Genomic DNA, 52493 nt, shown 5'->3' with positions numbered 1-52493 from the left:
ACTCAGCGGAGTGTCACGCAGGTCCTGATACCGATGTGTCACGCAGGTCCCGAGACCGGACAGCTCTGGCGTTTTGAGCGGCTTATAGTTATCGATATGAACTTAAAGATCCTGACGTCGCTGTGCGCCCGCCTGTACGGTCGCGGCGCCGCCGCGAACCGCGCCCGCCGCGCCGTGGAAGCTGTCACCACACCGGACGCGCAGGCGTGAAGACGATCCAGGCCTATCGGTTCGCCCTCGACCTGACCCCGGCGCAGGAGCGTGACGTGCTCGCCCACGCCGGGGCGGCTCGGGTCGCGCACAACTGGGCATTGGCGCGGGTGAAGGCTGTCATGAACCAGCGGGCGGCTGAGCGCACCTACGGCGTGCCGGATGATCAGCTCACCGAGCCGGTGTCGTGGTCGCTGCCCGCGCTGCGTAGAGCGTGGAACGCCGCCAAGCAGGACGCCGCGCCGTGGTGGCGGGATTGCTCGAAGGAGGCGTTCAACACCGGCCTCGACGCGCTGGCCCGCGCGCTGAAAAACTGGTCTGACTCCCGCTGCGACCAGCGCGCCGGTCGGCCGGTCGGATTCCCGCGGTTCAAGTCCCGTCGCCGCAGCGCGCCATCGGTGCGGTTCACCACTGGCGCGATCCGCGTCGAGCCCGACCGTAAGCACGTGGTGCTGCCCCGTCTGGGCCGGTTGAAGCTGCACGAGTGCGCCCGGAAACTCGCCCGGCGCATCGACAACGGCACTGCCCGGATCACGTCCGCGACCGTTCGCCGCGACAGCGGCCGGTGGCACGTCGCATTCTGCGTCGAGGTCGAACGCGCCAATCAAGGCCCCGTCCGACCTGGCGGCGTGGTCGGTGTCGATGTCGGCATCAAGCACCTGGCGGTGCTGTCCACCGGCGAGCTGGTGGACAACCCACGCCACCTCAACCGCGCGCAAGCCCAGCTGCGCGCTCTGGGCCGGGCGCTGTCGCGCAAGACCGGCCCGGACCGACGTATCGGCCGCCGCCCGTCGAATCGGTGGCAGCGCACCTCCGCGCGGCTCGGCCGGGCTCACGCCCGGGTGGCAAACCTGCGCCGCGACGGCCTTCACAAACTCACCACCCGACTGACCCGCGAGTACGGCACGGTCGTGGTGGAAGACCTCCACGTCGCTGGCATGTTGCGTAACCGGCGGCTGGCGAGGCACATCGCCGACGCCGGCTTTGCCGAGTTCCGCCGGCAGTTGACCTACAAAACCGAATGGAACGGCGGTCGGCTCATTGTGGCTGACCGCTGGCATCCGTCCTCGAAGACCTGCTCGGGTTGCGGTGCGGTGAAAACCAAGCTCGCCCTGTCCGAGCGCACCTACACCTGCCAGGCGTGTGGACTGATCTTGGATCGAGATCACAACGCTGCGCTCAACCTGGCCGCCCTGGCGGCTGAGTACGACACCGCCGGGAGTGGACCGGTGGCCGGACGTGGAGCCAACCGTAAGACCCCGTTCGCGGGGCCGGTGGCCGTGAAGCGTCAACCCGGCACGGCGACCGCCGGTCAGACCGGGACCGTCCCACCGCAAGGCGGGACTACCAACCACGTGCTCGCTAGAGCGCACTGAAAGGTAACGGGAGTTTCATTCCCTCGTGGCTGGCGACGAAGCCCAGGTCGCGGTAGAAGCGGTGGGCGTCGGCGCGGGTCTTGTCGGTGGTGAGCTGGACCAGGGCGCAGCCCCGCTGCCGGGCCTGGTCCACGGCCCACTCCATCATCCGCCGGCCCAGCCCCCGCCCGCGCAGGTCGGAGCGGACCCGTACCGACTCGATCAGGGAGCGCTCGGCGCCGTGCCGGCCCAGCCCCGGGATGTACGTGATCTGCATGCAGCCGACCAGCTCGCCCGCCTCGTCGGCGACGATCAGGTGGTTGCGCGGGTCCGCGGTGATGTCGGCGAAGGCCCGCTCGTACGCCTCGTCGACCTCGGTGAAGTCCCGCGCCTTGCCGAGCACGTCGTCGGCGAGCAGGGCGATGACGGCGGGCAGGTCCGCCCGGACCGCCTCCCGGAAGATCACATCGGTCATGGCCGCAGCCTGCCACAGCGACACTCGACGATGTGCGGGCGTGGGTTGCCCGGAGCGGGCAGCATGGTGCGGCATGGAGCCCCTGCTGCAGCCCTTCCGGTGGATCTACCGGGGGCTGGTCTGGTTCGCGAACTCGCCGCGCACGCTGATCATCTCGTACCTGCTCATGATCGTGGTGGCCGGCGTCATCTACGCCCAGGTGGAGAACGCCAGCGCCGCCGACGCGGTCTGGTGGGCCGTCGTCACCGCCTCCACCGTCGGGTACGGCGACATCTCGCCGACCACCTGGGCGGGACGTTTCCTCGCCGCCCTGCTCATCTCGACGATGGTGCTGCTGGTCATCCCGCTGATCACCGCGCACTTCGCCAGCCGGCTCATCGTCGACGACGACGCCTTCGAGCACGACGAGCAGGAGGAGCTGAAGCACGACGTCCGCCGGATGCGGGCGCTGTTGGAGGAGTTGGCCACGCGGTACGGCATCGACCTGCCCGAGCCGGAGCGGCGTCAGCCGCTCAACGCGCCGGACAGCGGAGTCCCTCTCTGGGAACGGTCAAAGAGATCAGGTAAGCGTCCACCGCGTTCGTGACGCAGGTCGTCTGCGGGTAGGCGGTGTGCCCCTCGCCCTCCCAGGTCAGCACCCGCCCCACGCCCAGCATCGAGGCCAGCCGCGGCGTCTGCTCGTACGGGGTGGCCGGGTCGCCGGTGGTGCCGACCACCAGGATCGGCGGCGCGCCGACGGCCTTGCCGGTCGGGTACGGATCCCGCTGCCCCGGCCACTGGGCGCAGCCCAGCATCCCGACCGCCAGGGCCGGCCCGAACAGCGGGTACTTCTGCCGCCACTGCGACTGCAACTGCCGGATCTGCGCCAGGCTCGGCTTCTCCGTCTCGTCCGCACAGTTGATGGTCAGGTTGGCGTCGAAGAGGTTCGAGTAGTGCCCGTCCTCCTCGCGGCCGGCGTACTGGTCGGCGAGCCGGAAGACGTCGGCCGGGTCGCCGCCCTCCAGCTTGTCGATCGCCCGGCCCAGCTCCTCCCAGCCCGACTCGGTGTAGAGCGAGGAGATGACCGCGTAGAAGACCCAGCCCGAGGTGGCCTCGCGACCGCCGGCGCCGCGCACCGGCGAGGCCTTCGCCTTGTCGATCGCGGCGGTCACCGCCGCCCGGGCGTCCGGCGCGATCGGGCAGCGGCCGGCGTTGGCCGCGCACCAGCGGGTGAAGTTGCCGAACGCCCGCTCGAACCCCTTGGCCTGGCTCTCCGAGCCGGCCACCAGCTTCTGCTGCGGGTCGACGGCGCCGTCGAGCACCAGCGCGCGCACCCGCTGCGGGTAGAGCTGGGCGTACGTGGCGCCGAGCAGGGTGCCGTACGAGTAGCCCAGGTAGGTCAGCTTCTCGTCGCCGACCGCCGCGCGTACCGCGTCCATGTCCCGGGCGGCCTGCTCGGTGCCGTAGAGCGGCAACTGGTCGCCGTACTTGTCGCCGCAGCCGGTGCCGATCTTCCGGTTCAGCGCGACGTAGTCGTCGAACAGCTCCTGGCTGGCCGGGTCCGGGTCGAAGCCGAAGCTGGTGTCCAGGTCGGCGTCGGAGATGCATTTGACCGGGCTGGACCGGGCCACCCCGCGCGGGTCGAACCCGACGATGTCGAACCGGTCGGTGATCGAGGCGGGCAGCCCGCCGAACGCCTGCCCGAAGGAGAGGTAGACGGCGGTGTCCACGCCGGACCCACCCGGACCGCCCGGGTTGATCACGAGGGAACCGATCCGGTTCCGCTGCTTCGACGAGCGGGCCCGCAACAGCGAGATCTCGAAGGTCTCGCCGCCGCCCGGGCCGGCGGTCGCGCCGCCGCCGGTGCCCCAGTTGCGCGGTACGGCGATCTTCGCGCACTCGTACCGCATCCCCGGCGCGCCGCGCCCCACCAGGTCCTCCGCGACGTCCGGACAGTCCCGCCAGGTCGGGGTGGTGCCCGGCGCCGCGGCCCCGCCCTGCGTCTCGGTGCGCGGCGCGAGGGCCGGCAGCGTGCACCCGGCGGCGAGCAGCGCTGCCGCGGCGAGCCCGGCGACGGTGAGCCGGACCCGGCGGACGAGGTGGGGAGTGCGGATCACCAGCGAGCCTCCATGATCGTGTCGACGGCCAGGCTACGCGGGGCCGGCGGCGGTCGGCTCCACGGTGGCCGTCGGGTCGCCGCGCAGGACCTGGTCCACGTCGAAGCGGACCGGCCGGTCGAGCTGGTCGTAGCGGCAGGACCGGGGATCGCGGTCGGGTCGCCAGCGGACGAACCGGGCGGTGTGCCGGAACCGCTCGCCCTCCATCGCGTCGTAGCCCACCTCGACCACCAGCTCGGGGCGCAGCGGCTCCCATTCGAGGTTCTTGGTGCCGGTCCAGCGGCTCACCCCGCCCGGAATTCGCTGGCCACGCTCGTGGTCGCCGTGCACCCACGGGTGCTCGTCGCCGATGTCCCGGTAGGGGGCCAACTCCTCCAGCAGCTCCGCGCGCCGAGCCATCGTGAACGAGGCGCTCACCCCGACGTGGTGCAGCACCCCGGCGTCGTCGTAGAGGCCGAGCAGGAGCGAGCCGACCACCGGGCCGGACTTGTGCCAGCGGAAGCCGGCCACCACCACGTCGGCCGTCCGGGCGTGCTTCACCTTGAACATCGACCGCTTGCCCGGCTCGTACGGCAGCTCGGCCGGCTTGACGATCAACCCGTCCAGCCCGGCGCCCTCGAACACGTCGAACCAGCGGCGGGCCGTTTCCGGGTCGGTGGTCACCTGGGTGACGTGCACCGGCGGGCGGACGCCGGCCAGCGCCTGCTCCAGCCGGGCCCGGCGGCGCGGGTACGGCTCGTCGAGCAGCAGCTCGTCGCCGAGGGCGAGCAGGTCGAAGGCGACGAAGTCGGCCGGGGTCGTCTCGGCCAGCAGCTTCACCCGGGAGGCGGCCGGGTGGATGCGCTGGGCGAGCAGCTCGAAGTCGAGCCGGGGCTGGCCGCCCGGGCCGTCCCGCCGGATCACGATCAGCTCGCCGTCGACGGCGCACCGCTCGGGCAGCTGCCGGCGGGCCTGCTCGACCACCTCGGGGAAGTATCGCGTCATCATCTTGCCGCCCCGGCTGGCCAGCTCGACCTCGTCGCCGTCGCGGAACACGATGCACCGGAAACCGTCCCACTTCGGCTCGTACGTCAGGCCGGGGTCGGTGGGCAGTTTCGCCACGCTCTTGGCCAGCATCGGCTCCACTGGGGGATTGATCGGCAGGTCCACGGCGACCAGTCAATCAGACGGTGCCGACAGTCGTGAGGCAGATCACCGGCGGTGCCGGTGCGGCGTGTCCGGAGTCCGGCCCGTCCGTCCCTCCCGTACGAATCACGTTTGCGCAGCTCAGAGCTACCGTCGCCGGGTGGAGTGGGTGTGCTGCTGCTGCGGGCGGTGGCGGGTCAGCGTGGAGCTGATCCGGGGCCGGCAGCGCTATCGGCTGGTCCGCCGCTACCCGGCCGAGTTCGGCGGCGGCAAGGACGTCCTCGGCGAGGTCGGTACCGTGACCGAGCTGGAGGAACTGCTGCGCCGGCGTACCCCGCTCGACCTGGCCGACCTCCGCGAAGCCGCCTGACCCCGTCCAGGGTCTCGGTCAGCGGCGGCAGGAGCGGATCGTTGTAGCGCTGCGCCTCCGCGACGTAGGCGGCGCGCTGCACGGTGAGGATCTCCCCGGCATCCGCGACCCCGGCCCGTCCCACGACCACCCCGCTCACCACCCCACCCCACCACACCACCACCCGGCCCCGCCCGTCCCCACCCGTCCCGTCCCCCGACCCATCGATCATGAAGTTGTTGTCGGCGGCCGTGGCGGGTCGGGACAACAACTTCATGATCGACGCGAGGGGTGAGGGAGCGCCTGGGGCCGACGGGAGGCGGGGGATGCGGCCTAGGGTGGGTGGGTGGCCGAGCTGACGTATCAGGAGGTCGGGGCGACCCGGGGCGGGCGGCTGCCGGCCGGCTGGCACCACGTGCGCCACCGGTACCGGCTGCCCGAGGGGTGCTACGCCGTCGCCGCCGAGGCGGTGCTGACCTGGCGGCTGCACCGCACGGCCGGCTTCCGGATGCGCACCGACGCGCCGCGCGCCACCCGAGGCGTCCGGGTCACCACGGGCCTGGGGGTGGGGCCGCTGCGAATCTGGGGCCCGTGCGAGGTGGTCTGGATCTCCGACGACGAGCGCAGCGCCGGCTTCGGCTACGGCACCCTGCCCGGGCACCCGGCACGCGGCGAGGAGGCCTTCCTGGTCAGCCGCGACGACGCCGGCGCGGTCTGGTTCGAGGTGACCGCGTTCAGCCGGCCGGACCGCTGGTTCATGCGCGCCGCCGGGCCTGCCGGCCGCGTCGTCCAGCACGGGTACGCGCACTGGCTCGCCCACACCCTGCGCCGCCTCTGCGCCCGGCGCTGACGCCGGCCGTCAGGGCGCTCAGCCGTGGCGCCGGAGACGGCCCGGAAGGGATCAGAAGCGGGCGAAGGAGCGGATCGGCGCGCGCGGCCCGAACTTCGGCGCCTGGATCCCGGCGGCCTCCAGCAGCCCGCAGACCCGCCCCCGGTGCCCCCGGAACGGCTCCAGCAGGGCCAGCATCCGGGCGTCGTCGCCGCGCGCCTCACCGGCCAGCGCCCAGGCGACCGTGTTCGGCACGTGGTAGTCGCCGACGCTGACCGCGTCCGGGTCGCCGTACGCGATCCGGACCACCTCGGCGGCGGTCCACGGGCCGATGCCCGCGATCGCGGTCAGCCGCCGGGTCGCCTCGGTGCTGTCCGCGCAGCGTTCCAGCCGGTCGGCGACGGCGGCGGCCCGGCGCAGCGTGTCGGCCCGGCGCTGTTCCACCCCGAACGGGTGGAAGACCCAGTACGGCGCGGCGGCCACCACCTCCGGCCCGGGCGGCAGCAGCAGCGGCTGCATCGGCCCCGGCGCCGGCTCGCCGAAGTGCCGGACGGTCGCCGCGTACGCCCGGTACGCCTCCTTGCCGGTCACCTTCTGCTCGAAGATCGCCCGCAGCAGCCGGGGAAAGACCTGGCCGGTGGCGGGCATCCGCCGCCCCCGATGCTGGGCGGCCAGCCGGGCCACCAGCGGGTGCGCGGCGGCCAGTTCGGCGAACCCGGTGAGGTCGTCGCGCAGCCCGGCGACCGCGTCGGCGCGCTCGACCACCCAGTCCGCCCCGGGGCCGTACCCCTCGGCCAGCAGCTCCCCGCCGCCGGAGCGCAGCGCGAGGGTGGCCGGCCCGGCCGGGGTGCGGGTGGCGTACCAGAAGGTGCCGGCGGCGATCCGCGCGCACGGGTCGTATGGGCTGAAGGTGAGCGACCGGACGGAGGCGGCCAGCCCGTAGTCGGCGGGCGGGCGCAGCGCCCGGCGCGCGGCGGGCTCGGTCCAGGTCACCCGGACACTCTGCCACGTGCCGCCCCGGTGACGGACGACACCGCCGACGCCCTGCACGTCGGCGGTGTCTCCGTCCCGGATCGGACCGGCCGCGAAGGGCCGTGGGGTGCGGGTTGGGGGACCCCCGGTGGCGCGTCTGCTGGCGTGGGCGCACCACCGGCCCTCGTCCGTCCGGGGTTCCGTGGGGGAGGGGTCCGGCGAAACGGCGCGTGGCGCCGGCCCCGGCGGACCGGCGCCACGACCTCCGGACGCGCGACGCTGCCGGTGCGCCGGCGTCGGAGTACCTGTGACGATGGCCGGCCGCGCCCTCCCCGGCTGCGACCGGCCACCGTGTCTCCAGTGGCGGCGGGAGATCAGTACGAGTAGCCGGAGCCGCCCGCGTCCGCGCCGCCCGAGTCGCCGGCCGCCGGCGGTGCGACCGCCTTCGGGGTGCCGGTCGGCAGGCAGGTCAGGTTCTTCTTGCCGTTCGGGTCCACCACGAACCAGGTGCCGCCGACGCCCTGGCCCTTCCACTGACCCGGCTTCTTGTCACCGATGTAGCGGTAGACCGGCCAGCCCCCGATGGTGATCTGCCGGGTGCCGTCCTGGCGGGTGACGGTGCCGACCTTGTCGTCGGAGACGCCCTCCAGCTGCGGGTTGCCGTCGGTCAGCGCGGGCGGCCACACCTGGGCGCACTTGTCCACGCAGTTCGACGACGGCGGATCGTCGGAGTCCTTGTCGAAGCGGTAGAGGATCCAGCCGTCCTGGTCGGTGACCACGTTGCCCATCCGGGCGACCTTCTTGCCGACCAGCTCGTCGGTCAGGCGCACGTCGGCGGGGGGCGGCGCCTGCTCGGCGGCGGGCGCTTCGGCGGAGGCGGAGGCCTCCGGTTCGACCGCCGCGGTGGGCTCGGCCGCAGCGACGGCGACCGGCTCGGCAGCGCTGGAGTTCGCCCCGTCGTAACCCGCGGGAGCGCAGGCCGTAAGTGCGACCATCGCGCTCGCGACGATGACGGTTCGCTTCATCTGTGCCACGTGCCCTCCTCATTCTTGGCAGTTCACCGAGTAGTACGGAGGGCCCGCTGTCAAGGTTGAACGATTGACAGTGGGCAATTTCACTTGGACCCGTTGAACCGTTCCGGGTCCGCGTACGTGTGCAGGCACGCCGGCGTCGACCCGGCGAAGCCGAAACGGCGCCGGCCCACGCGGGCCGGCGCCGATCGGGAGTTCGCCGGTCAGGGGACGACGGTCACCAGCGGGCTGGCCACCCCGTTCGCGTCGACCGACTGCACCTGCACCTTGGCGATGTCGGTGGTCGGCGCCGAGGTGGACGCCTCCAGTTGGAGGTCCTGCGGGTTGAGGTTGGTGCCGTAGCCGCCGCCCGGCACCGACCAGGTGGAGACCACCTCGGTGGTGGCGTTCTTGCGGACCACCACCAGCCGGCAGGTGCGCGGACCGGGCAGCCGGGTCAGGTTGAACCCGATCCAGGTGCCGAACTCCTTGCGGGCCAGCCACATGGTGGCCTTCACCCCGGTGCTGGGGTCGGTGGCGTCGTGCTGCTCGCCCTCGATCTCGTTGCCGCCGACGGCCGGCCCGGAGCGGGTCGGCTGCGGGCTCGCCGGCCCGTCCACCGTCGCGGTCACCGTCGGCTCGGCGACCACCTGGTCGCCACCGCGGTTGCCGTCGAGGACGGCCACCCCCAGGCCGCTCAGCGCACCGACCGCCACCACCGCGGCGGCGGTGGCGAAGACCCGCCGGAACTGGGCGCGACGCCGGTGGGTGCGGACCGCGACGAGGGTACGGTCCAGCAGGGCCGGGTCGGTGGCGGTGTGCTCCATCGCCATCATCGTCTCGCCGTCGATGTCGGAGAGCAGCCCCACCACCGGGACCATCGTCTCCAGCTCCGCGGCGCAGGCCCAGCACGTGGCGAGGTGCTCCTCGAACCGTTCGGTGTCCTGCTCGTCCAGCACGCCGAGCGCGTACGCGGCAACGTCCATGTGGTCTGCCCGGCTCATTCCGTCACCCCCCTCTCCTGCAGAGCCGTGCGCAGCGCGCGCAGCGCGTAGTAGACCCGCGACTTGGCGGTGCCGAGCGGAAGGCCCAGCTCCTCGGCCGCCTCCGGCACCGTGCGGCCCCGGAAGTACGTGGCCACCAGGATCTCCCGGTGCGACTGGCTCAGCGTACGCAGCGCGTCCGCCACGGTCATCGTGCGCAGCACCCGGTCGGTGCTGTCCGCCTCGGCGAACGCGGTCAGGTCCCGGTCGTACGTCTCCGCCGGTCGGGCCTGCTCACTGCGGTGCTCGTCGATGGCGATCCTCCGGGCCACGGTCACCAGCCAGGGCCGTAGCGACCCCTGGCCCTGCACGCCGAGGCGGTGCGCGTTGCGCCAGGCCCGCAGCAGGGTCTCCTGCACGATGTCCTCGGCGCGCTGCCGGTCACCGCCGGTCAGCCGCATCACGAACATCAGCAGCGGCCCGGCGTGCTCGGCGTAGAGCAGCCGGACGAGCTGGTCGGAATGACTGGCCTCAGGAGACGCCGCCTGGTGGCGTCCGGGCGCCGGTCGCGGCGTCACCGGGCCATTCTGGCGATCGGCGGGGCCCGCGTCGACCCCCCGGCCCGACCTCGAGGCACGGGACTGGGGCTGAGCCCGGGCGAACATCCACCCTGGCCTGGCCATCTCGCCGTGCAAGCCGGCCGCGACCGCGTGCATGCAGACCTCCTGGCGCCCATCGACATCAGCCGGCCCACGGGGAGGGCCGCCCCGTGATACGTGCGGGTCGGCCCAGCGGATCAACGACGTACCGAAAAAATTCCCGGCGGTGGCGGGGTGGAGTCGGTCGCGTCGGCGTCGCGCACCACCGGGGCGCCCCCGGCGAACCGGTCGAGTTCCGCGCCGGCCACCACCCGCCCGGGGAACCAGTCCCCGGCGGCGCGCCGGGTCAGCTCCGGCACCGGCGGCTCGATCCGGCCCGCGACCAGCACCAGGTTGCCGTAGCGGCGCCCGCGCAGCACCGCCGCGTCGCCGACCAGGCAGGCCCGGGGCAGCACCGTGCGGACCGTGGCCACCTGGGCCCGGGCGTGCCGCAGCGGCGGACCGTCGGCGAGATTGGCCAGGTACCAGCCGGCCGGGGCCAGCACCCGGGCCACCTCGGCGGCGTACTCGACCGAGGTGAGGTGCGCCGGGGTACGCGCGCCGGCGAAGACGTCGGCGACCACCACGTCGTACGCGGCGTCCCGGGTGGACCCGAGGGTCGCGCGGGCGTCGGCGACGCGCACCTTCAGCCGGGGGTCGGCGGGCCAGGGCAGCGCCCGCCGCACCACCTCGACGAGCGCGCCGTCCACCTCGGACACCCGCTGGGTGGAGCCGGGGCGGGTGGCCTGCAGGTAGCGGGGCAGGGTCAGCGCGCCGCCGCCCAGGTGCAGCACCCGCAGCGGCGCGCCGGCCGGGGCGAGCAGGTCGAGCGCCGCGCCGATCCGGCGGACGTACTCGAACTCCAGGTGGGTCGGGTCGGCCAGGTCCACGTGCGACTGCGGGGCGCCGTCGAGCAGCAGGGTCCACGAGCGGGGCCGGTCCGGGTCCGGCACGAGCTCGGCCTCGCCGGTGTCGACCGGCGCGACGACCCGGTCGTCGCCACGGCGGCGACCCATCAGCGGCCCGCCGCGCCGGCCCGGGTGGCCATGGTCAGCGCCCGGTGCAGCAGCCGGGCGTCCCCGAGCAGCCCGCGCAGCCGCCGCTCCAGCCCGGCGATCGGCACCAGGTTCTGCGGGGCGCGCGGGTCCTTGTACGGCGAGGAGGCGAACCGGGGCAGCGTCACCAGCGAGAGGTCGGCCAGCGCGATCGCCTCCTCCGGTGGCAGCTCCGCCGAGCACTCCATCCGCACGATGCCGGCCCAGGGCGCGCCGAGCGCCACCGGCAGCCGCAGGTACCAGGACCAGCCGCCCCAGGCGGTGCCGAGGCGGAACACCGGGGACCGCTCACCCGGCGCGAGCCCGGTGACCACCGCGGTGAGCCGGGCGTCGAGGTACTGGCTGTGCTGCGTCTTGATGTAGCCCAGGGTGCGCGGCAGCTGCCGCCGGCTGCGCAGCGGCCCGTCCACCACCAGCAGGTCGCCGTCCACCCGCGCGGCGTCGGAGACCGCCACCTCCAGCGCGGTCAGTGGCGCCTGCACCGCCGCGGGCAGCTTGCTCAGCTCGCCCGTGCCGCCCACCCGGTGCACCGGGTAGCGGACCCGCCCGCAGACCACCTCCTGCGCCGACGGGCTGGCGGTGAACAGCCCCCGCCCGACCTGCGCGCCGGCCAGCTCCGCCGCGCCCCGCTCCAGGTCGCAGCGGACCACGCCGGCCGCGTACGAGGCGGCGATGCCGGGGAACGAGGCGCCGTCGTCCTCGGCCGTCCAGACGCTGGCGTCGATCCGGCGTACCCCGTCGACGAGCAGCACCACGTCCGGCGCCCGCAGGCCCGGACGGGGGCCGATGGCCCGCCAGTCCACGGCCGGCAGCTCGACGTCCGCCTCGACCTGGGCGCTGCTCGGCGCCGCCGGCCCACCCACCGAGGCCTCGAAGGAGGCCCCGTACGACGGGTCCCAGGCGTCGACGAAGAGCCGCGGCCCGGTCACGCTCACAGGCCGGTCCGTTCGACGCGGGCCGTGCGGGCGTCCTTGCGGACCTCGTAGCGCACCGGGATCCGCTCGGCCAGCGCCGGCACGTGGGTGACCACGCCGACCATCCGGTCGCCCCGGGCGGCCAGGCTCTCCAGGGTGGCGGCCACCGTGTCCAGGGTCGCCGCGTCGAGGGTGCCGAAGCCCTCGTCCAGCACGATCGACTCCAGGCTGGCCGCGGTGGTGGACATCCCGGCGAGCTGCTCGGACAGCGCCAGCGCCAGCGCCAGCGACGCCTGGAACGTCTCCCCGCCGGAGAGCGTGCGCACGCCCCGGCGCAGCCCCGCGTCGTGGTGGTCGACCACGGCGAACTCGCCCTTGTCGTGGACCAGGTCGTACTGGCCGTTGGAGAGGTCGCGCAGGATCCGGGAGGCGCCGTCGACCAGCAGGTCGAGCGCCTCGGCGAGCAGCCACCGCTCGAAGTTGTTGGCCCGCAGGTGACCGGCGAGCGCCCGCGCGACGCGGGCCTGCCGCTCGTGCTCGTCCCGCTGCCGGCGCAGTTCACCGGCCTGCTCGCGGCGTTCCTCGATCCGCCGCCGGTCCGCCTCGGCCCGCTCGGCGGCGACCGCGACCGCGTGGACCGGGTCGTCGGCGGGCGGCAGCCCGGCCGCCGCCAGCAGACCGGAGATCCGTTCCTCCACGGCCTCGGCGGCCGCCTGCGCCCCGGTCACCGCCTCGGCCAGCCCGACCCGTTCCGCCCGCCGCCGCCGCGCCTGCCCGGCCGCCCAGTCGACCAGGGTGGCCCAGGCGACGGCGACGTCGTCCCGGTCGGTGGCCGGCGGCCCGAAGCGGGCCAGCCCGTCCCGGGCGGCGTCGAAGCCACGCCAGGTGGCGCGCAGCCGCTCCTGCGCCGCGTCCAGCGCGCCACGGGCCCGCCGGGCGGCGTCCCGGCCGGCGCGGACCGCCCCCGCCGCCTCCTCGAGGGCCCGGCGCAGCCGAGCGTGCTCGTCCAGCGCCGCGCGCAGCGCCGTCGGCGTCGCCGCGCCGGCGAGCTGGGCGTCCAGCTCGGACAGCCGGGCCGCGAGCTGGTCGTGTCGGGCGCGGGCGTGCACCAGCACCCGCTCCAGGTCGCGGGCCGCCGCGTCGCGCTCCTGCACCAGCGCCTGGGCCGCCTTGCTGGCCGCCCGCGCCGCCTTGCCGGCGGCGGTGGCCGCGGCCACCGCCGAGCCGGCCGGCACCGCCGGCACCCGGGCCACGGTCTGCTCGCACACCGGGCAGGTGCCGCCGTCGGCCAGGTGCGCCCGTAGGGCGACCGCCTGGTCGGTCGCCTTGGCCTCCTCGTGGGCGCGGAACGCCGCCTCCAGCTCGGCCTCGGCCCGGGCCGACGCGTCCCGCGCCGCCGTCAGGGCCGCCACCGCCGCGTCGTGCTCCCGCTGCGCCTCGGCGACCGCCCCGCGGACCGTCTCGGCCTCGCCGGTCAGCCGCTCCCGATCGGTGTACGCCCGCAGCAGCAGCCGCAGCGTGCTCTCGTCGCCGGCCCCGGCCAGCTCGCCGCGCAGCTTCTCCTCGCGCTCCTCGGCCAGCGTCACCGCGGCCGCCGCCTCGTCGGCCGCCGCCCGGGCGGTGGTCACGGCCCGGGCCACCTCGGCCACCCCGTCCGGTGCCCGCACCCCGGTCAGCCCGGCCAGATCCGCGTCGAGGTCGGCCAGCGCCGCCGTCGCCGCCCGGGCCGCCGCCCGCGCGCTCTCCCGCTCGGGTACGGCCGACCCGACCGCCCGGGACAGCTCACGCATCCGGTCGACCTGGGCGGTCGCGGCGGCCAGCGCCGCGTCGTCGACGTCGGTCAGCCCGGCGAGCACCTTGTCCACCGCGGCCAGGCCCGCCTCGGCCTGGCCGGCCCGTTCGGTGGCGCGCTTCTGCACCTCCTCGTAGACGCCGAGGCCGAGCAGGTTGACCAGGATCTGCTGCCGGGTGGCCGGCTTGGCGTGCAGGAAGTCGGCGAACTGCCCCTGCGGCAGCAGCACGCAGGAGGTGAACTGCTCGTACGGCAGGCCAACCGCCTCCAGCACCGCCTGCTCCATCTCGGCCGGCGTCCCGGCGACCACCTCGCCCAGGTCCTCCGGGCTCAGCCCGGTGTCGAGCTTGGTGACGTCGAAGCCGGCCGGCATGAGCTGCAACCCGGCGTTGGCCGTCTTGACGTTGCCCCGGCCGTCGCGGCGGACCACCCGGGTGGCCACGTAGCGGGAACCGGCGGACTCGAAGACCAGCCGGACCCGCGCCTCGGTGGCCGACGGGGCGAGCGCGTTCGCCAGGCCCCGCGTGCCGCCCCAGCGGGGCACCGTGCCGTAGAGGGCGAAGCAGATCGCGTCGAGCACCGTCGACTTGCCCGAGCCGGTCGGGCCGACCAGGGCGAAGAAGTCGGCGTCGGTGAAGTCGACCGTGGTCTCGTCCCGGAAGACGGTGAAGCCCGCCATGTCCAGCCGCATCGGACGCATCAGCGCTCGACCTCCTCGAAGAGCTCGTCGAAGAGCTCCCGCACGCCGTCGTCGTCGTGGCCCCGGCTGTCCAGGTAGTCGGCGAACAGCTCCCGGGGGGAGCGGCCGGCCCGCTGGGCGACCCGGGTGCCGCTGCCCGGGGCCGGGACCAGCTCCGGGTCGATCCGGATCTCCAGCGCCCGGGGGAGCAGCTCCTGCACCTCCTCGCGCAGGCCGGCCCGCGGGTGCTCGCGGACGAACACCCGCAGCCAGCCCTCGGGCGGGGTCAGTTCGGCCAGTTGGGCGAGGGTGCCCCGCACCGTGCGCAGCGGCACCGCCGCCGGCACCGGCACCTCGCGGACCTGCGCGGCGGTCTGCGCGGTGACCTCCACCAGCGTCACCGAGGGCACGTTCTCCTGCTCGCCGAAGTCGACCGCCAGCGGGCTGCCGCTGTAGCGGACCGGGCAGGGCCCGATCACCCGCTGCGAGCGGTGCAGGTGGCCCAGCGCCACGTAGTGGGCGTTGCCCGGGAAGACCGTCGCCGGGACGGCGTAGCCGAGCACGGTGTGCGCGTCCCGCTCGCCGCCGCCGGTGGTCGCGCCGACCACGGTGACGTGGGCGGTGACCAGGTGCACCCGGTCGGACTCGGTGAACCCCTCGGTGAGCCGGGCGAGGACCCGGCCCAGGTGGTCGGCGTACGTCTGGGTGGCCTCGGCGGCGGTCAACTCGTACATCTCCACCGCGCGCACGGCGTACCGCTGGGAGAGGAACGGCAGCGCGGCGAGCTGCCAGCGCTCGCCGTCGCGGGTGGTGCCCTCGATGACGTGCTCGGCCGGGTTCTCCCGGACGCCGCCGCGCAGCGTGATGCCGGCCGCCTCGGCCCACGGGCGCAGCGCGTCCAGGGCCTGGCCGTTGTCGTGGTTGCCGCCGATCGCCACCACGTCGGCGCCGGTGCGGCGCAGCGCGGTCAGCGCCCGGGTGACCAGCCGGGTCGCCTCCGGGCTCGGGGCGGCGGTGTCGTAGAGGTCACCGGCGACGATCACCAGGTCGGGGCGCTCGTCGCGGGCGATCTCGATGACCCCGGCCAGCACCTGCTTGTGCTCGTCGGCGCGGGACTGCCCCTTGAGCACCTTGCCGACGTGCCAGTCGGAGGTGTGCAGGATCTTCATGGGTGCGCGCTCCCTAGAACGGGATGTCGTCGTCGCCGGCGCCCGAGCCGACCACCGCGAACGGGTCGGCCGACTGGGTGATCGAGCGCAGCGTCTGCGAGGGCGGCCGGCCCGCCTCGGAGACCCGGGTCGCCCAGGCCGGGAAGGGGAACTCCAGGCAGAGCGGGACCGGGATGTCGGGCTGGTTGACGAACATGGTGCCCGGCTTCGCCAGCAGCGCCCGCTGGCGCTGGGCCGGCGGGAGGAAGCCGTACTCGGGGCGGGACGCCTCGGCCGGGTCGAGCCGGCCGACCACCCGGATCGCCGAGTTGGTGACGATCCGCCGCTCCACCTCGCTCGCCGTCTGCTGCGCGCCGATCAGGATCACCCCGAGGGAGCGGCCCCGCTCGGCGATGTCGAGCAGCACCTCCTTGATCGGGGAGGAGCCCTCGCGCGGGGCGTACTTGTTGAGCTCGTCGAGGACGACGAAGAGCAGCGGCTTGGCGGTGCCGGACTTCTCCTTGCGCTCGAACTCGCTCTTGAGCGTCACGCCGACCACGAAGCGCTGCGCGCGGTCCGGCAGGTTGTGCAGGTCGACCACGGTGACCTGGGCGCTCTCGGCGGTGTTGATGCTGTGCGGGCGGCGGGTGGCCAGGTCGCCGCGGATCAGCCGGCCCAGGTCCTTCTTGCTGCCGATCAGCCGGCGGGCGAAGGCGTTGACCGTGCCGAGGCCGACCGCGCTGCCCGCCCAGTCACTGCGGGTCTCGTCGTCGTTGAGCTGCTCGACGATGTGGTCGACCAGGTCGGCGTACGAGCCCAGCCGGACCCCGTCGACGCTCACCCCGCCGTCCGCGGGCTGGGCGTAGCGGGCCAGGTGGGCGGCGACCGAGTGGACCACCATCGTGTACTGCTGGCGCTCGTCGTCGGCGTCGGCGAAGACGTACGGCAGGAGCCGGTCGGCGCAGAACTCGCTCAGCGTCCAGTAGAAGCTGTCCACGCCGGTGAGCCGGCTGCTCACGTCCGGGGTGCCGGCGGAGTCGCCGACCCGGGGCGGGGCGTAGACCCGCACGTCGGGGAAGGCGCCGGCGTCCAGCCCGAGCTTCGCGTACGCGGCCCGGGTCGGGTCGTCGAGCCGGGCGTTGGGGTGGTCGAGGAAGAGCAGGTCCTCGCCCTTGACGTTGAAGATCAGCGCCTTGGCGTTGACCGCGTCGCCGCCGAGCACCCCGGAGCGGAAGACCGAGTAGAGCAGGAAGGTGGCGAAGCTGGTCTTCGTGGCCACGCCGGAGATGCCGGAGATGGAGACGTGCGCGCCCCGGCTGCCGTCGAGGAAGTCGGCGTTGAGGTAGACCGGGACGCCGTCACGGCCCATGCCCATCGGGATGCGCCGCTCCATCCGGTCGAAGTGCAGCGCCCGCGCCCGGGCGTCGCCCTCGGCCCGGTAGACCGCCGCGCCCGGCGCGGGCGGCACGTAGAACTCCGGGTCGACCCGGGTCGTGGTGATCTCGGCGGCCTCCTGCACCTGGGCGGGGAGGGTGCCGTCGGCGATGGCGAAGACGTCCGAGTCGAACTGGGCGCCCTCGTGCCGGGCGCGGACCTGGGTGACCACCCCGGCGATGGTGACCGGCTCCCGGTCGGGCAGCTCGCGCCGGGTGACGACCACGTCGTCGAGCTGGAGGTAGCTGTCGGGGGAGACGGCGGTCCAGAACTGCAGCGGGGTGGCGTCGGCGGTGCCGAGCACCCGGCCGACCGGCTGGCCCGGGCCGTCGAGCAGGTCGTCGGTCATCGGGGGACTCCGGTCAGCTGCTCGTCTGGGTCAGGGCGCACGCCCTGCATCCTGCCCGAGGAGTACGACACGGTGCCACGCGACGCGGCGGACGCCACGCGCCGTCGTCGCGGCCCGTCGCGCTGCGGGACGGCGCGACCACGGTGCGTCCCGCTCGTCCGCGCGATTCCGCCACCGAGGGGCGGGATCCGCGAGAGCATCGGGGGGCCGCGAGAGCGAGGGATGCCGTGGGGACGACACGAGGCCGACTGGTCGGGCTGCTCGGCCTCGCCGCGCTGCCTCCGCTGCTGGAGGAGGCGCTGCTGGTCGGCGTCGGCCTGCACGCCGCCCGGGGCCTGGCCCCGCAGGCCACCGCCGTCTGGCCGTACGACTCGTACCACGACCTGCGCTGGCTGCTGGTCTACCACAACTCGTGGGAGATGTTCCTGCTCGGCCTGCTGCTGCTGACCGTGCTCCGGGGCGTGCTCTCCGCCGGGCTGACCGCGCTGGCCTGGCCCGTCGGGCTGCCGCGGCCCTCCTGGGGCTGGCTGGTCCGGCGCAACCTGGAGGTCGCGGCGCTCGCCGCGGCGGTCATCTCGCCGTGGGCCGCGCTCTCCGTCGCCTTCTCGGCGGTGGCGCTGTCGTGGTACCTGTTCGCCTCGCTCGGCCCGATGCTGGCGCTCGCGCCCTTCCTGCTCCGGGCCGGGGTGGTGAGCCGGTGGTGGAAGGGGCTGCCGACGATCGAGCTGTTCGGCTGGGCGTCGCTGAACTTCGTGGTGCTGACCCTGGCCGGCGCGGTGATCTCCAGTACCCCCGGGTGGTGGACGGTGCTGGTGGCCGGTCTGGCCGGCGTGGCGAACGGGCTGCTCTGGCAGCGCACCGTGGCCGCCGCGACGGCGCCGGTCCGGCGCTGGGCGCGGGTGCCGGTCGGCCCGATCGCGATCGCGCTCGCCCTGGCCGGCGCCATCTGGGCCCAGGCGTTCATCGGTTTCGCGGCCGGTGGCGGGCAGGGGCAGTGGCGGCCACCGGTGCTCAGCGAGCGGTTGCCCGACCGGGTGCCGCACGCGGTGATCGTCCTGGGCGGGCACAACTCGAGCTGGGACGGGACTCCTGCCGCCGACCCGCGGGTCGAGCGCTTCTCCTACCGTGGCCTGGACGCGCAGGGTCGGCCCCTGCCGTACCCGCCCGAGGCGACCCACCGGTCACTGGACTCCAGCAGCGCCCTGCTCGCCGATCAGGTCGAGTCGGTGCACCGGCGCACCGGACGCCCGGTGGCCCTGGTGGGGCAGAGCGAGGGTTCCATGGTGGCCCGCACCTACCTGGAGCGGCTGCCCCGCGGCCCGGTGACCACGGTGGTGATGTTCAGTCCGCTGGTGCAGGCCGGCCGGACCTACTACCCACCGCCCGGACACGCCGGGTGGGGAGTGGCGGCCGGTTGGGAGCTGCGCGTCATGTTCTGGCTGGCGAACCTGCCCCTGGCGGTGAAGGACCACCCCGACAGTTCGTTCGTGCGGTCGGTGTTGAGCAACGCGCCGTTCTACCGCAACCGCACCCTCTGCCCGGTACCCGGCGTCCGGATGATCGCCTTCCTGCCGACGATCAGCGCCGCGGAGGCGCCGCCCGGGGAGTACAGCCGCGTCCCGGTCTACCAGCAGCCCGCGCTGCACGGCGGCCTGGTGGGCGAGCGGGCGGTGGAGGACCGGGTGGTCGCCTTCCTGGCGGGCGAGCCGGTGGAGATGCCCCGGCGGGAGTACGGCCTGCTGCAACGGCTGGGCGCCGCCTGGCAGGCCCCGCCGCTGGCCCTCATGGTCAATCCGATCTGGTCGGCGACCAGGGAGGGGGATCCGGCGATGACGGGCCGGGTCTGCGAGGCCCGCTGAGCCCACCCGTGACCCGGCCCGTGCGACGGTGTCGCAGCAGCAGTCGCAGGACCGCGGCGTCGAGCCCCACCACCAGCAGCGCGGGGACCGGCGCGTACGGGAACAGCAGCAGGTCGACGACGGCGCTCAGGGTGGCGCAGCCGAGGGCGACCAATGTCGTGCCCCGGCGTCCGGTGGCCGCCGCCAGGCCCGCGAGCGTGACCGCCGCGCCGATCGCGACGTGCAGCCAGGCCCAGCCGGTGATGTCGACGAGGTACATGCCCCGGCCGGTCGACACGACGAACGGGTCGACGCTCGTGGTGGCCCACGCGGACAGCAGGTCCACCAGGCCGCTGGTGGTCAGCAGGGCGCCGGCCAGCAGCGGTGGGCCGGGTCGCTGCGCCCCGGTGGCGTCGACCGGCGGAGGAAGCCCCATCTGCCCAGGTTAGGGCCTGCACGTGCGGCGCGGACCGGAGTCGACGACGCCGCGGGCGACGGGCGGAACCTGAAAAGTTCCGGAAAAAACCTCGGCCGGAAGTCGTGACAGAGAAGGGCCGCCTGGGTCCAGAATAGCCACAGCATTCATCGAGGATCTTCCGTTCTTCGATGGCTGTCGCCATGGCCGTACCCTGCGGTCTTCCATGGCCGGCCCGGGTCGACCCCCGCCCGGGTCCCGTCAGCCGGACCCCCTCCGGCTGTCCCTGTGGAGGCAGAACGTATGCGTCGAACCACCCTGCTGAGCGGCCTGGCCACGGCCGCTCTCCTGGCCACCGCCGCCACGGTGCCGACCGCCGCCGCGGCGGCGCCCGGCGTCTCCGGTGACCCGTTCACCCGGGCGGTCGCCCAGCTCAAGGCGCACTCGGGCGCCGGGCTCGCGGCGGACGGCCAGAGCTTCACCCTGCGTCAGGTCGCCACCGACGCCGACGGCACCGAACACGTCCGGCTCAACCGCTACTCCGACGGCCTGCCGGTGCTCGGCGGTGACGTCGTGGTGCACCTCGGCAAGGGCAACGCCTGGCGGGGCGCCAGCCAGAGCCTGACCGCCGCCCCGCGGCGCGCCCCGAGGGCGAAGCTGAGCAGGGCCGCCGCCGGCCGGGTCGCGCTCGCCGCGTCCACCGCCACCGGTCGCACCGTCTCCGGCGCCCAGCTGGTGCACGACGCCGACCAGGCCGGCACCGCGCTGGCGTACGAGGTGGTGGTCGGCGGCACCTACGCCGACAGCACCCCGAGCGAGCTGCACGTGCTGGTCGACGCCACCACCGGCGCGGTCCGCGACTCGTGGGAGGGCGTGCAGCGCGACGGCACCGGCAACACCTTCCACTCCGGCTCGGTGACCGTGGGCAGCACGGCCGCCGGCGGCACGTGGCAGCTCGCCGACGCCACCCGCGGCAACCACCGCACCTACGACCTCAACGGGGGCACCAGCGGCACCGGCACCCTGGTCACCAACGCCGGCAACGTCTTCGGCGACGGCACCCTGGCCAACCGGCAGACGGCCGCCGCCGACGCGGCGTACGGCGCGCAGAAGACCTGGGACTACTACAAGAGCACCCACGGCCGCAGCGGCATCCGCAACGACGGGGTCGGCGCGTACAGCCGGGTGCACTACAGCAGCAACTACGCCAACGCCTTCTGGAGCGACTCCTGCTTCTGCATGACGTACGGCGACGGCGGCTCCGGCTGGTACCCGCTGACCTCGCTGGACGTGGCCGGGCACGAGATGACCCACGGCATCACCAGCAACACGGCCGGCCTGCGCTACAGCGGCGAGTCCGGCGGTCTGAACGAGGCCACCAGCGACATCTTCGGCACCCTGGTGGAGTTCTACGCCGCGAACAGCAGCGACCCGGGTGACTACCTGATCGGTGAGAAGCTGCGCAGCAGCGGCGTCCCGCTGCGCTACATGGACAAGCCCTCCAAGGACGGCTCGTCCGCCGACTGCTGGTCCAGCGGCGTCGGCCGGCTGGACGTGCACCACTCCTCCGGCGTGGCGAACCACTTCTTCTACCTGCTCGCGGTCGGCAGCGGCTCCTCGTCGTACGGCACCAGCCCGACCTGCAACGGCAGCACCGTGGCCGGCATCGGCAACGCCAAGGCCGGCGCCATCTGGTACCGCGCGCTGACCACCTACATGACCTCGCGGACCAACTACGCCGGGGCGCGCACCGCCACCCTGTCGGCCGCCCGGGACCTGTACGGCGCGGGCAGCGTCGAGTACAACACGGTCGCCGCCGCCTGGTCGGCCGTGAGCGTCAACTGACCGGCTGAGCCTCCGGCGGGCGGATTCCTCTGCCACCCGCCGGGGAGCACGGCTCGTGCCACGGGCGCGGGTACGCCGACGGCGTGCCCGCGCCCGTCGTCGTGGCCGGGGCGGACTGCCCGCGTACCCCGTCGGTGGCGGCCGGGGGACGGCCCGGCGCGGCCGGGGCACGCGCGGTGGCCGGCGGACCCGGCGGCCCCGGCGGACAGCTAGGCGGGCGGGGCGGCTCCGGCGGGCGGCGGCCCGGCGGCGTCCCGGGCGTGGCGCAGCATCAGCACGCCGTCGTCGGCGGCGAGCACGTGCCGCAGCGGCAGCTCCCGGGGCGCGCCCGGATCGCCGGCGGTGATCCGGCCGGGGCCCGCCCCGGCGAGCAGCGGGGCGACGGTCAGGCAGAGCTCGTCGACCAGGTCGGCGGCGGTGAGCGCGCCGAACAGGTGCGGGCCGCCCTCGCAGAGCACCTGCTCCAGCCCCCGCCGCCGCAGCTCGGCCAGGCCGGCGGCGAGGTCCACCCGCTCGTCGCTGTAGCGGACCAGCTCGGCGACGTCGGTCAGCCCCGGGGGCGGCTCGGCGTCGGCGTGGGTCAGCACGACGGGCCGCACCGGCGCGTCGGCGAACGCGGCCTGCGCCGGGTCGAGGTCCAGCGACCCGGAGACGACCACCAGGGTGGGGTACTCGGGCAGCCCCCGCTCGCGCCGCCAGGCCCGGCGCGGCTCGCTGAGCCGCACCGCGCGGTAGCCCTCGTGCCGCAGCGTGCCGGCGGCCACCAGCAGCCCGTCGCAGAGCATCCGGAGCAGCCCGAAGACCCGCTTGTCCGGCCCGCCGGAGAGCCCGGCGGAGTAGCCGTCCAGGGTGACCGCGCCGTCGAGGCTGGCCACGAAGTTGACCCGCAGGTGCGGGCGGTCGGCGCGACCGTAGAGGGCGGTCAGCTCGGCGTCGTCCAGGGGCGGGGTGGCCGGCGTCGGCCAGATCCGGCGGATCGGGCTTCCGACGGTCATTCGCCGGCCGGACCGGTGACCGGAGGGATGGGTCCGGGGGTACGGTGCTGGCAGTCGCACCACTTCCGGCCGGGACAGTCGTCGTGCCGCCGCTCCCGGCAGGCTCGGCAGATCATGCCGGCAGCCTATGCGGTGGGAGGAGGGGGCAGCATGCCACGTCAGATCTTCCAGCTGAAGATGTCCCTCGCCGGGGTCCGGCCGCCGGTCTGGCGGCGGGTGCTGGTGCCCGGCGGCTACACCCTCGACCGGCTGCACCGGGTGGTGCAGCACGCCATGGGGTGGCGCGACTGCCACCTGCACTCGTTCGAGATCGACGGGCTGCAGTACGGCGCGCCGGACCCGGACGGCGAGCTGTCGCTCCGCGACGAGCTGGAGGTCCGGCTCGACGCGGTCCTCGGCAAGGGCAGCAGGTTCCGCTACACGTACGACTTCGGCGACTGGTGGGAGCACGACCTGGTGGTGGAGGACGCCTTCACCGCCGACCCGGAGGTGCGGTACCCGTCCTGCCTGGACGGCGAGCGCGCCTGCCCGCCGGAGGACGTCGGTGGACCGTCCGGCTACCTGCTCCTGCTCGCCGCGCTCGCCGACCCGCGGCACCGGGAGCACGCGGCAATGCGGGAGTGGGTGGGCGACGGCTTCGATCCCGCCCGGTTCGACCCGGGGCGGGCCAGCACGCTGCTGCGTCACCTCTGCTGATCCCCTCCCTCCGCTGAGGACCGGTCGAGGGCATCGGCCGTAACGATCTGGGAACGCTCCCATCGGTCTATTGACACCCCTGACACCTCCCGGCAATCTCATGGGAGCGTTCCCAGGGCGTGGCGCGGATCACCTGGCACACCGCCCGGGCCCACCCGGTCCGCCGGGCGGCGGGAGCGCGCAGATCACCCCCCACCACACCCAAACCCAGCCTCACCACTGAAAGAGGGGTCAGGATGAGCGTCACCACGCGGCGTACCCGCCTCGCGGCCGCCGCCCTGGCCGCGGTCACCGCACTCGGCGGTCTCGCGGCCTGCGGCAAGGACGACGACGACGCCACGGCGTCCGGCGGGAAGCCCGCCAAGCTGGTCGTGGACACCTTCGGCGAATTCGGCTACGACGAGATCGTCAAGCAGTACGAGAAGGACACCGGCATCAAGGTCGAGCTGCGCAAGACCGCGCAGCTCAACGAGTACCGGCCGAAGATCGTCCGGGCGCTGGCCACCGGCAAGGGCGCGGCCGACGTGGTCGCCCTGGAGGAGGGCATCCTCAACGAGTTCAAGGCGAACCCGGCGAACTGGGCCGACCTCGGCAAGCTGGTCGCCAAGGACCACAGCAGCGAGTACCTGCCCTGGAAGTGGGAGCTGGGCAAGGCGCCGGACGGCCGGCTGATCGGCCTGCCCACCGACGTCGGCAGCCTCGCCGTCTGCTACCGGCGCGACCTCTTCCAGGCCGCCAAGCTCCCCGTCGAGCGCGACCAGGTCGCGGCCCTCTGGCCGGACTGGAACGCCTTCATCGAGACCGGCAAGAAGTACCGGGCGGCCAGCGGCAAGGGCATGCTCGACTCGGTGACCACCGCCTCCAGCGCGGTGATGTTCCAGCAGGGCGGCGACCTGTTCTACGACAAGGACGACAACGTCGTCGCCGACAGCAGCGCCTCGGTGAAGAGCGCCTGGGACACCGCGATCGCGATGGCCGACGCCAACATCACCGCCGAGACGGCCACCTGGTCGCCGGAGTGGTCGGCCGGCTTCAAGCAGGGCACCTTCGCCGCGACCTTCTGCCCGTCCTGGATGCTCGGCATCGTGCAGGAGAACTCCGGCCCGGAGAACAAGGGCAAGTGGGACGTGGCGCCGGTCCCCGGCGGCGCGGGCAACTGGGGCGGCTCCTGGCTCGCCGTGCCGACCCAGAGCAAGTACCCCAAGGAGGCGGCGAAGCTCGCCGAGTACCTGACCAACGCGCAGAGCCAGGTGGCGGCCTTCAAGGCCAAGGGCCCGCTGCCGACCAACCTGGAGGCGCTGAAGAACCCGGAGTTCCTCGCCTACACCAACGAGTACTTCAACAACGCCCCGACCGGCAAGATCTTCGGTGACAGCGTCTCCAAGATCCAGCCGCTGCACCTCGGTCCGAAGCACCAGGCGGTGAAGGAGAACGCCTTCGAGCCGGCGCTGCGGTCCTACGAGAGCGGGCAGTCGACCAGGGACAAGGCCTGGGAGCAGTACGTCAAGGACGCCAAGACCCAGGGCGCCTTCTGAGCACTGACCCACCACGGCGGGTGGCGTCCGGGTCTCCCGGGCGCCACCGGCCGCGTCCCGTTGCACGTACCGCCCGCCTCACCGGCCCCGCCGGCGCCGGGAAAGGATCCCGCATGAGCCTGTCGGCCACGACCGCGCCGCCGTCACCCACGGCGTCACCGCCCCCACCCGCCCGGCGCCGCAGCCGGACGCTGTCGCTCAACCGCCTCGACCTCAAGCTCTCCCCGTACCTCTACATCGCCCCGTTCTTCGTGATCTTCGGCATCTTCGGGTTCTACCCGATGCTGCGTACCGCCTGGATGTCGCTGCACAACTGGAACCTGATCGGCGAGCACAGCTTCATCGGCGTGGACAACTACACCCGGCTGTTCACCGACGGGTACTTCTGGAACGCCACGGTCAACACCTTCGGCATCTTCCTGCTCTCGACGATCCCGCAGCTGCTGCTCGCGCTCTTTTTGGCGACCCTGCTCAACCGCGCCTTCCTGCGCGCCCGGACGTTCTTCCGGATGGCCATCTTCATGCCGAACGTGGTGTCGGTCGCCGCCGTGGCGATCGTCTTCGGCATGCTCTTCCAGCGCGACTTCGGCCTGATCAACTGGGTGCTCGGCCTGGTCGGGATCGACGCGGTGGACTGGGACGCGCAGCGGTGGAGCTCCTGGACCGCCATCGCCTCCATGGTCAACTGGCGGTGGACCGGCTACAACACGCTCATCCTGCTGGCCGGCATGCAGGCCATCCCCAAGGACCTCTACGAGGCGGCGGCCATCGACGGCGCCAACCAGTGGAAGCAGTTCTGGCGGATCACCCTGCCGATGCTCACGCCGACCTTCGTCTTCGTGGTCACCCTCTCCACCATCGGCGGGCTCCAGCTCTTCACCGAGCCGCTCGTCTTCGCCAACGGCAACATCATCGGCGGCGACCAGCGCGAGTTCCAGACCCTGGCCATGTACATGTACGAACTGGGTATCGAGAACCTGAACACCGCCGGGTACGGCGCCGCCGTGGCCTGGGCGATGTTCGTCATGATCGCCCTGGTCTCGCTGGTCAACTTCCTGCTCGTCCGCCGCACGGTCAAGTGAGGAGCGACCGAGTGAACTCCGCGTCCCAGCGCCTCTGGCGCACCAGCCCGCTGATGTACGTCGCCCTCGTGCTGGCGGTGCTCTTCTCGATCTACCCCTTCTACTACATGGTCGTCATCGCCACCCGCAGCCTGGACTCGATCAACGACGTGCCGCCGCCGGTCACCCCGGGCGGCTCGTTCGGCGACAACTTCGGCCGGGTGCTCGACAACGACGCGGCGAACTTCCTCACCGGCCTGCTCAACTCGGTGATCGTGGCCGGGGTGGTGACCGTCTCGGTGGTGATCACCGGGTCGCTGGCCGGCTTCGCCTTCGCCAAGCTGCGCTTCCGGGGCCGCAACGCCCTGCTGCTGTCGATCATCGTGACCATGATGATCCCGACCCAGCTGGGCCTCATCCCGCTCTGGGGCATGATCCAGGACCTCGGCTGGTACGACACCCTCTACGCGGTGACCGTGCCCTTCCTGGCCAGCGCCTTCGGCGTGTTCATGATGCGGCAGTACGCCACCCAGGCCATCTCCGACGAGCTGATCGAGGCCGGCCGGGTCGACGGGGCCAGCACCTTCCGGATCTACTGGAACATCGTGCTGCCCGCGCTGCGCCCGGCCGCGGCCGTGCTCGGCCTGCTCACCTTCATGGAGACCTGGAACTCCTACCTGTGGCCGTACGCCGTGCTCACCCCGGAGAATCCGACCCTGCAGGTGTCCCTGGCGTTCCTCTCGTACGCCTACTACACCGACTACTCGCAGGTGTTCGCCGCGACCGCCATCGGTACCGTGCCGTTGGTGCTCGTGTTCGCCCTGTTCGGCCGCCAGATCATTGGCGGGATCATGGAAGGTGCCGTCAAGTCGTGAGCAACCCAGACCACCCGCCCGCAGTCGGCGTACTCGACCAGGGGCCGGAACTGATCTTCCCGCCCGGCTTCCTGTGGGGCGCGGCGACCGCCGCGTACCAGATCGAGGGGGCGGCCACCGAGGGTGGCCGGACCCCGTCGATCTGGGACACGTTCAGCCACACCGAGGGGCGGGTGGTCGCCGGGCACACCGGTGACGTGGCCTGCGACCACTACCACCGGATGCCGTCGGACGTCCGGCTGATGGCCGAGCTGGGCCTGAAGTCGTACCGGTTCTCGGTGTCCTGGCCGCGGGTGCAGCCGGGCGGCTCGGGCCCGGCCAACGCCGAGGGCCTGGACTTCTACCGGCGACTCGTCGACGAGCTGCTGGGGCACGGCATCGAGCCCTGGCTGACCCTCTACCACTGGGACCTGCCCCAGCCGCTGGAGGACGCCGGCGGCTGGCCGGCCCGGGACACCGCCGGCCGGTTCGCCGACTACGCCGAACTCGTCGCGGACGCCCTCGGCGACCGGGTGACGTACTGGACGACGCTGAACGAGCCCTGGTGCTCGGCGTTCCTCGGCTACGGCTCGGGCGTGCACGCGCCCGGCCGCTCCGACGGGGCGGACGCCGTCCGCGCCGGGCACCACCTGATGCTCGGCCACGGGCTGGCGGTGCAGGCGCTGCGGGCATCCCGGCCGCAGGCCCAGCTCGGCATCACCGTCAACCTCTACCCGGTCACCCCGGCCAGCGACGCGCCCGCCGACGTCGACGCGGCCCGGCGGATCGACGCGCTGGCCAACCGGTTCTTCCTCGACCCCGTGCTGCGCGGGTCGTACCCGACCGACCTCACCGCCGACCTGCGCGAAGTGACCGACTTCGGGCACGTACGCGACGGCGACCTGGCGGTCATCTCCACCCCGCTGGACCTGGTCGGCGTCAACTACTACAGCCGGCACGTGGTCGCCGCCCCGGTCGAGGGGGCCGAGCCGGAGCCGTACTGGCGGGCGCCGTCGTGCTGGCCGGGCAGCGAGGACGTCCGGTTCGTCACCCGGGGCGTGCCGGTCACCGACATGAACTGGGAGATCGACGCCCCCGGCCTGACCGAGACGCTGCGCCGGGTCCACGAGGAGTACACCGACCTGCCGCTCTACGTCACCGAGAACGGCTCCGCCTTCGTCGACGCGGTCATCGACGGGCAGGTCGACGACGTCGACCGGCTGGCGTACTTCGACGCCCACCTGCGGGCGGCGCACGAGGCGATCAACGCCGGGGTGCCCCTGCACGGGTACTTCGCCTGGTCGCTGATGGATAATTTCGAATGGGCCTGGGGCTACACCAAGCGGTTCGGGATGGTCTGGATCGACTACGACAGCCAGGCCCGTATCCCCAAGTCCAGCGCCAGGTGGTACGCCGAGGTGATCCGACGTAACGGTCTGGCCGCACAATAGGCGAAGGCCAGCCAGTTCTCCGGGCGGCTCCGCGCCCACCCGCTCCCCACGGGTGGCGCGGATCCGCCCGACGTCGGAGGAGCACACGATGACAACGCAGCGCACCCGGTCGCTCGGGCGCCCGACCCTCGACGCGGTCGCCGCCCGCGCGGGCGTCGGGCGCGGCACGGTCTCCCGGGTCGTCAACGGCTCGCCGCAGGTCAGCCCGGAGGCTCGGGCCGCCGTCCAGCAGGCCATCGCGGAGCTGGGGTACGTGCCGAACCGGGCCGCCCGGGCGCTGGTCACCCAGCGGACCGACTCGGTGGCCCTGGTGGTCTCCGAGTCCGGCGACCGGGTCTTCACCGAGCCGTTCTTCGCCGGCATCGTCCGAGGCGTCAGCTCCGGGCTGCTGGAGACGCCGCTGCAGCTCTGGCTGGCCATGGTGCAGTCCCCGATCGAGCGGGAACGGGTCGAGCACCACCTGACCAACCAGCACGTGGACGGGGTGCTGCTGCTGTCGCTGCACGACTCCGACCCGCTGCCCACGCTGCTTGAGGAGCGCGACCTGCCGACCGTGCTCGGCGGCCGGCCCGCGCGGATGCTCCAGCCCGGGGCGCGACCGTCCTGGTTCGTCGACGTGGACAACGTCGGCGGCGCCCGGCATGCGGTGGAGCACCTGGCCCAGCGGGGCCGGCGCCGGATCGCCACCATCGCCGGCCCGCAGGACATGGGCGCCGGCCTGGCCCGCCTCGCCGGCTACCGGGACGCCGTCCGGGCCGCCGGGGCCGAGGTCGACCCCCGCATGATCGCGTACGGGGACTTCAGCGAGGGCAGCGGCGCCGCCTCGATGCGCCGGCTGCTGGAGGTCTGCCCCGACCTGGACGCGGTCTTCGTCGCCTCCGACCTGATGGCGTTCGGCGCGCTGCGTACCCTGCGCGAGGCGGGGCGTCGGGTGCCCGAGGACGTCGCCGTCATCGGTTTCGACGACGCCCCGATCGCCCGGCAGGCCGACCCGCCGCTGACCACCGTCTTCCAGCCGGTCGAGGAGATGGGTCGCCAGATGGCGCGGCTGCTGGTGGCCCGCATCCGCGGCGACGAGATCCCCGCCCCCCACATCCTCCTCGACACCCAACTCATCCACCGCGCCTCCGCCTGACCCCCCAGCGCGCGGCGCTTCCCACCACCGGGCGCCGCGCCGTCACCCGCGCCGCCCCCCCCTAAATGCGCGCACTTTCGGAGAAAGCGTGGCTATTCGCGGCCGAATAGCCACGCTTTCTCTGAAAGTGCAGGCGTGGGGCGTGGGGCGCGGGGCGCGGGGCGTCGGGCGTGGGCCGTCGGGCGACGGCGACGGGCGTGGGGTGTGGGGCGTAAGCCGTCGGGCGTGGGGGGTAAGCCGTCCGGCGTCGGCCTGGGGCGTGGGGCGTCGGGCGTGGGGCGTAGGTGACGTGTGGGGTGGGGCGTGCGGGGGCGGGTGGCCGAGCGTGCGCGTGGTGCGGGCTGCCCCGTGGGCCTCGTCGGGGTGGTCGCGCAGGCGGAGCTGGCGGGCCGGGCTCGGCTCCAGCGGCTCGGCGGGGGCGGGCGGGGGATCCGCCGTCGTCACCGCTCCCGGGCTGCGCGCAGGCCGTGCTCGACCAGCGGGGCCACCATGTCGCCGATCCGGTCGAAGCCGGGGCCGAGCGTCTGCCCGAGGGTGTGCCGGTAGTGGATGCCCTCGCAGATCACCGCGAGCTTGAAGCAGCCGAGCGCGACGTGCCAGTGCAGCGGCCCGACGTCCACGTCGCTGCGGCCGGCGTACCGCGCGATCAGCTCGGCGCCGGTGGGGAAGCCGGCGCGCGGGCCGAGGCCGTCGGCGACCGGGTTGCCGGCGGCGAGGTCGCTGTCGCCGAGCACGTCCCAGTAGGTCAGCAGCAGGCCGAGGTCGGCCAGCGGGTCGCCGAGGGTGGCCATCTCCCAGTCGAGCACGGCGCGCACCGACACCGGGTCGACGGTGGCGAGGAGGTTGTCCAGCCGGTAGTCGCCGTGCACGATCCGCCCGGCGTTGGCGCCCTCCGGAACGGTGCCGCCGAGCAGGTCGCGCAGCTCATCGATGCCGGGCAGCGGACGGCTGCGGGACCGGTCGAGCTGGCCGGCCCAGCGACGTACCTGCCGGCCGAGGTAGCCCTCGGGGCGGCCGAAGTCGGCGAGCCCGACCGTGGCGGGGTCGACGGTGTGCAGGGCGGCGAGGGTGTCCATCATCGCCAGGGCCAGGTCGCGCCGCTGCTCGGGGGAGAGCGGGTCGGTCTGGGCGCGGCTGCGGAACACCTCGCCGCGGACCCGCTCCATCAGGTAGAACGGCGCGCCGATCACGTCGGTGTCGGCGCAGTGCAGCAGTGCCGCCGGGACCGGCACGTCGGTGGGCGCGAGGGCGGAGATCACCCGGAACTCGCGGGCCATGTCGTGCGCGGTGGCCAGCACGTGCCCCAGCGGGGGGCGGCGCAGCACCAGCTCCTGCTCGCCGGCGCGCAGCAGGTAGGTCAGGTTCGACTTGCCCCCGGCGATCAGGGTGGCCGACAGCGGCCTGTCGGCCAGCTCGGGCCGGTGGGTGGCCAGGTAGCCGGCGAGCCGGTCGAGGTCCAGCCCCCGGGGGGACCCGTCCCGCCCGGCGGCGGTGGGCACGGTGTCGGGGGCGGCCGGAGAACTTCCCGGCCGGAGCGCGTCGACGGCCGGATCGGTCATCCGAATAGTTGATGGCAGCTCAGCTTTCTTGTCAAGCCGGGGATTTGCCCCCGGGACATGCCGCTGCAACAGGGGCGAAATGGTCACCCGGCAGGCTGGTGCCCAGCCTGCCGGCCGCCACGGTCGGCCCGCCCAGCGGAGGGACAGACATGTTGCTGAGAGTTCGGGTGACCCTGCCGGACCGTCCCGGCACGCTCGGCCAGGTGGCCCGGACGCTCGGCGTCTCCGGCGCCGACATCGTCCAGGTGGTCGTCCTGGAACGGCTCGGCGGGCGGGCGGTGGACGACTTCACCGTGGTCTGGCCGGGCGCCGCCCGGGTGGAGCGGTTGCTGGCGGGTCTGGCCGCCATCCCCGGGGTACGGGTGGACGGCGTCTGGCGGGCGATCGGCGCGCCGACCACCACCGGCCAGGACGCCGAACTGCTGGCCCAGGTCGCCGCGAACCCCGCCGACGGGGTGGCCACCCTGGTCGACGCGGTACCCGGGCTGCTCGCCGCCGACTGGGCGGTGGCCGCGGTCGTCCCGATGGACTGGGCCTCGCGGACGGGCGGAGGGACGGCGACGGTGGGCCACGCGAGCTGGCGGGCGCCCCAGCCGCCGCCGCTGCCGGAGGTGACCCCGCTGCGGGCGCGGGAACTGACCGGCGCCGACGGCAGCCACTACGCGATCGCGCCGTTCGGCCGCAACGGCCTGGTGCTGGTGGTCGCGCGCGAGCACACCGAGCCGCTCACCGCGGCCGCCTTCCACTCCACCGAGGTGGACCGGCTGGCCCAGCTGGTCCGGGCCGGCGCGGTGATCCTCGGCGACCGGCTCGACCTGGTCGGGGCGCCCTCGGTGACCAGCGTCACCTGAGCACGCGCAACGGTTCCCGGGGTGTCACCGCCGGGCAACGGCGTGGCAACAGCCACCCGGCAGTGTCGTAGGTGGGGAAGGGAGCAGACATGGCGCTGTGGCGGATTCGAGCCACCGTGGACGACCGGCCGGGCTACCTGTCGGTGCTCACGGCGAGTCTCGCATTGCGGGGGGTCAACATCCTCACCGTGCAGGTGCACACCACCGAGGCCGGGGCGGTCGACGATTTCCTCGTCGACGCGCCGGACGCGGTGGGGGAGGCGGAGCTGGTGGCCGCCGTGGAACGGGGTCGGGGACGGGACTGCTGGGTGGCGCGCAGCGAGGCGCGTGGCCTGGTGGACCAGCCGACCCGGGTGCTCGGGCTGGCCACCCGGCTGGTCCGGGACCCGGACGCGACCGGGGAGATGCTGCGCGCCCTGCTCGGCGCGGACGAGGTGACCTGGCGACCGGCGCCGGCCGTCCCGCACGGCGGGGTCGGCGCGGCGAGCATGCTGGTGGCCGACCCGGGCGGCGGGTCGTACGAGCTGCGCCGGCGGGCGCCCAGCTTCACCCCGGCGGAGTACGCCCGGGCGCAGGCGCTGGTCGAGCTGGCGGCCACCGCGGCCCGCCGGGAGGCCGACCGGGTGACCCTGGTGCTGCCCGACGGCGGGGAGCTGGTGGTTCGCCCGGCCACCGTCGACGACCTGGCCGGCGTGGTGGACCTGCACCAGGCGTGCTCGGCGCGCAGCCGCCAGCGCCGCTATCTCGGCGGGGGTGCGTTGCCGTCGCCGAGCCGGATGCGCCGGCTGCTGGAGCCGAGGCGGGGGACCACGCTGGTGGCGACGACCGGCTCCGGTGCGGGGGAGTCCGTGGTGGCGATGGCCAACCTGCTCGGTGAGGGCGACGAGGCCGAGGTGGCCCTGCTGGTGCGCGACGACTGGCAGCACCGTGGGCTCGGGTCGGCGCTGCTGCGCCGGCTGCTCGGGCAGGCCGGCCGGTCCGGGTACGCGGCCGTGGTGCTGCACGTCCAGGCGGAGAACACCCCGATGCTGCGCACCGTGCGGCGGCTCGGGCGGCCCACGCCGATTGAGCGGGACGGTGCGCTGCTCACCCTGACGGTGCCGCTGGCCGCCCGCCCCGAGGGGCCGGCGCGGCGTGCCCTGCCCCGGCAGGCGGACGCGACCACCCGGCGAGACCGGGCGGGCTGAGACCACGGTCGTGGCTGCGCCGGCCCGGGTACCAGCACCGGCGGCGGCGCGCGACGACCCGCACCGGTGCCGGGTGGCGTACCAACGTCGCCCGGCGCCACCGGGCCGACCTCCGGTGCGGAGGACGGTGAATCGGCAGGGCCCCCGGTGCGGGGGCCCTGCCCATGTCCGGCGCTCGGCGGCGGCCCCGCCACGGCGACCTCGCCATGGCGACTCCAGGATTGCCGTCACGGCGAGCGGCGAGGCCGCGGAGCAACCCGCCACGGCGGGCCGCACAGGAAGGCCGTCGCGGCGAGCCGCAGCGGAACGCCGTCCGGGTCAGCCGAAGAAGAACCCGGCCCGGCGGTGACCGGAGACGCAGAACCGGTTCCCCTCGGTGTCGGCGAGCACGACGTAGGGCAGTTGGCCCGGTTCCGGCTCGGCCGGGTAGTGCCGCCAGTCGACCCGTTGCGCGCCGAGCGCGACCAGCCGCGCCACCTCGTCGTCGAGGTCGCGGTCCCCCGCGTCCAGGTCGAGGTGGACGCGGGGGAACTCGGCCACCAGGCTGTCGCTGACGTCCATCGCGATCGCCGCGCCGGGGACCCCGGGTGGCGGCTCGACCACGACCCAGTCGTCGCCGTCGTGGCGCGGCGGCCGACGCACGTAGCCCAGGGCCGCGGCCCAGAACCGGCCGGCGCGGCGGTCGTCGGTCACGCCCAGCGAGATCTGCTCGATCCGTGCCATCGACCGAGGCTAGCGCCGCCTCAGGTGGCCGGGTAGCTGCTGTAGTCCGGGAAGTTGCCGTAGAGCCGGCCGTCGCCGCCCTGGGTGACCGCCTGCACCAGCAGGTCGCCGCCGACGAAGGCGCCCTTCCAGGAGGCGCCCCGGCCGCCGAACGGCTCCTCCCGGTCACCCCGGGAACGCGGCTTGTTGATGCCCACCTTGAACGCCTGGAGGTCCACCGCGAGCTTGCCGGCCAGCTCCTCGTCGTCGCAGGCCAGCGAGGCCACCAGCGCGCCGTTGGAGGCGTTCATGGCGGCCAGCAGCTCGTCGGTGGTGTCCACCACGACGATGGTGTCGACCGGGCCGAAGGGCTCGGCGTGCATCAGCCGGGACCGGCCGGGCGGGGCGAGCAGCACCGCCGGCGCCACGTACGCCGAGGTGTCCTGCCCGTCGAGGAAGGGCGCGCCGTCGAGCCTGCCGCGGTGCAGCGGCACGGCGCCGCCGCGTACCGCCTCATCGACCTTGCGGCGCAGCTCGTCGGCCTTGGCGCCGCTGATCAGCGGGCCGAAGTCCAGCTCGGGCAGCGGGTCGCCGGCCTGCCAGGTCTCGTCCACCGCGAGCGGGTGTCCGAACCGGACGGAGCGCACGACGGGCAGGTACATGTCGAGGAACTCGTCGACCAGATCGCGCTGGACCACGAACCGGGGGTACGCGGTGCAGCGCTGCTTGCCGTACTCGAAGCCCTTCTTCAGGTGCGCGGCGAGCAGGTCCCACTGGGAGAAGTTCCAGACGCCCCAGGCGTTGAGGCCCTCCTGCTCGATGAAGTGCCGCTTGTCGGTGTCGAGCAGCGCGGCGGCCACCTTGCCGCCGTTGGACCGCCCGCCGACGAACGCGACCGCGCCGATCTCGGGCGCCCGGACGAGCACCTCGGAGAGTTCCTCGCCGCTGCCGGAGAGCAGGGTGGCGGGGAGCCCGGCGCGGCGCATCAGGGCGTGCGCCACCGTCAGGCAGACCGCGCCGCCCTGCGACGGAGTCTTGGCGATGACCGCGTTGCCGGCGAGCAGCTGCACCAGTTCGGCGTGGACCAGCACGCTCATCGGGTAGTTCCAGGAAGCGATGTTGCTGACCGGGCCGGGCAGCGGCTCGCGGCCGCCGGCCAGCATCCGGTCGATCTCCTCGACGTACCAGCGGACGCCGTCCAGCGCGCGGTCGACGTCGGCGCAGGCGAGCCGCCACGGCTTGCCGATCTCCCAGACCAGCAGCATGGCCAGCAGGTCGCGGTGCGCGGTGAGCGCGTCCAGCGCCTCGCCGACACGCGCCTTGCGCTCGGCGAGCGGGGTGGCCGCCCAGTCGCGGTGCGCGGTGGCGGCGTGGGCGACCGCGGCGCGCGCGGTGTCGGCGTCCAACCGGGGCAGGTTGACCAGTACGGTGTTGTCGATCGGCGTGCGTACGGCGCTCGGCGTGCCGACCGCCTGCCACTGCCCGGAGACCAGGTTGTGCAGGGTGGTGACGCCGTCGACCTCGGGCCCGAATGCCTCCGGTGCGGCGGCCGCCGCGCGGGCGAGCGTGTCGGACCAGGCGGTTCCGTCGGCGAGTCGTAGAGCCATCGCATTCTCCTCAGGGTCGACCGGGGGAGCGGCGGCGTCGACGGCACCGCTGGTGTCGCGTACTGTCCCGCGCCGGAAAGCGGCGCGGCAACAGTACGTTCGTATGCCGGAACGCGAGGCCCGCGCCGGATCGGTCCTGAAGCGACTTTCCGGCCCGCGCGGCATGGCCTTGACCTGCGCGTACGCGGACAACGCATCCACATGTCTCGATGATGTGATGAATCTCCGGGCGACGGTGACCGGGTTACCCGTCAGTACGCACGAACGCCTCGGACGGATCAACGCCCGGCGGAACCGGTGCCAAACGGCGACCGGCCGCCGGACGAGAAGTCCGGCGGCCGGTCGGGCGCTGAGTCAGCTCAGCTGGTGAAGGTGATGTTGTCGCGCCGGCGGCGCAGCATCAGCAGCACGCCGCCGCCGATCAGGACGAGGCCGCCCAGCGCGATGCTGCCGGTGGCCACGCCGGTCATCGGCAGGTCGCCCCCGTCGGTGCCGCCGTTGCCGCCCGTGCCCTCCGACGGGGAGCCGGAGGTCGACGGCGAGCCCGACTCCGACGGCGAGCCCGACTCCGTCGGGGTGACCGAGCTGGTCGGGGAGGTCGACTCCGACGGCGAGCCCGACGGCTGCGGCGACTCGGAGGTCGACGGCGAGGGGCTCGGCGACTGCGTCGGCGCGGTGCCGGCGCAGGCGTGGCTCAGGTTGAACTTGTCGGCCTGGCCGCTGATCGTGGCGGTGCCGTCGACCAGCGTCCACCCGGCCGGGGTGAAGAGGTACGCGTGGATCATCCGGTCGGTGTTCCCGGCCGGGTAGAGGTGATCCGGGTAGGCGTCGGTGCTGTCGGGCACCTTCACCGTCACCGTGTTGGTGCCGTCGCTGAAGGTCAGGGTCAGCGTCTCGAAGCTGCCGGACTCGGCGCCGCCGGGGAGCACGAAGTGCCAGCCGTCCTGCCCGGACGTACGGCCGGCGAAGCGCTCGTCGTCGCACTTCTGCTCGGCATCGGCCGCCGTCGAACCCTTGTGGGCGGGGTTGAGCGGGGCCGTGCTGCTCGCCCAGGCCGGGGTGGCGAAGGCGAGGCAGGCCGTGGCGGCAGTCGCGGTGAGGGCCGCGCGCGCCACGTACCGACGCTGGGGCATGAGTATTCCTCCGGGATCGGTAGAGGGGACGGCACATGATCCCACGCACGACATCGAGGTGCGACATCGGGCGAACGGCCTGAGCTGGGACGACGTGGCGCATCGGATCCACGAATCCGGCCAAATGACGGGGGTTTCGCGGCGTGTCGATGTAACGCGAACGGGACTGTGGACGCTCCGCCCGCCACCGTCCGGCCTTCCCAAGGACCTGACCGGCAGTTTACATTGCCGCTCATCCATGGGAGCGCTCCTGCGCCCCCGATGGCCACCCCACCACCAGCCGCCGGCGGCGCCCACGTCCCCCCGGCACCCCGTCCTGTCGGCTGTGCGCCGCCGGTGGCGCCCCACGGCCAGGGCTGGTCGGCGACGTACCGCCAGACCGGCACGGCGGTGACCGCGACCAACCTCTCCTACAACGGCACGCTCGCCGGGGGCGTCGACCAGCTTCGGCTTCAACGGCACCCACACCGGCAGCAACCCGAAGCCCACCACCTTCACCCTCAACGGCTCCCCCTGCACCGTCTCCTAGCGGTCTGCCCCGCGATCGTGGGCACGTACGGGCGCATCGGCCGGTAGGTGCCCACGATCTGGGGCAACCTGGGTGGGTGTTGCTGACCGTCGGGCACGGGGCGGCCGACCGGGAGCGGTTGGCGGAGCTCCTGGGCGGCGCGGGGATCGCGCTCGTGGTGGACGTGCGGCGGTATCCGGCCAGCCGGACGAACCCGGACGTATGGCGCGAGGAGCTGGAACGCTGGCTCCCGGAGCGCGGGATCGACTACCGCTGGGAACCCCGGCTCGGCGGCCGCCGACACGTCCACGCCGGGGAACCGGAGCCGGACACCTGGTGGACCGTTGCGGCCTTCCGGGCGTACGCCGCGCACACCCGGACGCCGGAGTTCGACGCGGCGCTGGACGAGGTGCTCTCCGACGCCGCCGGCCGGACGCCCGCGGTGATGTGCAGCGAGAGCGTCTGGTGGCGTTGCCACCGGCGGCTGATCGCCGATGTGGCGGTGCTCGGCCGCGGAACGCCGGTCGCGCACCTCATGCCCGACGGCCGGCTCACCCCGCACCGCCCCGCCGTGGGCGCCCGCCGCCTCCCCGACGGCCACCTGTGCTGGGACGGCTGACCCGCCCCGGCTGAACCGCTCCGGCGGGCGGGAGGGGCTGGCTAGGCTCGACGGCGTGCGGGCCGCGGAGCGCAGTGACACCGTGCTCTTCGTCGTCTACGACGGGGTACGGCTGCTCGACGTCACCGGGCCGCTGGAGGTCTTCACCGTTGCCAACGAGCACGGCGGGACGTACCGGCTGGTGCTCGCCTCCCCCGACGGCCGGGACGTGGTGAGCAGCGCCGGGGTCCGGCTCGGCGCCGACGTGGCGCTGCCGGAGGTGACCGGGCCGATCGGCACGCTGGTGGTGCCCGGCGCGCCGGACTGGCAGGCCACGGCCGCCGACCGTCCCCTGCTCGACCAGGTACGCCGGCTGGCGGCCGGCTCGTCGCGCACCGCGTCGGTGTGCGCGGGCGCGTTCACCCTTGCCGCCGCCGGGCTCCTCGACGGCCGCCGGGTGACCACCCACTGGGACCTGGCCGACCAGCTCGCCGCGCACTTCCCGGCGGTCACCGTCGACCCGGACCCGATCTTCATCGCCGACGGGCGGGTGATCACCTCGGCCGGCATCACCGCCGGCATCGACCTGACCCTCGCCCTGGTCGAGACGGACCTCGGCCCGGAGACGGCACGCACGGTCGCCAGGCAGCTCGTCGTCTTCATGCAACGGCCCGGCGGGCAGTCCCAGTTCAGCGTCCGGGCCGCCACCCCGAGCACCCGGCACGACCTGCTGCGGCGGGTGCTGGACACCATCGCCGCCGACCCGGCGCAGCCGTACGACCTGCCGGGGCTGGCGGCCCTGGCCGGGGTCAGCCCGCGTCACCTGGGCCGGTTGTTCCGCACCGAGCTGGGTACCACGCCGGCCGGGTACCTCGACCGGCTCCGGGTGGAGGCGGCCCAGGGGCTGCTGGAGCGCGGCGACGACACGCTCGACGTGGTGGCCCGCCGGGTCGGCTTCGGCTCGCCGGAGACCATGCGCCGGACGTTCCTGCGGGAGCTGGGCATCACCCCCGGCGCCTACCGGTCCCGCTTCCGCACCACCGGCATCGACGAGCGCCAGTCCCCGCCCGCCACCGACGGCCGGGCCGCCCCCGACGGCGTCGCGCCGGGGACGGCCCCCGCCTGATCGGCCGGTCAGCGGCGGGCGGCCGGCGCCAGCTCCACAGTCTCCGGCGCGGCAACCGGGGCGGGGTCGCGCTGACGCAGCGCGACCAGCCCGGCCGCGGCGAGCAGCCCCACCGACAGCCAGAGCCCGACCTCCACTCCGCCGGAATCGGCGAGCAGGCCCGACAGCAGCGGCCCGACCGCCTGGCCCACCGAGAAGGCCACCGTCAGCAGGGCGATGCCGGCGGTCCAGCCGGTCGCCGGCAGGGCCCGGCGGGCGAGCACCGTGGCCGCCGTCGGACCGGCCATGAAGGAGCTGCCGAAGACCACCGCCGACACCACCGCCGCGGGCAGCCCGGCCGGCAGCAGCAGCACCGGCAGCACGCCGAGCAGCACCAGCAGGGAGACCAGCGCCGGCGCCCGGCCGCCCGCCAGTCGGCCGACCACCCGCCCCCACACGGTGAGGGTGGCGACCGCCGAGGCGAGACCCAGCACCACGAAGAACGTGGCGACGCCGGGGGTGCCGAGGCCCCGGTCGCGCAGCAGCGCGATCACGAAGGTCAGGTAACTCACATAGCCGGCGCCGAAGAGCACGTACCAGCCGAACGTCGGGGCGAGCCGGGCCAGGTCCGCGCGGGGCAGCCCGGCCCGAGTGACCCCGGCCACCGGCGCGACCCGCCGCACCGCGAACAGCGCCGGCCCTACCGCCAGCACCGCGACCACGCCGAGCAGCAGCCAGCCCGAGCGCCAGCCGGCGTCCCCGCCCACGGTGAGCGCCGCCGGCACCAGCAGCCCCGAGAGCGCCACGCCGACGCCCACCCCGGCCATGTAGATCCCGACCAGCAGCGCACCCCGGCGCTGCCCGTCGCCGGTGGCGACCCGGGCGGCCAGCGCCGAACCGAGGACGAAGGCGACCGCGGTGGTCAGCCCGCCGACGAACCGCAGCAGGTTCAACAGCGGGTAGTCGGCGGTGGTCGCGGTGAGCAGCAGGGCCAGCGCGCCCACCGCCAGGGTGCCGACGAAGGCGGCGCGGTCACCGAACCGGCGGGCCCAGAACACCGCCGTGCCGGCGCCGATGACGTAACCCGCGGCGTTCGCCGTGTTCAGGCCGCCGGCCTGGGCGTACGTCCAGTGCAGGTCGTCGCGCATGGCCGGCAGCAGCAGCGCGTACGCGAAGCGGGTGAAGCCGAGCGCGACGACCGGCCCGGCGGCCAGGCCGAGCGCGGTCAGCGCCTCCCGCCAGCGCGGGGATCGGGACATGGTTCCTCCTTGATCGGCGGGCTCGTCGACCCGCTGATCAGGTGGAACCGGGTGGGGTGGGTGGCTGATGGCCGGCGTTGCGGACAGCCGACCCTCGGATCGGGACATGCCGGGTCGCGGCCCGGATGACCGGAATGTGGCTCAGTCGGCCAGTTCGTCGGCGAGCAGCTCCATCAGCAGCGCGTCCTGCCAGGTGCCGTCCTCGCCGCGCTCATAGCGGCGCATGATGCCCACCGGCCGGAAACCGACCTTCGCGTACGCCCGGATCGCGGCGGTGTTCGCCGCCGCCGGGTCGATGGTGAGCCGGTGGTGGCCGTGCGCGGCGACCAGGTGCCGGGCCAGGGTGCGGATCGCGTCCCCGCCCAGCCCCGAGCCGTGCACCGCCGGGTCGAGGTAGATGTCCAGCGCGGCGTGCCGGTAGTCCGGGTCCGGCTCGGCGTAGTACTGGACCAGGCCGACCACCCGCCCGTCGTGCTCGACGGCGTACGCGATCAGGTCGTCGTCGGCCAGCTCGGCGCGGACCGCCGCGGCCAGGTCGTCGCCGCCGCGCCACCACCGGCGCACCTCGGCGGTGGCCCGGATCGCCGCGAGGGCGGGCACGTCCGCGTCCGTCACCGGTCGCAGGATCACGCTCCGCCCCCGCAGCATCGCCTCAGCCCCGGATCTCGCCGTGCTCGACGCAGGTCGCCGACCAGCCGACCGGCAGCACCTGCACCTTCATCCGGCGGCGGCAGCGCCCGCAGTAGCGCGGCGGCTCCAGCGCCCGGGCCGCCGCGCACGCCGCGTGCGGACCGGCCGTGGCGTCCTCGCCGCAGCGGTCGCACCAGGTCACCGCCGGCTCCACAACGTCGGTCACGGTCGGCCTCACAGCGTGGCGGAGAGCGCCTTGACGGGCATCTTCAGGTCGTCGAGCAGCTGCAGGTCGGCGGTCGCCGGCCGGCCCAGGGTGGTCAGGTAGTTGCCGACGATCACCGCGTTGATGCCGCCCAGCAGACCGTCCCGGGTGCCCAGGTCACCGAGGGTGATTTCGCGGCCGCCCGCGTACCGGAGGATGGTGCGCGGCATGGCCAGCCGGAACGCGGCGATGGCCCGCAGCGCGTCCTTGCCCTCCACCACCGGCCGGTCACCCAGCGGGGTGCCGGGGCGGGGGTTGAGGAAGTTCAACGGCACCTCGTGCGGGTCCAGCTCGGCGAGCTGCGCGGCGAACTCGGCTCGCTGCTCCACCGTCTCGCCCAGGCCGAGGATGCCGCCGCAGCAGACCTCCATGCCGGACTCGCGGACCATCCGCAGCGTCTCCCAGCGCTCCTCCCAGGAGTGCGTGGTGACCACGTTCGGGAAGTAGGAGCGGCAGGTCTCCAGGTTGTGGTTGTAGCGGTGCACGCCCATGTCGACCAGCTCGTCGACCTGCTCCTGGCTGAGCATGCCGAGCGACGCGGCGACCTGGATGTCGACCTCCGCCTTGATGGCGGCGACACCCTCGCGCATCTGCTTCATCAGCCGGGCGTCCGGGCCGCGTACGGCGGCCACGATGCAGAACTCCGTCGCCCCGGTCGCCGCGGTCTGCTTCGCCGCCTCGACCAGCGAGGGGATGTCCAGCCAGACCGACCGGACCGGGGAGGTGAACAGGCCGGACTGCGAGCAGAAGTGACAGTCCTCCGGGCAGCCGCCGGTCTTCAGCGACACGATGCCCTCGACCTCGACCTCCGGGCCGCACCAGCGCATCCGCACGTCGTGGGCGAGCTGGAGGGCGGCGGGCAGGTGCTCGTCGGGCAGGTTCAGCACGGCGAGGACGCCGGCCTCGTCGAGGCCGACGCCGTTCTCCAGCACCTGGGAACGGGCCTGGTCGAGGATCTCTGGCATGGCTCGTACCCTACAAGGCCGCCCCAAGGCGGAGAAACGGCCGAGGTCGACCCCTCGCCGAGCGTCACCGGCGCCCCGGTGCGGTGGCCCGCGCCACGCCGGTGCCGGCCGGGCGGGTGGTAATTTCGCCCGGCGGCGCGTTGCTCGCCGACGACCTCCTCCGCGCCGGGTGCCGGGGGAGGCGACCTGCGCGGCGGAGGGAGACGTGACGGTGGCGGACTGGCTGGCGGCCCTGGAGCGCCGCGCCGAGCTGCGGGCCAAGGCGGGGCTCACCCGCACGCTGCGCCCGCGCGCCGCCGCCGACGCCGTGGTCGACCTCGCCGGCAACGACTACCTCGGCCTGGCCACCCACCCCGAGGTCACCGCCGCCGCCGCGCGGGCGCTGTCCGCGTACGGGCTGGGTGCCACCGGGTCGCGGCTGGTGCGCGGCTCCACCGACGCCCACCACGCGCTGGAGGACACCCTCGCCCAGTGGCTCGGCGCCGACCGGGCACTGGTCTTCTCCTCCGGCTACCTGGCCAACCTCGGCGCGGTCCGGGCCCTGGTACAGCCCCGTACGCTGCTCGTCTCCGACGCCCACAACCACGCCTCGCTGATCGACGGCTGCCGGATCTCCGGCGCCGAGACGGTGGTGACCCCGCACGCCGACGTCGACGCGGTGGCCGCCGCGCTCGCCACCGCCCCCGGTCGCCCGGCCGTCGTGGTGACCGAGTCGGTCTTCTCCGTCGACGGCGACCTCGCCCCGCTGGCCCGGCTGCACGCCGTCGCCCGGGCGCACGGCGCGCTGCTGCTGGTCGACGACGCACACGCGCTCGGCGTCACCGGCCCGGGCGGCGCCGGCGCGGTGGCCGCCGCCGGCCTGGCCGGCCAGCCGGACGTCGTGGTCACCGCCACCCTGTCCAAGGCGCTCGGCGGCGCGGGCGGGGTGGTCGCCGGCCCGGCCGAGTTCGTCCGGCACCTGGTCGAGACCGGACGCACGTTCATCTTCGACACCGCGCTGCCCCCGGCGGTGGCGGCCGGCGTGCGGGCCGCCGTGACGCTGGCCCGCGCCGGCGACGACCTGCGGGCGGAGCTGGCCGACCGGGCCGCGCTGGCGGTCCGCCGGCTCGGCGCGGCGGGGCTGACCGTCTCCGCCCCCGACGCGGCCGTGGTGTCGGTGACGGCGCCCGGCCCGGAGGCGGCCACGACGTGGGCCGCCGACTGCCGCGACCGGGGCGTCGCGGTCGGCTGCTTCCGGCCGCCCTCCACCCCGGACAGCCGCTCCCGGCTGCGGCTCACCATCTCCGCCGGGGTGCCACGGGCGGAGTTCGAACGGGCCCTGGAGGTCATCGTGGAGTGTGCCCCGTGACCGAACCGTGGAAGGGTCCGGTGCTGGTGACCGGCACCGACACCGAGGTGGGCAAGACGGTGGTGACCGCCGCGGTCGCGGCCGCCGCGCAGGCCGCCGGGCTGCGGGTCGCCGTGGTCAAGCCCGGCCAGACGGGTACGGCCACCGGCGAGCCCGGCGACGTCGACTCGGTGACCCGGCTGGCCTCCCCGCTGACCGGGCGGACCCTGGCCAGCTACCCGGACCCGCTCGCTCCGCTCGCCGCGGCCCGGGTCGCCGAGCTGGAGCCGCTGGAGCTCTACACCGCCGTCGACGCCATCCGCGAGGAGGTCGACAAGCACGACCTGGTGCTCATCGAGGGCGCCGGTGGGCTGCTCGTACCGATGGGGCTGCGCCCCTCCGGGGAGCCGTGGACGGTCGCGGACCTCGCGGTCTCCCTCGACGCCCCCGCCGTGGTGGTGGCCCGCGCCGGCCTCGGCACGCTCAACCACACCGCGCTGACCCTGGAGGCGCTGGAGCGGCGGGCCGTCCCGGCCGGCGTGGTGATCGGCGCCTGGCCGGCCGAGCCGCAGCTGGTGCACTGGGCCAACCTCACCGACCTGGTGCCCAACCTGCTCGGCGCGCTGCCGGCCGGCGCCGGGGCGATGGACCCGGGCGTGTTCCGCCGCTCCGCCCCCGGCTGGCTCACCCCCGCCCTCTACGGCGTGCTGGACGACTGGCGCGCCTGGGCCGAGGACAGCTGATCACCTGACCTTCGTCGGTGCCCGGGCCCGCCGGGCGTCGGTAGCCTGGCCGACGTGCGCGAACGCGAGATCTGGCGCCGGGTGGATCGCCCGGGCGTCGAGCAGCGCCCCCACCTCCCGCAGCGGGTGCCGCAGCTCCTGGTACGCCCGCCCGGCGACCAGGGCCCGGCCGGCGGTGGGCCGGTCCAGTCCGAGCACCATCCGCATGGTGGTGGACTTGCCCGCGCCGTTGGGTCCGAGGAACCCGGTGACCCGCCCGGGTGCGATGTCGACGGTCAGGTCGTCAGGTGCTCCGGCCGTTTCCGCTGTGCGCCCGCCCGGTCGAATCGCCGTCGCCGGGCGGTCCGGCGTCCCGTCGACCCCGGTGTTCATGCGCTGTCGACCTGATGTCACGAACGACTCACGCGCCGGGCGGGCGGCCTGAATCGTTTGCGACATCAGGTCGACAGGACGCGGGGGAGGTGTGTCGGGCTCGGCCGCGGGTAGGCGGCGGGTCAGTCCGACGGAGACCGTGCGAGCCGGCCGCGCTGCGCTGTCGGCGGACGCGGAGGTCAGAGCCGGCGGACCACGAATGCGTCCGGCATCCGGAAGGTCAGGTTGTCCGGGCACCAGGGCGGGCGGACCACGGTCACCCCGTCGAGCAGCGGGGCCGCCTCGGCCACCACGACCGCCGCCTCCATCCGGGCCAGCTGCGCGCCGACGCAGCGGTGCGCGCCCGCCCCGAAGGCCAGGTGCCGGCGCGACCCACGCTGCCCGGGCCGGAACGCGGCCGGCTCGGCCACCACCTCCGGGTCGCGTCCGGAGCGGGCCAGCCAGAGCACCACGCTGGTGCCCGCCGCCACCGCCGTCCCGCCCAGCGTGGTGTCCACGGCCGCCACCCGCCGCCAGGTCACGATCGGCGGTTCCAGCCGCAGCCCCTCCTCCACCACGTCGGCGACCGCCACCGTGCCGGCGCGCAGGCCGGCGCGTACCTCGGGCTCGGCGGTGAGCCGGTGCAGCAGCAGGGTGAGGAACTGTGAGGTCGTCTCCTGGCCGGCCACCAGCAGGAAGAACAGCGCGCCGACCACCACGTCGGGGGAGTGCCCGTCGGCGCGCAGCGCGGCGGCCAGCCCGCCCCCGGTGGCGGCGAAGTCCCGCAGCACGGTGTGGAACCGGCCCACCTCGGTGGCGAGGGCGAGCTGACGGTCGGCGTCCAGCGGCGCCCAGAACAGCTCCAGCGCGGCCCGGGCGAAGTCCTTCACCGCGCCGACCGGGGCGTCCGGCAGCTCGACGAGCCGGGCCAGCACCAGCAGCGGCAGGTCAGCGGCGAGTTCGGCGTACAGGTCGACCGGTTCGCCTGCGTCGAGCGGGCCGGCCAGCCCGGTCACCCGCTGCCGGACCAGCTCGGTCAGCCAGGGTTGCTGTGCGGCCACCCGGGTCGGGTGCAGCGCCTCCGCCACGATTCCCCGGATCGCCGGGTGGCTGGGGGTGGAGTTGTTCGCCAGCGTCGGCGGCAGGCGGAACCGGTGCCCGGCGAGCACCCGCAGCGCGGCCACCGGGACCGGGGTCACCGCGTCGAGGGCGTTGTCCGGCCGCCAGGTGTCCGGGTCGGCGAGGACCTGCCGCACCAGCGCGTGCCGGGTGACCACCAGGTGGTCCACGCCGACGTGGTCGGCGACGGTGGCCACCTCCGGCCACCGCTCGTCGACGGACTCCCCCCAGCCCCGGAACAGCACGCCGACACGCTAGCGGGCGGCTCCCGGCGAGGCCGGGTCCAGCTCCCAGACGGTGGTGCGCTTCACCCGTACGCTCTCCAACGCCTCCGGCACCGGCACGTCGTAGGCGGCCAGCTCGCGGAACCGCTCGCGGGGCAGGAAGGCCCGCCCCGGGTCGCCGACCAGCACCGGGGCGCCGGAGCGGGCGGCCCGCAGCAGGAAGCGCAGCACCCGCCGGGCCATCGCCTCGCTGTAGAAGACGTCCCCGGCGCGCACCACCTCGGCGTCCCCGGCGTCGGCGTCGAGGATGTCGCCGAACTCGGCGTCGACGCGTACCCCGTTGGCCTCGGCGTTGAGCGCGATGGCGGCCACCGCCCGCTCGTCGACCTCGACGGCGCGGACGGCGGTGGCGCCGGCCCGGGCGGCGGCGATGGCGACCAGGCCGGAGCCCGACGCCAGGTCCAGCACCCGGCGGCCGGCCACCAGCTCCGGATGGTCGGTGACGTAGCGGGCCAGCGCCTGGCCGCCGGCCCAGGCGAAGGCCCAGAACGGCGGCGGCTGGGAGCTGTGGAACTCGCCCTCCGTCAGTTCCCAGAGCCCGATCGGCTCGTCGGCCTGGTGCAGCCTTACCTCGGGGACGAAGGCCACCGGGGTGAGGCGGGCGTGCAGCCGGACGAAGGCCGCGGAGAGATCGGACACCCGGGAATTGTCTCCCGGGGCGGTTCCCGGGCGTGTCGCGGGTCGGGCGTGACCGGTTCACCACCCAGCGTGATAACCCCACCTGTACTTCACGGTTCGTGCGAACACGCCCGTCTACCGGCTTCCCGACCCCCCTCATAGCGTTGCCAGGTGGATGCGACCGACGGGAGGGCGAGGCGGTGGTGACGGTGTGGCGGAACGCGCTGCGGGCCGGGGTGGTGCTGGCCTGCCTGTCGGTGGTGGGGCTGGCCGCGCCCGCGCCGGCCTCGGCGGCGGCCGGCTTCGCCACCGAGCTGAGCGGCCTGCCGGACGAGTTCACCGCCGGAGACCAGGTGAGCACCCTCTCCGCCGTGGTGTCGCGCAACGACGGCGGCCGGTGCGTGAAGGTCCGCTGGTCGATGGTGCTCACCGTGCGGGGCCTGCGGCTGGACCAGGTGAAGATGGACCGGGTGGAGGACTCGGGCAGTTTCCCGTTGCAGATCCAGACCGAGGGGGACATCGCCCGGCTCACCGACCGGCAGTTCGACCCGGGCACGCTCTGCCCGGACCGGACGGTCACCGCCCGCTACCGGGTGGCCTTCGCCGAGGACGTCACCCGGGGACGGGTCACTCTGGCCGCCGAGGCGTACGACGGCAACCTGCGGCTGCTCGCCCGGCAGAGCGTCACCCGCGACGTGGTCGGCCTGCTCGCCGCCGAGGCGTCCGCCACGCCGGAGCCGAGCGGCTCGGCCGTGGCCGTCGACCCGACCGAGCCCGTCGACGCGTCGGCCGAACCGAGCGAGGAGGCGGTGGCCGAGGTGCCCCCGGCGGCCGGGCGTCCGGTGGCCGGCGCCACCCGAGGCGGATTCGGCCTGGTGCAGGCCGCCTTCCTCCTCGGCGGGCTGCTGCTCTTCCTCGGCGCCGGGCTGCTGCTCAAGTTGCGGCAGTTGACCCGCACGTCCCGCGACGCCGGGGCGGACCTCGGCGGGCCGGCGTACGAACGGGCCCGCCGGAGCGGGCGCTGGGCGGCGGCGCGCCGCTGATCGGGGGCCGCCGGGGCCGGGCGGCGACGCCACCCGACCCCGGCGGGGTTCACTTCGAGAACACCTGGAACTCGGCGATCCGGACCTGGTCGCGCGCCGGGCTGGCGGTCGCGCAGTCGGTGCTGGTGGCCGGGTCGTCGTCCTGCTCACCGGCGTACGCCGGGCCGCCGGTGCACTGGCTGGCCAGCACCTCCAGCCGCACGTGGGTGGCGAGTGTGGTCGGCACCGGGAACGACCGCAGGTTGATGTCCCGCGTGTACGCCCGGTACTTCCCACCGGGGAACGCGTCGCCGGCGCTGGTGTAGATCCGCTCCCAGCGCGCCGGGTCGGCGCAGTCGGTGGTGGTCGCGTTGCAGGTGAGCACCGCGAAGGAGCGCAGCGCGGTCAACGCGTTCTGCCCGCCCGCGTCGGGGTCCCCGGTGATCGCCGGGCGCAGCATGGCGCTGACGTTGACCCGCTTGACCACCTGCGGGGCGCCGCCGGGCAGCGCCACCGTGACACCCCGGCCGGCCACCCCGGTCAGCGACGCCCAGTTGGTGCTCTCGGTGTCGTCGCCGATCCGTTCCAGGTTCACCCCGTCGCCGGTGATCACCGCGCCGGAGGTGGTGGACGCCAGGTTGCGGCTCAGCCGCAGGTCGACGTACCCCTCCTGGCCGGCGCGGGCGACGACGCTGAGCCGCTGGTGCCCGAAGCCGGGCGCCACCGCCAGCAGCTGGTGCGTACCGGCGACGGCCTCGAAGGTGTCCGGCAGGGCGGTGGCCGGGTCGGTGTCGGCGATCGGGGTGGCCCGGGCCTCGTAGTCGCCCACGTACAGCCGGATCGGCGCCTCGGCGCTGTCCCCCTTCGGCCGCAGGGTCAGCGTGGCGTTGTCGCCGTACGGGCTGGCGAAGCTCGGCGTCGGGTCGGTGTCGGTGGCGCCGTTGGTGGCGGCGTCCCGGCCCATCCCGGAGCGGGCGAACTCGGCCCAGATCAGCTCCTGGTTGGCCCCGCCGAACCGGAGCCGGTCGGCGGTGAGCAGGTTGTCCCGCATGTCGAGCATGCTGACCTGGCTGGCCGCCTGGAGCAGGAACGAGTCGAAGACCAGCTGCGCCCAGCGCCGGTTGCCCGGGCAGCTGTCCGCGGCGACCTTCCCCTGCGCGCAGTCGAGCTGCCGCTGCGGGGTGCCCGACCCGTACCGCTTCACCAGCGCGGAGCGGATCCGGTAGTTGGTGGCGCTCCAGATCTCCCCGTCGGCGTGCACGGCCGGGCCGGCGGTGTTGTAGCCGACGTCGGAGTAGTTGAGCGGGCTGCGGCTGAAGTCGTGGTTGCGGATGCCGCTGATCAGGTTTCCGGTGACGTAGCCGCCGGTGACGAAGGGCGTCTCGCCGGGGGCGCGCAGGCCGTGCTCGTAGAGGTACTCCGCGGCGAGCAGGTCGCTCCACGACTCGCCCATCGCGCCGCCCTGGTGGCCGCCGATGCCGCTGTCCGGGCCGGCGATCATGCGGTTGGTGATGGCGTGGGTGTACTCGTGCCCGATCACCGTCATGTCGTAGTCGCCGTCCACGCACGGCGGGTACGGCCCGCCGGCCTGCGGCTGCCACAGGTACATGTTGGTGGTGGGCGGCAGGCCGTCGCGCGGCGTGCCCTGGTTGGCGTTGTTCCGGTTGCCGGACAGCGCGCCCTGCTGGGCGCGGCCCTGCTCGGCGTCGCCGCCCAGGCCGGCCCCACTCACGTTGACCGCCTGGAGGTTCCAGGTGGCCTCGGTGAAGCCGAGGTGCCAGGCCCAGTCGTGCATCCGGTTGTGCATGGCGAAGAGGTTGGCGATGGCGGCGTCGGCGTCGTTGCGCTGCGCGGAGGTGAACACCGCCGGGTTGCAGCGGGCCTGGTGCCACTGGTCGGTGAACGGGTACTCGTAGCGGCGTTCCGGGCTGGCGGTGGCCGGCAGCAGCGGGCTGCCCGCGCCCCAGGAGACCACCGTGTTGGCGGAGTTGCCGCGCGAGGTGCCGGTCGGCGTGCCGGCGGCCTTGTCGACGTCCCAGGCGTTGCCGGTGGCCGGGTCGCGGAACGCGGCGGCGCAGCCCGGAGCGGGGTCGCCGCACCAGCGCACCCGGGGGTCCTGCCCGGGGGCGAGGTCCTGCGGCGGGGTGGCCGGGTAGACCGCCCAGCTCGGGTTGTCCGAGTCGAAGTCGACCAGGTCCTCGCGGACCAGCACTCCACCGGTGATGCCGTCGACGTAGGTGGTGAAGGCGGCCGGGTGGTCGGTGTCCGCGCCGACCAGGGTCACCTCGTACGCGGCCCGGGTGCCGTCGAGCGGGGTGGGCACCGCGACCGGGCGGACGCGGTGGCTGGCCACCCGGGCGGCGTCCAGGCCGGCGTCGGCGAGTGCGGCCGCGTACGCCTGCTCGCCGGTGAGGGTGGCAGGGGCGGGCGCGGCGGCGTCCCGGGCGAGCGAGGAGCTGACCGAGATGACGGCGCCGTCGGCGACCGCCACGGTGACCAGCCCGTCGTGGCCGGCGGGCAGGTCGCCGAAGCGCTGCCGCAGGGTGACCACCGCGCCGTCGCCGATCGGCCGGACCAGCAGCCGGTCCATCGCGGTGACCGAGGCGGCGTCGAGGCCGAACAGGTCCCGGTTGTCGGTGAGGTAGCGCCGGGCGGCCGCCTCCGGGTCGGCGGGCAGGCCGGTGGCGAGCGGCGTCCGGGTCGGGCCGAGCGCGTGCGGGGTGCCGAGCCGGTTCCACCGCACGTCGGCGTCGACCCGTCGGGCGAGGCCGCGCTGCCGGGCGTCGGGCGCGGCCGTACCGGTGCGGTTGTCGAGGTCGGCGGCCTGGTGGCTGTCGTCGGCGAACGAGCCGGAGCGGCCCGGTGTCGCCGTTGCGGCGTCGCCCGGCTCGGCGGCGGTGGCGCCGCCGGGCAGCAGGGCGGCGACCACGGCGGCGGTCGCCAGTACGGGGACGAGCCGGCGTCGGGGCCGGCTCGTCGGAAGTGTCCACTCCGGTCTGGGCACGGGACCTCCTCGTGGGAGCGGGGGCCGACGCTGCGCCGGCCCGGTGCAGGCGCGGTTACGCATGCGCATCTGTGAATACCAGGCAGATCGGACGAGGGCAAGGTCATCGGTGACGGTGGGTGCGGCGGCGATCACCGTGGCCGCTTTACAAAAACCTGCCTCTTGTAAAATAGAGTGACCGGTGCCACAGTCAGGGCAGCCCGCGAGATCGGAGGTCGGCGATGGCCATCAGCCCGGACGCGACGGTTCCTCCCGTCGCCTGGCGCGACACCCGCAAGCCGCTCTGGCCACTGGCCCTGCTCGTCCCGGTGCTGCCCTTCCTGGGCTGGCTGGGCTGGCGGGACGGTGGCGGCGCCTGGGCCTGGTGGCTCACCCCGGTGGTGGTCTTCGGGCTCATCCCCACGATCGACCTGCTGATCGGCGACGACCGGCGCAACCCGCCCGAGGAGGCGGTGCCCCGGCTCTCCGCCGACGGCTACTACCGCTGGCTCACCTACCTCTACCTGCCCACCCAGTACGCCGCCCTGGTGCTCTGCTGCGCGGTCTGGGCGCACGGCGACCTGTCCTGGGTGGCTGCGGCCGGGCTGGTCGCCACCGTCGGGGTGGTCAACGGCATCGCCATCAACACCGCCCACGAGCTGGGCCACAAGCGGGAGACGGCGGAGCGCTGGCTGTCCAAGGTCGCCCTCGCGCCGACCGGCTACGGGCACTTCTACGTGGAGCACAACCGGGGCCACCACACCCGGGTGGCCACCCCGGAGGACCCGGCCAGCTCACGGCTGGGGGAGAGCTTCTGGGCGTTCTGGCCGCGTACCGTCTGGGGCAGCCTGCGGTCGGCCTGGCGGCTGGAGACCAGCCGGTTCCGGCTCCGGGGCCGCAGCCCGTGGACGTGGCGCAACGACATCCTCAACGCCTGGGCGATGACGGTGGTGCTCTACGCCGCGCTGATGCTCGCCTTCGGCCCCGGCGTACTGGTGTTCCTCCTGCTCCAGGCGGTGGTCGGCTTCAGCCTGCTCGAGGTGGTCAACTACCTGGAGCACTACGGGCTGGCCCGGCAGCGCACCGCCGCCGGCCGCTACGAGAAGGTCGACCCGCGGCACAGCTGGAACAGCGACCGTACGGTCACCAACGTCTTCCTCTTCCAGCTCCAGCGGCACAGCGACCACCACGCCAACCCGCTGCGCCGCTACCAGACGCTGCGCAGCTTCGACACCTCGCCGCAGCTGCCGGCCGGCTACGCCACCATGGTGGTCGCCGCACTGGTACCCCCGCTCTGGCGGCGGGTGATGGACCACCGGGTGATCGCCCACTACGGCGGCGAGCTCGACCTGGCCAACGTCCACCCGCCGGCCCGGCGCCGGCTGCGGGAGCGCCAGCGCCGCCGCCCCGCGGCCACCGGACAGGGGTACGCCGACTGACCCCGTTGACCGCGACGGTCGGACGCCGGCCCCCCTCGGGCGTCCGGCCGGCGCACCCCCTCGACCGCCGCCGGCCCGGGCGCGGTCGTTCCGGTCCCACACCCTGCGCGAAGTCCTGCCGGGCGGCGCGCAGCTCGACCAGGCTGACAACTCCTGACCGGCAACGCGATCCGGGCGTCCAACCTCGGTCGTCGTGTCAGGCCGGCGGCGTCCAGTCCGGGTCGCGGCCGAAGGCGGCGATCAGCCGGTCCTGCGCCTCGGCGCCGGCCCGCACGTCGAGCCCGGGCCGGACCAGGTCGCCGCTGCGGTGGTCGGCGACCCGGGCCTCTAACCACCGGGTGCAGGCGGCGACCACGTCGCCGTCCAGGCGCGGGTCCGCCCCGATCGCCACCGCCAGGTCCCATCCGTGGACGAGATGCTCGGCGACGAGCTGGTTCAGGTACTCACCCGCCGGCGTCTCCCCGGCCGTGAGGTGAACCGTGGTGTCGAGCGCACCCGGATGGCTGGCCGCCACCTCGGCCTGGGACGCCACCTGCCGGACCGCCCCGACCGGGTCGTCGCCGAGCTGGTCACCCGCGAACCGGTCGCCGATCTCCTCGACGGTCCGGCCGGCGAGCAGCGGCGCGGTCCACCGGTCCTCGCTGACCACGTGGTTGACCAGCGCGCGGACGTCCCAGTCGGGACAGGGCGTCGGGTCCGACCACTGCCCGGGCGCGACCTGCTCGACCCGGTCGACGAACTCGGCCAGGCTCCGTCGGTACGTCTCCAGCAGGTCCATGTCGCCGATTGTCGCGGCTGTCCGCGGCGGTCCGGGCGGTTTTGCCCGGTCGTCCGGCACTCGGGCGGCCGGTTCCGGGACGCCGGCCCTCGGGCGTCGGTGCCGGGACGCCGGGGCGCTGTCCCCTCCGCCGTCGGGTCGGTCCCCGGCGAGGTGGAGCGGACGCTCCTATGCCGCGTCAAGTGGTTGGGGTGGGGTTTCGAGGCGTCGGTAGAGCTCTCG

At 74.3% G+C, this 52493-nt stretch carries 46 protein-coding genes and 4 pseudogenes; 22 read left to right on the top strand and 28 right to left on the bottom strand.

Features of this window, described 5'->3' with window-relative positions:
- Window positions 1-210 (top strand): annotated as a pseudogene (locus V6U89_RS27250) (hypothetical protein); the annotation flags it as partial.
- Window positions 207-1586, top strand: coding sequence for an IS607 family element RNA-guided endonuclease TnpB (tnpB, locus tag V6U89_RS27245; protein WP_334575071.1), 1380 nt, complete (start codon window positions 207-209; stop codon window positions 1584-1586). The pseudogene V6U89_RS27250 and the gene tnpB, both read left to right, overlap by 4 nt.
- Here tnpB and V6U89_RS27240 read toward each other — a convergent pair.
- The gene (locus tag V6U89_RS27240; RefSeq protein WP_334575067.1) at window positions 1573-2040 is read right to left on the bottom strand and encodes a GNAT family N-acetyltransferase; all 468 of its coding nucleotides are present in this window, start codon (window positions 2038-2040) and stop codon (window positions 1573-1575) included. The genes tnpB and V6U89_RS27240 overlap by 14 nt on opposite strands.
- A 73-nt stretch (window positions 2041-2113) precedes the next feature.
- Between V6U89_RS27240 and V6U89_RS27235 the strand changes: the two genes are divergently transcribed.
- A complete protein-coding gene (locus V6U89_RS27235) occupies window positions 2114-2626 on the top strand; it encodes a potassium channel family protein (protein WP_334575062.1) in 513 nt (170 codons plus the stop codon).
- On the opposite strand, the gene V6U89_RS27230 is transcribed toward V6U89_RS27235, so the two are convergent.
- Window positions 2553-4136, bottom strand: coding sequence for an alpha/beta hydrolase (locus V6U89_RS27230; protein WP_442933994.1), 1584 nt, complete (start codon window positions 4134-4136; stop codon window positions 2553-2555). The genes V6U89_RS27235 and V6U89_RS27230 overlap by 74 nt on opposite strands.
- 33 nt (window positions 4137-4169) lie before the next feature.
- Window positions 4170-5285, bottom strand: coding sequence for an ATP-dependent DNA ligase (locus V6U89_RS27225; protein ID WP_334575059.1), 1116 nt, complete (start codon window positions 5283-5285; stop codon window positions 4170-4172).
- A 136-nt stretch (window positions 5286-5421) separates the two neighbouring features.
- Here V6U89_RS27225 and V6U89_RS27220 point away from each other — a divergent pair, with 136 nt between their 5' ends.
- On the top strand, window positions 5422-5631 hold the full coding sequence (locus V6U89_RS27220; protein WP_088963283.1) for a hypothetical protein: 210 nt from the start codon (window positions 5422-5424) through the stop codon (window positions 5629-5631).
- Here V6U89_RS27220 and V6U89_RS27215 read toward each other — a convergent pair.
- A pseudogene (locus tag V6U89_RS27215) lies at window positions 5612-5794 on the bottom strand (GNAT family N-acetyltransferase); the annotation flags it as partial. The gene V6U89_RS27220 and the pseudogene V6U89_RS27215 sit on opposite strands and share 20 nt — an antisense overlap.
- A gap of 162 nt (window positions 5795-5956) precedes the next feature.
- On the opposite strand from V6U89_RS27215, the gene V6U89_RS27210 reads away from it, so the two are divergent.
- A complete protein-coding gene (locus tag V6U89_RS27210) occupies window positions 5957-6460 on the top strand; it encodes a DUF1990 family protein (RefSeq protein ID WP_334575056.1) in 504 nt (167 codons plus the stop codon).
- 51 nt (window positions 6461-6511) lie between these two features.
- Here the strand turns inward: V6U89_RS27210 and V6U89_RS27205 are convergent, their stop codons facing one another.
- The 9 genes from V6U89_RS27205 to V6U89_RS27165 all read right to left on the bottom strand — a co-directional run bounded on the left by V6U89_RS27205 (window position 6512) and on the right by V6U89_RS27165 (window position 17413).
- Window positions 6512-7432 carry a DNA-3-methyladenine glycosylase family protein gene (locus V6U89_RS27205; protein ID WP_334575052.1) on the bottom strand — a complete coding sequence of 307 codons (921 nt, stop codon included), beginning with the start codon at window positions 7430-7432 and terminating at the stop codon, window positions 6512-6514.
- 353 nt (window positions 7433-7785) lie between these two features.
- Window positions 7786-8445: a COG4315 family predicted lipoprotein gene (locus tag V6U89_RS27200; protein ID WP_154942917.1), complete on the bottom strand. Its 660-nt coding sequence runs from the start codon at window positions 8443-8445 to the stop codon at window positions 7786-7788.
- A 200-nt stretch (window positions 8446-8645) separates the two neighbouring features.
- The gene (locus tag V6U89_RS27195) at window positions 8646-9425 is read right to left on the bottom strand and encodes an anti-sigma factor family protein (protein WP_334575047.1); all 780 of its coding nucleotides are present in this window, start codon (window positions 9423-9425) and stop codon (window positions 8646-8648) included.
- Window positions 9422-10120 (bottom strand): sigma-70 family RNA polymerase sigma factor, encoded by a 699-nt coding sequence (locus V6U89_RS27190; protein ID WP_334575042.1) that lies wholly within the window; start codon window positions 10118-10120, stop codon window positions 9422-9424. The genes V6U89_RS27195 and V6U89_RS27190 overlap by 4 nt, the downstream gene beginning before the upstream one ends.
- An 80-nt stretch (window positions 10121-10200) precedes the next feature.
- Window positions 10201-11058 (bottom strand): spermidine synthase, encoded by an 858-nt coding sequence (locus tag V6U89_RS27185; protein WP_334575038.1) that lies wholly within the window; start codon window positions 11056-11058, stop codon window positions 10201-10203.
- Entirely contained in the window at window positions 11058-12026 is a 969-nt protein-coding gene (locus V6U89_RS27180) for a hypothetical protein (protein WP_088964783.1), read from the bottom strand. Before V6U89_RS27180 ends, V6U89_RS27185 begins: the two co-directional genes overlap by 1 nt.
- Window positions 12027-12028: 2 nt before the next feature.
- The gene (locus V6U89_RS27175; protein ID WP_334575034.1) at window positions 12029-14503 is read right to left on the bottom strand and encodes an SMC family ATPase; all 2475 of its coding nucleotides are present in this window, start codon (window positions 14501-14503) and stop codon (window positions 12029-12031) included.
- On the bottom strand, window positions 14503-15651 hold the full coding sequence (locus tag V6U89_RS27170; RefSeq protein WP_334575029.1) for an exonuclease SbcCD subunit D: 1149 nt from the start codon (window positions 15649-15651) through the stop codon (window positions 14503-14505). Before V6U89_RS27170 ends, V6U89_RS27175 begins: the two co-directional genes overlap by 1 nt.
- 13 nt (window positions 15652-15664) lie before the next feature.
- The gene (locus V6U89_RS27165; protein WP_334575025.1) at window positions 15665-17413 is read right to left on the bottom strand and encodes an ATP-binding protein; all 1749 of its coding nucleotides are present in this window, start codon (window positions 17411-17413) and stop codon (window positions 15665-15667) included.
- A 227-nt stretch (window positions 17414-17640) separates the two neighbouring features.
- Here V6U89_RS27165 and V6U89_RS27160 point away from each other — a divergent pair, with 227 nt between their 5' ends.
- Window positions 17641-19272, top strand: a complete 1632-nt coding sequence (locus V6U89_RS27160; protein ID WP_334575021.1) for an esterase/lipase family protein — start codon at window positions 17641-17643, stop codon at window positions 19270-19272.
- Here V6U89_RS27160 and V6U89_RS27155 read toward each other — a convergent pair.
- A complete protein-coding gene (locus V6U89_RS27155; protein WP_334575017.1) occupies window positions 19202-19687 on the bottom strand; it encodes a DUF7144 family membrane protein in 486 nt (161 codons plus the stop codon). The genes V6U89_RS27160 and V6U89_RS27155 overlap by 71 nt on opposite strands.
- A 282-nt stretch (window positions 19688-19969) precedes the next feature.
- Here V6U89_RS27155 and V6U89_RS27150 point away from each other — a divergent pair, with 282 nt between their 5' ends.
- On the top strand, window positions 19970-21511 hold the full coding sequence (locus V6U89_RS27150) for a M4 family metallopeptidase (protein ID WP_334575012.1): 1542 nt from the start codon (window positions 19970-19972) through the stop codon (window positions 21509-21511).
- A gap of 209 nt (window positions 21512-21720) precedes the next feature.
- Here the strand turns inward: V6U89_RS27150 and V6U89_RS27145 are convergent, their stop codons facing one another.
- Entirely contained in the window at window positions 21721-22506 is a 786-nt protein-coding gene (locus V6U89_RS27145) for a pyrimidine reductase family protein (protein WP_334575008.1), read from the bottom strand.
- Window positions 22507-22656: 150 nt separating this feature from the next.
- Here V6U89_RS27145 and V6U89_RS27140 point away from each other — a divergent pair, with 150 nt between their 5' ends.
- The 6 genes from V6U89_RS27140 to V6U89_RS27115 all read left to right on the top strand — a co-directional run bounded on the left by V6U89_RS27140 (window position 22657) and on the right by V6U89_RS27115 (window position 29238).
- On the top strand, window positions 22657-23202 hold the full coding sequence (locus V6U89_RS27140; RefSeq protein WP_334575004.1) for a plasmid pRiA4b ORF-3 family protein: 546 nt from the start codon (window positions 22657-22659) through the stop codon (window positions 23200-23202).
- Between the two features lie 236 nt (window positions 23203-23438).
- Entirely contained in the window at window positions 23439-24737 is a 1299-nt protein-coding gene (locus tag V6U89_RS27135; protein ID WP_334575000.1) for an ABC transporter substrate-binding protein, read from the top strand.
- Between the two features lie 113 nt (window positions 24738-24850).
- Complete coding sequence (locus V6U89_RS27130; RefSeq protein ID WP_334574996.1) at window positions 24851-25819, top strand: carbohydrate ABC transporter permease; 969 nt, start codon at window positions 24851-24853, stop codon at window positions 25817-25819.
- 11 nt (window positions 25820-25830) lie between these two features.
- Window positions 25831-26673 (top strand): carbohydrate ABC transporter permease, encoded by an 843-nt coding sequence (locus V6U89_RS27125; RefSeq protein ID WP_334574992.1) that lies wholly within the window; start codon window positions 25831-25833, stop codon window positions 26671-26673.
- Window positions 26670-28103 carry a GH1 family beta-glucosidase gene (locus tag V6U89_RS27120; protein WP_334574988.1) on the top strand — a complete coding sequence of 478 codons (1434 nt, stop codon included), beginning with the start codon at window positions 26670-26672 and terminating at the stop codon, window positions 28101-28103. Before V6U89_RS27125 ends, V6U89_RS27120 begins: the two co-directional genes overlap by 4 nt.
- 88 nt (window positions 28104-28191) lie before the next feature.
- Window positions 28192-29238: a LacI family DNA-binding transcriptional regulator gene (locus V6U89_RS27115; RefSeq protein ID WP_334574983.1), complete on the top strand. Its 1047-nt coding sequence runs from the start codon at window positions 28192-28194 to the stop codon at window positions 29236-29238.
- A 440-nt stretch (window positions 29239-29678) separates the two neighbouring features.
- Here V6U89_RS27115 and V6U89_RS27110 read toward each other — a convergent pair whose 3' ends face one another.
- Window positions 29679-30797 carry a phosphotransferase family protein gene (locus V6U89_RS27110; protein ID WP_334574979.1) on the bottom strand — a complete coding sequence of 373 codons (1119 nt, stop codon included), beginning with the start codon at window positions 30795-30797 and terminating at the stop codon, window positions 29679-29681.
- Between the two features lie 149 nt (window positions 30798-30946).
- Between V6U89_RS27110 and V6U89_RS27105 the strand changes: the two genes are divergently transcribed.
- The gene (locus V6U89_RS27105) at window positions 30947-31648 is read left to right on the top strand and encodes an amino acid-binding protein (protein WP_334574976.1); all 702 of its coding nucleotides are present in this window, start codon (window positions 30947-30949) and stop codon (window positions 31646-31648) included.
- Between the two features lie 89 nt (window positions 31649-31737).
- Window positions 31738-32835, top strand: a complete 1098-nt coding sequence (locus V6U89_RS27100) for a GNAT family N-acetyltransferase (RefSeq protein ID WP_334574973.1) — start codon at window positions 31738-31740, stop codon at window positions 32833-32835.
- Between the two features lie 318 nt (window positions 32836-33153).
- On the opposite strand, the gene V6U89_RS27095 is transcribed toward V6U89_RS27100, so the two are convergent.
- The 3 genes from V6U89_RS27095 to V6U89_RS27085 all read right to left on the bottom strand — a co-directional run bounded on the left by V6U89_RS27095 (window position 33154) and on the right by V6U89_RS27085 (window position 36277).
- A complete protein-coding gene (locus tag V6U89_RS27095) occupies window positions 33154-33558 on the bottom strand; it encodes a VOC family protein (protein WP_334574968.1) in 405 nt (134 codons plus the stop codon).
- A 20-nt stretch (window positions 33559-33578) separates the two neighbouring features.
- Entirely contained in the window at window positions 33579-35144 is a 1566-nt protein-coding gene (locus tag V6U89_RS27090) for an aldehyde dehydrogenase family protein (protein WP_334574964.1), read from the bottom strand.
- A 359-nt stretch (window positions 35145-35503) separates the two neighbouring features.
- Window positions 35504-36277, bottom strand: a complete 774-nt coding sequence (locus V6U89_RS27085; RefSeq protein ID WP_334574960.1) for an LPXTG cell wall anchor domain-containing protein — start codon at window positions 36275-36277, stop codon at window positions 35504-35506.
- A gap of 348 nt (window positions 36278-36625) precedes the next feature.
- Between V6U89_RS27085 and V6U89_RS27080 the strand changes: the two are divergent.
- From V6U89_RS27080 to V6U89_RS27070, 3 genes and pseudogenes are all read left to right on the top strand, one after another.
- Window positions 36626-36806, top strand: a pseudogene (locus V6U89_RS27080) (cellulose binding domain-containing protein); the annotation flags it as partial.
- 76 nt (window positions 36807-36882) lie between these two features.
- Window positions 36883-37404 (top strand): DUF488 domain-containing protein, encoded by a 522-nt coding sequence (locus V6U89_RS27075; protein WP_334574958.1) that lies wholly within the window; start codon window positions 36883-36885, stop codon window positions 37402-37404.
- 55 nt (window positions 37405-37459) lie between these two features.
- The gene (locus tag V6U89_RS27070) at window positions 37460-38509 is read left to right on the top strand and encodes a GlxA family transcriptional regulator (RefSeq protein ID WP_334574954.1); all 1050 of its coding nucleotides are present in this window, start codon (window positions 37460-37462) and stop codon (window positions 38507-38509) included.
- Window positions 38510-38517: 8 nt separating this feature from the next.
- Here V6U89_RS27070 and V6U89_RS27065 read toward each other — a convergent pair whose 3' ends face one another.
- The 4 genes from V6U89_RS27065 to bioB form a co-directional block, all read right to left on the bottom strand.
- Window positions 38518-39747 (bottom strand): YbfB/YjiJ family MFS transporter, encoded by a 1230-nt coding sequence (locus V6U89_RS27065; protein WP_334574950.1) that lies wholly within the window; start codon window positions 39745-39747, stop codon window positions 38518-38520.
- 141 nt (window positions 39748-39888) lie between these two features.
- Window positions 39889-40395, bottom strand: a complete 507-nt coding sequence (locus V6U89_RS27060; RefSeq protein ID WP_334574947.1) for a GNAT family N-acetyltransferase — start codon at window positions 40393-40395, stop codon at window positions 39889-39891.
- Between the two features lie 4 nt (window positions 40396-40399).
- Complete coding sequence (bsaP, locus tag V6U89_RS27055) at window positions 40400-40615, bottom strand: biotin synthase auxiliary protein BsaP (RefSeq protein ID WP_334574943.1); 216 nt, start codon at window positions 40613-40615, stop codon at window positions 40400-40402.
- Window positions 40612-41607, bottom strand: a complete 996-nt coding sequence (bioB, locus tag V6U89_RS27050; protein WP_334574939.1) for a biotin synthase BioB — start codon at window positions 41605-41607, stop codon at window positions 40612-40614. Before bioB ends, bsaP begins: the two co-directional genes overlap by 4 nt.
- Window positions 41608-41818: 211 nt before the next feature.
- Between bioB and V6U89_RS27045 the strand changes: the two genes are divergently transcribed.
- Window positions 41819-42955 carry an 8-amino-7-oxononanoate synthase gene (locus tag V6U89_RS27045; protein WP_334575073.1) on the top strand — a complete coding sequence of 379 codons (1137 nt, stop codon included), beginning with the start codon at window positions 41819-41821 and terminating at the stop codon, window positions 42953-42955.
- 20 nt (window positions 42956-42975) lie between these two features.
- Window positions 42976-43677, top strand: a complete 702-nt coding sequence (gene bioD / locus V6U89_RS27040; protein ID WP_334575072.1) for a dethiobiotin synthase — start codon at window positions 42976-42978, stop codon at window positions 43675-43677.
- 48 nt (window positions 43678-43725) lie between these two features.
- Here the strand turns inward: bioD and V6U89_RS30305 are convergent.
- The 3 genes and pseudogenes from V6U89_RS30305 to V6U89_RS27025 form a co-directional block, all read right to left on the bottom strand.
- Window positions 43726-44049, bottom strand: a pseudogene (locus tag V6U89_RS30305) (ATP-binding cassette domain-containing protein); the annotation flags it as partial.
- A gap of 179 nt (window positions 44050-44228) precedes the next feature.
- The gene (locus V6U89_RS27030; protein WP_334574935.1) at window positions 44229-45392 is read right to left on the bottom strand and encodes a cytochrome P450; all 1164 of its coding nucleotides are present in this window, start codon (window positions 45390-45392) and stop codon (window positions 44229-44231) included.
- Window positions 45393-45401: 9 nt separating this feature from the next.
- Entirely contained in the window at window positions 45402-46070 is a 669-nt protein-coding gene (locus tag V6U89_RS27025; protein ID WP_334574933.1) for a class I SAM-dependent methyltransferase, read from the bottom strand.
- 182 nt (window positions 46071-46252) lie between these two features.
- Between V6U89_RS27025 and V6U89_RS27020 the strand changes: the two genes are divergently transcribed.
- Complete coding sequence (locus V6U89_RS27020) at window positions 46253-47092, top strand: hypothetical protein (RefSeq protein WP_334574930.1); 840 nt, start codon at window positions 46253-46255, stop codon at window positions 47090-47092.
- A 49-nt stretch (window positions 47093-47141) separates the two neighbouring features.
- Here the strand turns inward: V6U89_RS27020 and V6U89_RS27015 are convergent, their stop codons facing one another.
- Entirely contained in the window at window positions 47142-50075 is a 2934-nt protein-coding gene (locus V6U89_RS27015; RefSeq protein WP_334574928.1) for a M36 family metallopeptidase, read from the bottom strand.
- A gap of 221 nt (window positions 50076-50296) precedes the next feature.
- Between V6U89_RS27015 and V6U89_RS27010 the strand changes: the two genes are divergently transcribed.
- Window positions 50297-51493 carry an alkane 1-monooxygenase gene (locus V6U89_RS27010; protein ID WP_334574925.1) on the top strand — a complete coding sequence of 399 codons (1197 nt, stop codon included), beginning with the start codon at window positions 50297-50299 and terminating at the stop codon, window positions 51491-51493.
- A gap of 196 nt (window positions 51494-51689) precedes the next feature.
- Here the strand turns inward: V6U89_RS27010 and V6U89_RS27005 are convergent, their stop codons facing one another.
- A complete protein-coding gene (locus V6U89_RS27005) occupies window positions 51690-52271 on the bottom strand; it encodes a TIGR03086 family metal-binding protein (RefSeq protein ID WP_334574921.1) in 582 nt (193 codons plus the stop codon).
- Window positions 52272-52493 lie beyond the last annotated feature (222 nt).

Origin of the sequence: Micromonospora sp. CPCC 206171, from assembly GCF_036906755.1 — a bacterium.
In the GTDB taxonomy this organism is placed as follows: Bacteria; Actinomycetota; Actinomycetes; order Mycobacteriales; family Micromonosporaceae; genus Micromonospora; species Micromonospora purpureochromogenes.
Note: the sequence above shows the minus strand (reverse complement) of the source record. Positions and strands in the feature narration are given on the sequence as shown.

Excerpts from the sequence above, each read along its gene's own strand:
- bioB (WP_334574939.1), bottom strand. The coding sequence starts at position 41,607 with ATGCCAGAGATCCTCGACCAGGCCCGTTCCCAGGTGCTGGAGAACGGC.
- V6U89_RS27090 (WP_334574964.1), bottom strand. The coding sequence starts at position 35,144 with ATGGCTCTACGACTCGCCGACGGAACCGCCTGGTCCGACACGCTCGCC.
- V6U89_RS27095 (WP_334574968.1), bottom strand. The coding sequence starts at position 33,558 with ATGGCACGGATCGAGCAGATCTCGCTGGGCGTGACCGACGACCGCCGC.
- V6U89_RS27115 (WP_334574983.1), top strand. The coding sequence starts at position 28,192 with ATGACAACGCAGCGCACCCGGTCGCTCGGGCGCCCGACCCTCGACGCG.
- V6U89_RS27195 (WP_334575047.1), bottom strand. The coding sequence starts at position 9,425 with ATGAGCCGGGCAGACCACATGGACGTTGCCGCGTACGCGCTCGGCGTG.
- V6U89_RS27185 (WP_334575038.1), bottom strand. The coding sequence starts at position 11,058 with ATGGGTCGCCGCCGTGGCGACGACCGGGTCGTCGCGCCGGTCGACACC.
- V6U89_RS27240 (WP_334575067.1), bottom strand. The coding sequence starts at position 2,040 with ATGACCGATGTGATCTTCCGGGAGGCGGTCCGGGCGGACCTGCCCGCC.
- V6U89_RS27190 (WP_334575042.1), bottom strand. The coding sequence starts at position 10,120 with ATGCACGCGGTCGCGGCCGGCTTGCACGGCGAGATGGCCAGGCCAGGG.
- V6U89_RS27060 (WP_334574947.1), bottom strand. The coding sequence starts at position 40,395 with ATGCTGCGGGGGCGGAGCGTGATCCTGCGACCGGTGACGGACGCGGAC.
- V6U89_RS27145 (WP_334575008.1), bottom strand. The coding sequence starts at position 22,506 with ATGACCGTCGGAAGCCCGATCCGCCGGATCTGGCCGACGCCGGCCACC.
- V6U89_RS27105 (WP_334574976.1), top strand. The coding sequence starts at position 30,947 with ATGTTGCTGAGAGTTCGGGTGACCCTGCCGGACCGTCCCGGCACGCTC.
- V6U89_RS27150 (WP_334575012.1), top strand. The coding sequence starts at position 19,970 with ATGCGTCGAACCACCCTGCTGAGCGGCCTGGCCACGGCCGCTCTCCTG.
- V6U89_RS27175 (WP_334575034.1), bottom strand. The coding sequence starts at position 14,503 with ATGCGTCCGATGCGGCTGGACATGGCGGGCTTCACCGTCTTCCGGGAC.
- V6U89_RS27100 (WP_334574973.1), top strand. The coding sequence starts at position 31,738 with ATGGCGCTGTGGCGGATTCGAGCCACCGTGGACGACCGGCCGGGCTAC.
- V6U89_RS27235 (WP_334575062.1), top strand. The coding sequence starts at position 2,114 with ATGGAGCCCCTGCTGCAGCCCTTCCGGTGGATCTACCGGGGGCTGGTC.
- V6U89_RS27165 (WP_334575025.1), bottom strand. The coding sequence starts at position 17,413 with ATGACCGACGACCTGCTCGACGGCCCGGGCCAGCCGGTCGGCCGGGTG.
- V6U89_RS27170 (WP_334575029.1), bottom strand. The coding sequence starts at position 15,651 with ATGAAGATCCTGCACACCTCCGACTGGCACGTCGGCAAGGTGCTCAAG.
- V6U89_RS27085 (WP_334574960.1), bottom strand. The coding sequence starts at position 36,277 with ATGCCCCAGCGTCGGTACGTGGCGCGCGCGGCCCTCACCGCGACTGCC.
- V6U89_RS27010 (WP_334574925.1), top strand. The coding sequence starts at position 50,297 with ATGGCCATCAGCCCGGACGCGACGGTTCCTCCCGTCGCCTGGCGCGAC.
- V6U89_RS27135 (WP_334575000.1), top strand. The coding sequence starts at position 23,439 with ATGAGCGTCACCACGCGGCGTACCCGCCTCGCGGCCGCCGCCCTGGCC.
- V6U89_RS27130 (WP_334574996.1), top strand. The coding sequence starts at position 24,851 with ATGAGCCTGTCGGCCACGACCGCGCCGCCGTCACCCACGGCGTCACCG.
- V6U89_RS27140 (WP_334575004.1), top strand. The coding sequence starts at position 22,657 with ATGCCACGTCAGATCTTCCAGCTGAAGATGTCCCTCGCCGGGGTCCGG.
- V6U89_RS27005 (WP_334574921.1), bottom strand. The coding sequence starts at position 52,271 with ATGGACCTGCTGGAGACGTACCGACGGAGCCTGGCCGAGTTCGTCGAC.
- V6U89_RS27110 (WP_334574979.1), bottom strand. The coding sequence starts at position 30,797 with ATGACCGATCCGGCCGTCGACGCGCTCCGGCCGGGAAGTTCTCCGGCC.
- V6U89_RS27155 (WP_334575017.1), bottom strand. The coding sequence starts at position 19,687 with ATGGGGCTTCCTCCGCCGGTCGACGCCACCGGGGCGCAGCGACCCGGC.
- V6U89_RS27065 (WP_334574950.1), bottom strand. The coding sequence starts at position 39,747 with ATGTCCCGATCCCCGCGCTGGCGGGAGGCGCTGACCGCGCTCGGCCTG.